Annotated in this window: 50 protein-coding genes and 1 tRNA gene (2 of these 51 cut by a window edge); 30 read left to right on the plus strand and 21 right to left on the minus strand. The window is 42.0% G+C overall.

From position 1 onward, the window contains the following. Both H8S63_RS14360 and H8S63_RS14365 read right to left on the minus strand, forming a co-directional pair. Window positions 1-2,495: the 5' portion of an efflux RND transporter permease subunit gene (locus tag H8S63_RS14360; RefSeq protein ID WP_186927190.1), read on the minus strand. 646 nt of this gene lie to the left of the window's left edge; 2,495 of the gene's 3,141 nt are visible here — the first part of the coding sequence; it begins with the start codon at window positions 2,493-2,495; its stop codon lies off the left edge, out of view. Further along, complete coding sequence (locus H8S63_RS14365; protein ID WP_186927191.1) at window positions 2,492-3,562, minus strand: efflux RND transporter periplasmic adaptor subunit; 1,071 nt, start codon at window positions 3,560-3,562, stop codon at window positions 2,492-2,494. The genes H8S63_RS14360 and H8S63_RS14365 overlap by 4 nt, the downstream gene beginning before the upstream one ends. Before the next feature lie 179 nt (window positions 3,563-3,741). Here H8S63_RS14365 and H8S63_RS14370 point away from each other — a divergent pair, with 179 nt between their 5' ends. Then, window positions 3,742-4,602 carry a helix-turn-helix domain-containing protein gene (locus H8S63_RS14370; RefSeq protein ID WP_004299381.1) on the plus strand — a complete coding sequence of 287 codons (861 nt, stop codon included), beginning with the start codon at window positions 3,742-3,744 and terminating at the stop codon, window positions 4,600-4,602. Here H8S63_RS14370 and H8S63_RS14375 read toward each other — a convergent pair. Next, entirely contained in the window at window positions 4,592-5,944 is a 1,353-nt protein-coding gene (locus tag H8S63_RS14375; RefSeq protein ID WP_004299380.1) for an MATE family efflux transporter, read from the minus strand. The two genes, H8S63_RS14370 and H8S63_RS14375, sit on opposite strands and share 11 nt — an antisense overlap. A 105-nt stretch (window positions 5,945-6,049) precedes the next feature. On the opposite strand from H8S63_RS14375, the gene lysS reads away from it, so the two are divergent. The 3 genes from lysS to H8S63_RS14390 all read left to right on the plus strand — a co-directional run bounded on the left by lysS (window position 6,050) and on the right by H8S63_RS14390 (window position 10,227). After that, window positions 6,050-7,780, plus strand: a complete 1,731-nt coding sequence (gene lysS, locus H8S63_RS14380) for a lysine--tRNA ligase (RefSeq protein ID WP_186927192.1) — start codon at window positions 6,050-6,052, stop codon at window positions 7,778-7,780. Between the two features lie 94 nt (window positions 7,781-7,874). Continuing rightward, window positions 7,875-8,870, plus strand: a complete 996-nt coding sequence (locus H8S63_RS14385; protein WP_007751851.1) for an NAD(P)H-dependent glycerol-3-phosphate dehydrogenase — start codon at window positions 7,875-7,877, stop codon at window positions 8,868-8,870. A 19-nt stretch (window positions 8,871-8,889) separates the two neighbouring features. After that, window positions 8,890-10,227 carry a glucose-6-phosphate isomerase gene (locus H8S63_RS14390; RefSeq protein ID WP_186927193.1) on the plus strand — a complete coding sequence of 446 codons (1,338 nt, stop codon included), beginning with the start codon at window positions 8,890-8,892 and terminating at the stop codon, window positions 10,225-10,227. A gap of 121 nt (window positions 10,228-10,348) precedes the next feature. On the opposite strand, the gene H8S63_RS14395 is transcribed toward H8S63_RS14390, so the two are convergent. Next, a complete protein-coding gene (locus tag H8S63_RS14395; RefSeq protein ID WP_186927194.1) occupies window positions 10,349-10,849 on the minus strand; it encodes a DUF5035 domain-containing protein in 501 nt (166 codons plus the stop codon). A 102-nt stretch (window positions 10,850-10,951) separates the two neighbouring features. Between H8S63_RS14395 and H8S63_RS14400 the strand changes: the two genes are divergently transcribed. Together H8S63_RS14400 and H8S63_RS14405 are read left to right on the plus strand one after the other, a co-directional pair. Then, window positions 10,952-11,644, plus strand: a complete 693-nt coding sequence (locus tag H8S63_RS14400) for an HAD family hydrolase (protein ID WP_007767008.1) — start codon at window positions 10,952-10,954, stop codon at window positions 11,642-11,644. An 18-nt stretch (window positions 11,645-11,662) separates the two neighbouring features. Then, window positions 11,663-14,515 carry a bifunctional fucokinase/fucose-1-phosphate guanylyltransferase gene (locus tag H8S63_RS14405; RefSeq protein ID WP_186927195.1) on the plus strand — a complete coding sequence of 951 codons (2,853 nt, stop codon included), beginning with the start codon at window positions 11,663-11,665 and terminating at the stop codon, window positions 14,513-14,515. 545 nt (window positions 14,516-15,060) lie between these two features. Here H8S63_RS14405 and H8S63_RS14410 read toward each other — a convergent pair. Beyond that, window positions 15,061-15,133, minus strand: a tRNA-Arg gene (locus H8S63_RS14410). Between the two features lie 219 nt (window positions 15,134-15,352). Here H8S63_RS14410 and asnA point away from each other — a divergent pair. Beyond that, a complete protein-coding gene (asnA, locus tag H8S63_RS14415) occupies window positions 15,353-16,390 on the plus strand; it encodes an aspartate--ammonia ligase (RefSeq protein ID WP_186927196.1) in 1,038 nt (345 codons plus the stop codon). A 5-nt stretch (window positions 16,391-16,395) separates the two neighbouring features. After that, a complete protein-coding gene (gene ung / locus H8S63_RS14420) occupies window positions 16,396-17,058 on the plus strand; it encodes a uracil-DNA glycosylase (RefSeq protein ID WP_186927197.1) in 663 nt (220 codons plus the stop codon). Window positions 17,059-17,138: 80 nt separating this feature from the next. On the opposite strand, the gene H8S63_RS14425 is transcribed toward ung, so the two are convergent. After that, complete coding sequence (locus tag H8S63_RS14425; protein WP_007767018.1) at window positions 17,139-19,847, minus strand: putative LPS assembly protein LptD; 2,709 nt, start codon at window positions 19,845-19,847, stop codon at window positions 17,139-17,141. A gap of 89 nt (window positions 19,848-19,936) precedes the next feature. Next, a complete protein-coding gene (locus tag H8S63_RS14430) occupies window positions 19,937-20,473 on the minus strand; it encodes an HDIG domain-containing metalloprotein (protein WP_007767021.1) in 537 nt (178 codons plus the stop codon). Window positions 20,474-20,540: 67 nt separating this feature from the next. Between H8S63_RS14430 and H8S63_RS14435 the strand changes: the two genes are divergently transcribed. Then, window positions 20,541-21,704 carry an exo-beta-N-acetylmuramidase NamZ domain-containing protein gene (locus H8S63_RS14435; RefSeq protein WP_186927198.1) on the plus strand — a complete coding sequence of 388 codons (1,164 nt, stop codon included), beginning with the start codon at window positions 20,541-20,543 and terminating at the stop codon, window positions 21,702-21,704. Here H8S63_RS14435 and H8S63_RS14440 read toward each other — a convergent pair. Next, window positions 21,698-22,654: a bile acid:sodium symporter family protein gene (locus tag H8S63_RS14440; RefSeq protein WP_186927199.1), complete on the minus strand. Its 957-nt coding sequence runs from the start codon at window positions 22,652-22,654 to the stop codon at window positions 21,698-21,700. The genes H8S63_RS14435 and H8S63_RS14440 overlap by 7 nt on opposite strands. 81 nt (window positions 22,655-22,735) lie before the next feature. Between H8S63_RS14440 and H8S63_RS14445 the strand changes: the two genes are divergently transcribed. The 3 genes from H8S63_RS14445 (at window position 22,736) to dnaA (ending at window position 26,586) form a co-directional block, all read left to right on the plus strand. Continuing rightward, window positions 22,736-23,911, plus strand: coding sequence for an N-acetylmuramoyl-L-alanine amidase (locus tag H8S63_RS14445; RefSeq protein WP_186927200.1), 1,176 nt, complete (start codon window positions 22,736-22,738; stop codon window positions 23,909-23,911). Window positions 23,912-23,919: 8 nt separating this feature from the next. Continuing rightward, window positions 23,920-24,813: an MlaD family protein gene (locus H8S63_RS14450; RefSeq protein WP_186927201.1), complete on the plus strand. Its 894-nt coding sequence runs from the start codon at window positions 23,920-23,922 to the stop codon at window positions 24,811-24,813. Between the two features lie 351 nt (window positions 24,814-25,164). Beyond that, window positions 25,165-26,586, plus strand: a complete 1,422-nt coding sequence (gene dnaA, locus H8S63_RS14455) for a chromosomal replication initiator protein DnaA (RefSeq protein ID WP_007751902.1) — start codon at window positions 25,165-25,167, stop codon at window positions 26,584-26,586. Window positions 26,587-26,654: 68 nt separating this feature from the next. Here dnaA and H8S63_RS14460 read toward each other — a convergent pair whose 3' ends face one another. After that, the gene (locus tag H8S63_RS14460; protein WP_186927202.1) at window positions 26,655-27,398 is read right to left on the minus strand and encodes an NADPH-dependent oxidoreductase; all 744 of its coding nucleotides are present in this window, start codon (window positions 27,396-27,398) and stop codon (window positions 26,655-26,657) included. Between the two features lie 286 nt (window positions 27,399-27,684). Here H8S63_RS14460 and H8S63_RS14465 point away from each other — a divergent pair, with 286 nt between their 5' ends. The 4 genes from H8S63_RS14465 (at window position 27,685) to folB (ending at window position 34,418) form a co-directional block, all read left to right on the plus strand. Continuing rightward, entirely contained in the window at window positions 27,685-30,228 is a 2,544-nt protein-coding gene (locus H8S63_RS14465) for an adenosylcobalamin-dependent ribonucleoside-diphosphate reductase (RefSeq protein WP_007767037.1), read from the plus strand. Window positions 30,229-30,242: 14 nt separating this feature from the next. Next, window positions 30,243-32,924, plus strand: coding sequence for a 4-alpha-glucanotransferase (locus H8S63_RS14470; protein ID WP_186927203.1), 2,682 nt, complete (start codon window positions 30,243-30,245; stop codon window positions 32,922-32,924). A gap of 83 nt (window positions 32,925-33,007) precedes the next feature. After that, window positions 33,008-34,036 (plus strand): acyltransferase family protein, encoded by a 1,029-nt coding sequence (locus tag H8S63_RS14475; protein WP_186927204.1) that lies wholly within the window; start codon window positions 33,008-33,010, stop codon window positions 34,034-34,036. A gap of 10 nt (window positions 34,037-34,046) precedes the next feature. Beyond that, the gene (gene folB / locus H8S63_RS14480; RefSeq protein ID WP_007751917.1) at window positions 34,047-34,418 is read left to right on the plus strand and encodes a dihydroneopterin aldolase; all 372 of its coding nucleotides are present in this window, start codon (window positions 34,047-34,049) and stop codon (window positions 34,416-34,418) included. An 80-nt stretch (window positions 34,419-34,498) separates the two neighbouring features. On the opposite strand, the gene H8S63_RS14485 is transcribed toward folB, so the two are convergent. From H8S63_RS14485 to mtaB, 4 genes are read right to left on the minus strand one after another with little or no spacing between them, the layout of a single operon-like run. Beyond that, complete coding sequence (locus H8S63_RS14485) at window positions 34,499-35,023, minus strand: methylglyoxal synthase (protein ID WP_007751921.1); 525 nt, start codon at window positions 35,021-35,023, stop codon at window positions 34,499-34,501. A gap of 4 nt (window positions 35,024-35,027) precedes the next feature. Further along, window positions 35,028-36,056, minus strand: a complete 1,029-nt coding sequence (locus tag H8S63_RS14490) for a glycosyltransferase family 2 protein (protein WP_186927205.1) — start codon at window positions 36,054-36,056, stop codon at window positions 35,028-35,030. Beyond that, on the minus strand, window positions 36,053-36,979 hold the full coding sequence (locus tag H8S63_RS14495; protein ID WP_186927206.1) for a lysophospholipid acyltransferase family protein: 927 nt from the start codon (window positions 36,977-36,979) through the stop codon (window positions 36,053-36,055). Before H8S63_RS14495 ends, H8S63_RS14490 begins: the two co-directional genes overlap by 4 nt. A 2-nt stretch (window positions 36,980-36,981) precedes the next feature. Continuing rightward, window positions 36,982-38,301: a tRNA (N(6)-L-threonylcarbamoyladenosine(37)-C(2))-methylthiotransferase MtaB gene (gene mtaB / locus H8S63_RS14500; RefSeq protein ID WP_186927207.1), complete on the minus strand. Its 1,320-nt coding sequence runs from the start codon at window positions 38,299-38,301 to the stop codon at window positions 36,982-36,984. 110 nt (window positions 38,302-38,411) lie between these two features. On the opposite strand from mtaB, the gene H8S63_RS14505 reads away from it, so the two are divergent. Together H8S63_RS14505 and H8S63_RS14510 are read left to right on the plus strand one after the other, a co-directional pair. Continuing rightward, the gene (locus tag H8S63_RS14505; protein ID WP_186927208.1) at window positions 38,412-40,085 is read left to right on the plus strand and encodes a long-chain fatty acid--CoA ligase; all 1,674 of its coding nucleotides are present in this window, start codon (window positions 38,412-38,414) and stop codon (window positions 40,083-40,085) included. A gap of 159 nt (window positions 40,086-40,244) precedes the next feature. Continuing rightward, window positions 40,245-40,463, plus strand: a complete 219-nt coding sequence (locus tag H8S63_RS14510) for a hypothetical protein (protein WP_186927209.1) — start codon at window positions 40,245-40,247, stop codon at window positions 40,461-40,463. Window positions 40,464-40,622: 159 nt separating this feature from the next. Here the strand turns inward: H8S63_RS14510 and rplI are convergent, their stop codons facing one another. Genes rplI through rpsF form a run of 3 tightly spaced genes read right to left on the minus strand, consistent with a single transcriptional unit; the run spans window position 40,623 to window position 41,700 of the window. Next, window positions 40,623-41,066 (minus strand): 50S ribosomal protein L9, encoded by a 444-nt coding sequence (rplI, locus tag H8S63_RS14515; RefSeq protein WP_004299330.1) that lies wholly within the window; start codon window positions 41,064-41,066, stop codon window positions 40,623-40,625. Between the two features lie 14 nt (window positions 41,067-41,080). Then, the gene (rpsR, locus tag H8S63_RS14520) at window positions 41,081-41,353 is read right to left on the minus strand and encodes a 30S ribosomal protein S18 (RefSeq protein WP_004307964.1); all 273 of its coding nucleotides are present in this window, start codon (window positions 41,351-41,353) and stop codon (window positions 41,081-41,083) included. 2 nt (window positions 41,354-41,355) lie between these two features. After that, window positions 41,356-41,700, minus strand: a complete 345-nt coding sequence (gene rpsF / locus H8S63_RS14525) for a 30S ribosomal protein S6 (protein ID WP_005678718.1) — start codon at window positions 41,698-41,700, stop codon at window positions 41,356-41,358. Window positions 41,701-41,861: 161 nt separating this feature from the next. Between rpsF and H8S63_RS14530 the strand changes: the two genes are divergently transcribed. Then, window positions 41,862-42,308, plus strand: a complete 447-nt coding sequence (locus tag H8S63_RS14530; protein ID WP_007751940.1) for a MarR family winged helix-turn-helix transcriptional regulator — start codon at window positions 41,862-41,864, stop codon at window positions 42,306-42,308. 140 nt (window positions 42,309-42,448) lie between these two features. Next, window positions 42,449-42,625, plus strand: coding sequence for a hypothetical protein (locus H8S63_RS14535; protein ID WP_007767078.1), 177 nt, complete (start codon window positions 42,449-42,451; stop codon window positions 42,623-42,625). 79 nt (window positions 42,626-42,704) lie between these two features. On the opposite strand, the gene H8S63_RS14540 is transcribed toward H8S63_RS14535, so the two are convergent. The 3 genes from H8S63_RS14540 to H8S63_RS14550 form a co-directional block, all read right to left on the minus strand. Then, entirely contained in the window at window positions 42,705-43,406 is a 702-nt protein-coding gene (locus H8S63_RS14540; RefSeq protein WP_007757824.1) for a response regulator transcription factor, read from the minus strand. A 1-nt stretch (window position 43,407) separates the two neighbouring features. Continuing rightward, complete coding sequence (locus tag H8S63_RS14545; protein ID WP_186927210.1) at window positions 43,408-44,964, minus strand: sensor histidine kinase KdpD; 1,557 nt, start codon at window positions 44,962-44,964, stop codon at window positions 43,408-43,410. 265 nt (window positions 44,965-45,229) lie between these two features. Beyond that, window positions 45,230-47,386: a translation factor GTPase family protein gene (locus H8S63_RS14550; RefSeq protein ID WP_186927211.1), complete on the minus strand. Its 2,157-nt coding sequence runs from the start codon at window positions 47,384-47,386 to the stop codon at window positions 45,230-45,232. A 550-nt stretch (window positions 47,387-47,936) separates the two neighbouring features. On the opposite strand from H8S63_RS14550, the gene hemW reads away from it, so the two are divergent. The 4 genes from hemW (at window position 47,937) to H8S63_RS14570 (ending at window position 50,724) form a co-directional block, all read left to right on the plus strand. Next, window positions 47,937-49,067: a radical SAM family heme chaperone HemW gene (hemW, locus tag H8S63_RS14555; protein ID WP_186927212.1), complete on the plus strand. Its 1,131-nt coding sequence runs from the start codon at window positions 47,937-47,939 to the stop codon at window positions 49,065-49,067. Window positions 49,068-49,187: 120 nt separating this feature from the next. Continuing rightward, window positions 49,188-49,469, plus strand: a complete 282-nt coding sequence (locus H8S63_RS14560; RefSeq protein WP_004321999.1) for a LysO family transporter — start codon at window positions 49,188-49,190, stop codon at window positions 49,467-49,469. Next, window positions 49,466-50,074 carry a lysine exporter LysO family protein gene (locus H8S63_RS14565; protein WP_004307956.1) on the plus strand — a complete coding sequence of 203 codons (609 nt, stop codon included), beginning with the start codon at window positions 49,466-49,468 and terminating at the stop codon, window positions 50,072-50,074. Before H8S63_RS14560 ends, H8S63_RS14565 begins: the two co-directional genes overlap by 4 nt. 293 nt (window positions 50,075-50,367) lie before the next feature. Further along, window positions 50,368-50,724 (plus strand): hypothetical protein, encoded by a 357-nt coding sequence (locus tag H8S63_RS14570; protein WP_186927213.1) that lies wholly within the window; start codon window positions 50,368-50,370, stop codon window positions 50,722-50,724. A gap of 63 nt (window positions 50,725-50,787) precedes the next feature. On the opposite strand, the gene H8S63_RS14575 is transcribed toward H8S63_RS14570, so the two are convergent. Beyond that, window positions 50,788-51,855, minus strand: a complete 1,068-nt coding sequence (locus H8S63_RS14575; protein WP_186927214.1) for a DUF2027 domain-containing protein — start codon at window positions 51,853-51,855, stop codon at window positions 50,788-50,790. A 184-nt stretch (window positions 51,856-52,039) separates the two neighbouring features. On the opposite strand from H8S63_RS14575, the gene H8S63_RS14580 reads away from it, so the two are divergent. Next, window positions 52,040-52,732 carry an HAD family hydrolase gene (locus H8S63_RS14580; RefSeq protein ID WP_004316267.1) on the plus strand — a complete coding sequence of 231 codons (693 nt, stop codon included), beginning with the start codon at window positions 52,040-52,042 and terminating at the stop codon, window positions 52,730-52,732. A gap of 709 nt (window positions 52,733-53,441) precedes the next feature. Here H8S63_RS14580 and H8S63_RS14585 read toward each other — a convergent pair. Continuing rightward, entirely contained in the window at window positions 53,442-54,197 is a 756-nt protein-coding gene (locus H8S63_RS14585; RefSeq protein WP_118430200.1) for a WG repeat-containing protein, read from the minus strand. 130 nt (window positions 54,198-54,327) lie between these two features. On the opposite strand from H8S63_RS14585, the gene H8S63_RS14590 reads away from it, so the two are divergent. The 5 genes from H8S63_RS14590 to H8S63_RS14610 form a co-directional block, all read left to right on the plus strand. Next, window positions 54,328-54,630, plus strand: coding sequence for an immunity 17 family protein (locus H8S63_RS14590; protein ID WP_008627610.1), 303 nt, complete (start codon window positions 54,328-54,330; stop codon window positions 54,628-54,630). 30 nt (window positions 54,631-54,660) lie between these two features. Then, on the plus strand, window positions 54,661-55,179 hold the full coding sequence (locus H8S63_RS14595; RefSeq protein ID WP_186927215.1) for a hypothetical protein: 519 nt from the start codon (window positions 54,661-54,663) through the stop codon (window positions 55,177-55,179). A 223-nt stretch (window positions 55,180-55,402) separates the two neighbouring features. Continuing rightward, window positions 55,403-56,248, plus strand: coding sequence for an AraC family transcriptional regulator (locus H8S63_RS20390; RefSeq protein ID WP_009040051.1), 846 nt, complete (start codon window positions 55,403-55,405; stop codon window positions 56,246-56,248). 147 nt (window positions 56,249-56,395) lie between these two features. Continuing rightward, window positions 56,396-57,232, plus strand: a complete 837-nt coding sequence (locus H8S63_RS14605; RefSeq protein WP_004327325.1) for an RteC domain-containing protein — start codon at window positions 56,396-56,398, stop codon at window positions 57,230-57,232. Between the two features lie 238 nt (window positions 57,233-57,470). Further along, window positions 57,471-57,671 carry the start of a helix-turn-helix domain-containing protein gene (locus H8S63_RS14610; RefSeq protein ID WP_032581435.1) on the plus strand. Its footprint extends 228 nt past the window's final position, so only the first 201 of its 429 coding nucleotides appear in the window; its start codon is at window positions 57,471-57,473; its stop codon lies off the right edge, out of view.

Here is a 57,671-nt window from a genome sequence, read left to right on the forward strand (position 1 = left end):
TAACGGGGAACCACCGGATCTTCCCACTTCACATCGATCCGCTCACTGATTTGTTTCAACGGAGTTGTTCCCATCAACGTTTCCACCAGTTCTTCTTTCGATAGTGTTCCTGTCTTCAGCTTCATCATCATTTCCTGTGTCAGCAAACCGTTCAGAGAAGGAAGAGACGAGAATATCTGCGTATTGTCCAGGTTCTCAATCGGATTTCCGTGTTCGTCCAGGCAACGCAAGTAGATATTATCTTTGTGAATACCTTCATAGAAAGACCCGATAGGGATGCCGCTGGTAGCTGTCAATAAAGAAAGGCTTACATCGTTCCGGCTCAATCCGATAGCACGTGCCGTAGGCTGGTCATACTCAATAGTCAGCACCGGGATTTGCGGTTCCCAGTCCGTGGTAATCAGGTAAACATCCGGACAATTCTCCATAATCTTGCGGGCACTATCCGCCAACTGATGCAAAACAGCAGGGTCAGGACCGGTAAACTGCGCTTCAATAGGGTATTTTTTGAACATCAGGTTGTAGCGGTTCATCTTTACGTAAGCATCCGGATAATGTTGCGAAAGATATTGTTGAATTTCCGCCATGTTATCCACCAAATCATCCGGAGAGGTGAAGTCAATAATCAGTTCACCGTAAGATAAGGAGGGATTGGCTACGTTACGCACCAAGTTATAACGGGCAGGGGTACCACCGATAGAAGCAGTGACGTGTGTGACTTCCGGACGTTTTTTCAGGTAAGCTTCGATTTCCTCCAAGTCACGCGCCACGCGAGTGGAGTTAGTTCCTTCCGGCAATTTATATTCCATATAAAGCTGATCGTAGACCATATCCGGGAAAAAGCCCTGCTTCATGAAACGGTAACTGAAAGCTGAAAGTAATACCAAAGCGATCATTGTAAACACAAAGCTCCAACGATGCGCCAGACTGAATCTCAACAATGAACGGAGCACGGCATAAATCTTTCCTTCATACACACGCTTTCCGGCAGCAGCAGTTGTCGCAGAGATCTCCGGATGCAAAATCCGGTCGGCCATCAACGGAACGTGCACCAAGGCCAGCACCCAGCTAAGCAACAGGGAAACAGCGAGTACGATAAACAAATCGCGCGTATAGACGCCTGCCGTATCAGGCGACATAAAGATAGGGAGAAAAGCAATGATGGCAATCAGAGTAGCTCCCAGCAAAGGCATTGCTGTCTGCCGTCCGATAGCAGTCATTGCTTCCATCCGGCTCTTCCCGGCTTTCAAATCTACCAAAATACCGTCAATGATAACAATTGCGTTATCCACCAGCATCCCCATCGCAAGCACGAACGAGGCCAATGAAACACGCTGCATCGTACCATCCATAAAATAAAGGAACAGGAAGGAACCGAATACCGTCACTACCAGGCTGATACCGATAATCACCCCGCTCTTGAATCCCATAGCAATCATCAGGATAACGACTACGATAATCACAGATTCTATCAGATTAAGAATGAACGTCCCTAACGAAGTGCCTACGCGTTCCGGCTGATAGAAAACCTTATGACACTCTACTCCTGCCGGAAGGCGTTCAGCCTTTAGTTGCTCCAGTTTCTTTTCCACTCGATGCCCCACTTTAATAATGTCGGCATCCGGAGAAGCAGCCACCATGATTCCTATCGCACGCTGGCGGTCATAAAACAATTCGTTGCGGGTAGGGTCTTCATAATCTTTCTCAATACGGGCAATGTCACTCAACCGCAACTGATCGGCATCATGTCCCTGAATCAGCATACGACCGATGTCCTCCACCGTCTTAAACTTATCACTGACTGTCACCCGGATACGATTATCGCCATTATCATAATAACCAGTATAAGTAGTTTGGTTCTGTCCGTTCAATGTGGCTAGCACTTCGGCGGGTTTCACACCCAAGTTGGCCATCCGGTCTTGCAGGAGAGAGATGTTAATACATTCGGGACGTTTACCGTATAAGTCAACGCGCTCCACCCCATCCAGTTCGCTGACTTCACGTTTCACCAGTTCTGAATAATCAGATAGTTCCCTGTCGGAAAGTCCGTCACCCGTCAAAGCGAAAAACATTCCGTAGACATTGCCGAAATCATCTTTTACAATAGAAGGGCTGGCACCTTCGGGAAGTTCTGCCTGTGCGTTCGCCACTTTACGACGCAGCAGGTCCCAGCATTGCTCTACATCCGTCTCTTTGACAGTCGTTTTCAGTTCTACCTGAATCAAAGAGAGATCGTTGTAGGAATAACTTTCCACATTATCTATATTCCCCATGGAGCGGATATTTTTCTCCAGCACATCCGTCACTTCCAACTCTACCTGATGTGCAGACGCACCGGGATAGGTAGTGACTACCATAGCGAGCTTTACCGTTATTTCGGGATCCTCCAGTTTACTCATTTCATAACTGGAATAAGCTCCTCCTACAATCAGTACGGCAATCAGGAAGTAGATCAACTTCTTGTTCTCAAATGCCCATTTACTAATATCAATCATAGCAGTCCTCCCACATTGGTTTCAGTAGCCGGAAGAAGCGGCTCCACCTGTTCTCCCTCTTTTACATGATGTACCCCCGAAGCGACAACCAAGTCACCGGGATTCACTTCTCCTGAAGTAATCAGACATCTGCCGTCACTAAGCAGACGGGTTACTGTCACATCACAACGGCGAATAGCGTGACTGGAAGCATCATAAAGAAAGATACTCGTACGCCCGTTCTCACGAAGAATCGCTCCACCGGGAACCGACAGGTTACGCACATCTCCTTCACTACATTCGATAGTTACCATTGTATTCATACCGGGCGATGGCACTGCCTGTTTATCTTCTTTTTTCAGTTGAAGCCGCATGGTGTACAACTGATTGGCATTTGCCTTAGGGGTGACACTAATCAGTTCCAAAGCATATCTTTGATGAGGATAAATATCGAATGTACAATAGTAGCGGGTAAACTGCTGTCGACGAATATATTCCACTGCCGGAAGATTAATCTCTACCTCCGGGCTTCCCTCACTGATGATGGAAACGACGGGCATACCGGCAGCTACCGTCTCATGGGAATCAAAAAGACGTTTCTGTACATATCCGCTAAAAGGAGCATACAAACGGGTGTATGCCAACTGGTCTTTAGCATGGTTATATTTGGCGGTAATCTGTCTCAATCCGTACACGGCCTTATCGTTAGCATCCGGTGTTGTCACATTTTCCTTATAAAGTGCCATCACCCGTTCCGCCTCCGCTTTCACACTTTGATATTCTGCTTCTGCCACATCCAGCTGAATCCGATAGTCTGTCGGATCTAATTCTGCCAGTAATTGCCCTTTACGCACATAGGCACCGTCATTTACATGCATATACTGAATAGTACCACTCACCCGGAAAGACAGACTTATGTCCTGTGCCGCTTTCACCCGTCCCGGAAACTGCAAAGCTATTTGTCTGTCGGCAGAAAGTACGGTATCAATCTTCACTGCCGGCTTACTGTCTGTGTTTTGTACACGTTGCCCACACGAAGTCAACAGAACTGCTAAAAATCCTGTTAATAAGAAGTCTAATCGTCTCATATTTTCACTTATTAGTTAGTTGTCACAAAAGTATCCCAAGCAAACATGAGGAGAAAGGTTGATTTAGACGAAACATTGTTCTATTTGTACGTTAGCTAAGATAAAAAGCCGAAATAGTTTGCTATTTGTATTTATTTGTTTGTTACTTTGTAAGGAAATTCATTTCAACGAAAAGGAATATGGAACCACTGATGCCATTCAAGTATGTTATAATATCTCCGGAAGATACTTCCATGAAAGAAGGATGCATTATTTCCGAATTCAACCAATGCGGACTTTTCCTCTGCCAGAAAGGACAGGCGGAAATCCTGCTGGGAGGTAGACCATATCAGATTAACAAAAGGAATCTTTTCATATATACTGCAGCCAACCTTCTACAGATACGCCAAAGAAGCGCAGACCTGGAAGGAATCATGATAGAGGTCGATCTGGATTATATCATACCGATAGTAAACAAAGTAGCCAACTCGGAAAACTTGCTTTATTTGCGGGAAAATCCCTGTCTGTCACTTTCCGAAGAGCAATATACATTTGTAGAGAACTTGCTCAAATCTGTAGAAAAACGAATTAACAGGGAGAATATCTGTAACAGTTCCCGACAGAAACAACATTTAATTTCTGAATTAATCAAATCCTGGGGACAAGTGATATGCTATGAGTTATTAAACATCTATTTCAACAACGAACCGCAAACACCACTACCACAGGATAAAAAGGATAAGATTTTCCAAAATTTCATGATTACCCTCTATCGATATTATCATCAGGAACGGGATGTTACTTTCTATGCAAACAAGCAATGTCTGTCCGCCCGATATTTTTCTTCTGTCATCAAGGAGAAATCAGGGAGTAGTGCTTTGCAGTGGATTATACAGAATGTCATTACAGAAGCCAAATATCTGCTCGATAATACCGATTTAAGTATTAAGGAAATAGCGACCAAGCTCAACTTCCCCACACAATCATTCTTCGGGAAATATTTCAAGCAGTATGTCGGTATATCTCCTAAAGAATATCGGAACAAACTTATCAAACAGTAACTTTCTTAAACTGCCGGAACTGCCACCACAACATACCTCCGGATATAAGACTAGCCGCCAAATCTGCCACAGGCATACTGGCCCAAACACCCATTTGTCCATAATAATGAGGCAGGATCAATAAACAGGGCACTAAGAATAACATCTGTCGGGTCAGCGACAAGAAAATGGCTTTACTTGCCATTCCGATACTCTGGAAGAAGTTGGAAGCTACCATCTGAAAACCTACAATCGGATAGAAGAACACCACTACACGAAATCCCTTAGACGCAATACTGATTAATTCTGCGTCCGAAGTAAAAATGGAAGATACGATTTCCGGAATGAACATACCTATCAGGAAACCAATCGTTGTCACTACAGTTGCACAATAAATGGTTACTTTCAGTACTTCCGTCACACGAGGATAGAGCTTCGCACCAAAATTATATCCCGCAATGGGCTGCATCCCCTGGTTCAGTCCCAATACAATCATAATAAAGACAAAAACAATACGATTAACAATACCGAATGCACCGATCGCCAAATCACCTCCATGCTCTTTTAATCCCTGATTAATCAGAATCACAATAAAGCAAGACGCCATATTCATCAGGAAGGGAGACATACCGATAGCCAATGAATCCAACACGATCTTCCGTTTCAAACGGAAAATACCTTTTTTCAATCGTATCAGTTCGTCTTTGCGACAGAACAGATGAAGCTGCCAGACCAAAGCGATCAACTGCGCACAAACCGTAGCTGTGGCCGCCCCGCGAATTCCCCAGTCGAATACAAAAATAAACAAAGGTGCAAGTAATACATTGATTAACACGGTCGTGATGGTTGCCACCATCGCTTTCTGCGGATGTCCCGAGGCACGAAGCACTGCATTTAGCCCCAAATATAAATGAGTTACCACATTTCCCAGCAGAATAACCTGCATAAATTCGCGGGCATATTTGACAGTCTCATCACTTCCGCCGAAAAAATAAAGTATCGGATCAAGAAAAGGCAGAACGACCAGCGTAAAAGAGATACCTATAATAAGGTTTAATACAAACACATTTCCCAAAACCCGCTGTGCGGTATCATAATCTTTCTGGCCCAACTTCACAGAAATCAATGTAGCCGCACCTACCCCTACCAGAGAGCCAAAAGCCGCAGCAAGATTCATTAGCGGAAAGGTTAATGCCAACCCGGAGATAGCCATCGCCCCTACTCCATGACCGATGAAAATACTATCTACCATATTATAAAGAGAAGACGCCGTCATGGCGATAATTGCCGGAATGGCATACTGCATTAAAAGCTTTCCAATCTTTTCCGTACCCAACGCAGTGGGTGTCTTTTGTCCTGTCATACCTATTAGTTTGAGGGTGCAAAGATACAAAAAAGAGACGGATTACAGGATATATGAGAAAAGTTTCGTATTTTTGCCCACAAAATTGAGTTAATACGTAACGAAATGAATATATTAGAACTAAGTGAACAGGAAATTATTCGACGTAACAGTCTGAATGAGCTTCGTGCAATGGGTATTGATCCATACCCTGCAGCAGAGTATGTAACCAATGCTTTCTCTACAGATATTAAAGCTGAATTTAAAGACGACGAAGAGCCACGCCAGGTTTCCGTAGCCGGCCGTATCATGAGCCGTCGCGTGATGGGTAAAGCCTCTTTCGTTGAATTGCAGGACTCTAAAGGTCGCATCCAGGTGTACATCACCCGTGATGATATCTGTCCGGGAGAAGACAAAGAACTGTACAACGCTGTATTTAAACGCCTGCTCGACTTAGGTGACTTTATCGGTATCGAAGGTTTCGTGTTCCGCACACAAATGGGTGAAATCAGCATCCATGCAAAGAAACTGACTGTACTGGCAAAGTCTATTAAACCGTTGCCAATCGTTAAATACAAAGACGGAGTAGCTTACGACTCTTTTGAAGATCCCGAACTCCGTTATCGCCAACGCTATGTGGACCTGGTAGTAAATGACGGTATCAAAGAAACATTCCTGAAACGCGCCACTGTAGTGAAAACTTTGCGCAATGTTTTGGATGAGGCTGGTTACACGGAAGTGGAAACTCCTATCCTGCAATCTATTGCCGGTGGAGCCAGTGCACGCCCGTTCATCACTCACCATAACTCATTGGATATAGACCTTTACTTGCGCATCGCAACGGAGCTTTATCTGAAACGACTGATCGTAGGTGGTTTTGAAGGTGTATATGAAATAGGTAAGAACTTCCGTAACGAGGGCATGGATAAAACTCACAATCCGGAATTTACCTGTATGGAACTTTATGTTCAGTACAAGGATTACAACTGGATGATGAATTTCACCGAAAAACTGCTGGAACGTATCTGTATCGCTGTAAACGGCTGTACGGAAAGCGTTGTTGACGGAAAAACGATCAGTTTCAAAGCTCCTTACCGCCGCCTGCCTATCCTGGATGCTATCAAAGAAAAGACAGGATACGACCTGAACGGCAAGAGCGAAGAAGAAATCCGCCAAGTTTGCAAGGAACTGAAAATGGAGGAAATCGACGAGACAATGGGTAAAGGCAAGCTGATTGATGAAATCTTCGGAGAATTCTGCGAAGGTACGTATATCCAGCCGACTTTCATCACCGATTATCCGGTTGAAATGTCTCCGCTGACCAAGATGCATCGTTCTAAACCGGGACTGACCGAACGTTTCGAGTTAATGGTGAACGGTAAAGAGCTGGCTAATGCTTACTCGGAATTGAATGACCCGCTGGATCAGGAAGAACGTTTCAAAGAGCAGATGCGTTTGGCCGACAAGGGAGACGATGAAGCGATGATTATCGATCAGGACTTCTTGCGCGCTTTACAATATGGTATGCCTCCTACATCGGGTATCGGTATCGGTATCGACCGCCTGGTAATGTTAATGACCGGACAGACCACTATTCAGGAAGTATTATTCTTCCCGCAAATGCGCCCGGAAAAAGTAGTGAAAAAAGACGCTGCCGCTAAATATATGGAATTGGGAATCGCAGAAGACTGGGTTCCGGTGATCCAGAAAGCCGGTTACAACACTGTAGCTGACATGAAAGATGTCAATCCGCAGAAGTTGCACCAGGACATCTGTGGTATCAACAAAAAATATAAATTAGAGCTTACCAATCCGTCGGTAAACGACGTAACTGAGTGGATTAACAAACTTAAATAAGTTGAGAGTTGAAAGTTAAGAGTTGAAAGTTGTTATCTGAATAACATTTTCAAGTCTTAACTTTCAACTTTCAACTTTCAACTTTCAATTAGAAATGAAATTACCCGGCAAGATAGCGATAATGGGCGGAGGAAGTTGGGCTACAGCCATCGCAAAGATGTGTCTGGCTCAAGAAGACTCTATCAATTGGTATATGCGACGCGATGACCGCATCGCAGATTTCAAGAGATTAGGGCATAATCCGGCCTATCTAACAGGAGTGAAATTCGATACCAAACGTATCTCTTTCAGTTCCAATATCAACGATATTGTGAAAGAATCGGATACACTAATCTTCGTCACTCCCTCCCCTTATCTGAAGGCACACTTGAAAAAGCTGAAAACCAAGATTAAAGATAAATTTATCATTACCGCTATCAAAGGAATCGTACCCGACGACAATGTTATCGTGTCCGAATACTTCACTAAGGAATATGGCGTACCACCTGAAAACATCGCTGTGCTGGCAGGTCCCTGCCATGCGGAAGAAGTGGCTTTGGAACGTCTTTCTTATCTAACCATCGCTTGTCCCGACAAGGATAAGGCACGTATTTTTGCGCGCAGATTGGGAAGCAGTTTTATCAAAACTTCGGTCAGCGACGACGTTTCGGGTATAGAATACAGTTCGGTGCTGAAAAATGTATATGCCATTGCTGCCGGTATTTGTAGCGGGTTGAAATATGGTGACAACTTTCAAGCTGTGTTGATTTCCAACGCCATACAGGAAATGAACCGTTTTCTAAACACGGTACACCCGTTGAACAGAAACGTAGATGAATCTGTTTATCTGGGGGACTTGCTGGTGACCGGTTATTCCAATTTCAGCCGTAACCGTACATTCGGCACGATGATAGGCAAAGGATATTCCGTGAAGAGTGCACAAATTGAAATGGAAATGATTGCGGAAGGTTACTATGGTACGAAGTGTATCAAGGAAATCAACAAACATCATCATGTCAATATGCCCATATTGGACGCTGTTTACAACATCCTGTACGAGCGTATCTCGCCCACGATCGAGATTAAATTATTAACTGATTCTTTTAGATAACCTTATAAACAAAAACGATATGATAAACTTGAACATTGAAAAGACATTTGGATTTATCTCCAAAGAAAAAGTTTCTGCTTACGAAGCTGAGGTTAAAGCCGCACAGGAAATGCTTGAAAAAGGAACAGGCAAAGGTAATGACTTTTTAGGATGGTTGCACTTGCCTTCTTCTATCACTAAAGAACACCTGGCTGACTTGAATGCTACTGCAAAGGTTTTGAGAGATAACTGCGAGGTAGTAATCGTTGCCGGTATCGGTGGCAGCTACTTGGGAGCACGTGCCGTCATCGAGGCTCTGTCCAACAGCTTTACCTGGTTGCAGAATAAGAAGGCTGATCCGATCATGATTTATGCCGGACATAATATCAGCGAAGATTATTTGTATGAACTCACTGAATATCTGAAAGACAAGAAGTTCGGTGTTATTAATATCTCCAAATCAGGAACTACAACTGAAACAGCACTCGCTTTCCGTTTGCTGAAAAAACAATGTGAAGACCAACGCGGTAAAGAAACTGCCAAGAAGGTAATCGTTGCCGTTACGGACGCAAAAAAGGGTGCTGCCCGTGTCACAGCCGACAAGGAAGGATATAAAACGTTCATCATCCCCGATAACGTGGGCGGACGTTTTTCTGTACTGACTCCGGTAGGTTTACTGCCGATTGCAGTTGCCGGATTCGACATTGAGAAACTGGTTGCCGGTGCTGCCGATATGGAAAAGGTATGTGGCTCTGACGTTGCTTTTGCTGAAAATCCTGCCGCTATCTATGCCGCGACCCGTAACGAGTTATACAGAAATGGCAAGAAGATTGAAATTCTCGTTAACTTCTGCCCGAAACTACACTATGTGAGCGAATGGTGGAAACAACTTTACGGGGAATCTGAAGGAAAAGACAATAAAGGTATTTTCCCTGCATCGGTGGATTTTTCAACTGACCTTCACTCTATGGGCCAATGGATTCAGGAAGGTGAACGTTCTATCTTCGAAACTGTAATCTCGGTAGAGAAGGTAAATCATAAACTGGAAGTTCCTTCTGACGAAGCAAATCTGGATGGCTTGAACTTCTTAGCCGGCAAGCGCGTGGATGAAGTAAACAAAATGGCGGAATTGGGTACTCAATTGGCTCATGTTGATGGCGGTGTACCTAATATGCGTATCGTTCTTCCGGAACTGACCGAGTACAATATCGGCGGTCTGCTTTATTTCTTTGAAAAGGCTTGTGGTATCAGTGGCTATCTGCTGGGCGTCAATCCTTTCAACCAGCCAGGTGTGGAAGCATACAAAAAGAATATGTTTGCTTTACTGAACAAGCCGGGTTATGAAGAAGAATCTAAAGCGATTCAGGCAAGACTGTAAGTAATATTATTTAAATGCAAAATTAACGCAGATTTTCGCAAAGGAACCTTCTTATAAAGAAGTCTGATCTGCGAGAATCTGCGTTAATTCTGCGTTTAAACCAATAAACTGCAATCAGCTATCAATTTTCTTTTTCATTCGTTGTTTTCAGTCCGATGACTTCTTCAGCTCCTTCACACTCAGCTTTGGAGGAAAGATAAAATTCCAATTTCACGTCACCGTTCTCATCAACATGTTCGATGGTGGCTCGAACTATAACCTGACTTTGTGTCACGCCGTCTTTGAAACGCAGTTGCCCTTTATCTTCATCCGTCAGATTTCCCTCAGTCGAAACTTCCTCCTCTTTATAAATAAGCTTAGTAGCCAATTCTTCATCATTCTGAAGTTTGAATGTTTTTAATTCAGCTCCGTTACCGTCCAAAAGTAAAAGAGCTTCCACCTCATCCCCCACTTTCAGAGTCGGCAAATTATCCATCTTATTGGCATAGTCTTCTCCTTCAACGCTATTATTGTCAGAATCAACCTTAATAGATAGCTTCTCTATTTTAATGATAGGACTCTCCCCACCATCGGAGCAGGCGCCTAGAAACAATGGTAGCAGTAATAATACTCTCTTTTTCATGCTATCGTCTAATTTTATAATGCTACAAAAATACATATTATCTTCTAAATAGCAAAAAATGTGTAACTTTGTGCTTCAAAACTAATTAATAGGTGTTTAGATATGTCTCAGAAAAAGATAAAAGCTGTCCTATTCGATATGGACGGTGTGCTCTTTAACTCTATGCCTTACCACTCTGAAGCTTGGCATAATGTAATGAAATCGCATGGACTTACTCTTAGTCGCGAAGAAGCTTATATGCACGAAGGACGAACGGGAGCCGCTACTATCAATATTGTATTCCAACGCGAATTGGGTAGGGAGGCAACACAGGAAGAAATAGAAAGTATCTATCAAGAGAAGAGTGTTTTATTCAATTCTTACACAGAAGCCGAGCGGATGCCCGGCGCATGGGAGTTGCTGCAAAAAATAAAAAATGAAGGACTGGTTCCTATGGTAGTGACAGGCTCCGGACAGTTGTCTTTGCTCGAACGGCTGGAACACAACTTTCCCGGAATGTTTCATAAAGAACTGATGGTAACAGCTTTTGATGTGAAATATGGGAAACCAAATCCGGAACCTTATTTGATGGCTCTTAAAAAAGGCGGACTGAAAGCCGATGAAGCCGTAGTTATAGAAAACGCTCCTTTAGGAGTGGAAGCCGGACATAAAGCTGGTATATTCACTATCGCTGTTAATACAGGTCCGTTAGATGGTCAGGTTCTGCTGGATTCCGGAGCTGATTTATTGTTTCCTTCCATGCAAGCCTTATGCGATGAATGGGACAACTGCTTAATTCACCTAGATTCTATCTAAGTTAACACCAATTCCACTATGCAAAAGTTATTGTCTTTACCCCCAAATTTAATTCATTGCTTTCATGAACTGGAAGAAGTAAATCGTACCGATTGGTTTTGCACATCTGATCCTGTTGGAAGCAAACTAGGCTCCGGTGGTGGAACCACATGGCTACTGCAAGCCTGTCATCAGGAATTTGCTCCACAAGTTCCTTTCAGTGATTGGATAGGACGAGAGAAAAGAATATTACTCCATGCGGGCGGACAAAGCCGTCGTCTGCCAAGTTATGGTCCTTCCGGCAAGATACTGACTCCGATCCCAATCTTCAGTTGGGAACGGGGACAAAAGCTAGGACAGAACCTGCTGTCGCTGCAACTGCCGCTATATGAAAGAATCATGAAACAAGCTCCCGACGGGCTGAATACTTTGATAGCGAGCGGCGATGTATATATCCGTTCGGAAAAGCCACTGCAAGACATTCCGAATGTAGACGTGGTATGTTACGGTTTATGGGTAAATCCTTCATTAGCAACACATCACGGTGTGTTTGTTTCTAATCGGGAAAGTCCGGAGATTCTCGATTTCATGTTACAGAAACCTTCTCTTGAAGACTTGGAAAGCCTGTCGAAGACACATCTCTTCTTGATGGATATCGGTATCTGGATTTTAAGTGACCGTGCCATTGAAGTATTAATGAAACGGTCATTAAAAAGTGGAACGAGCGATATTAACTATTATGACTTATATTCGGACTACGGCCTGGCTTTGGGAAAACACCCTAAAACGAAAGATGAAGAAATCAACCGCTTATCGGTAGCAATCCTGCCACTGCCCGGTGGAGAATTTTATCATTACGGCACAAGCCACGAATTGATATCTTCTACTTTGACCATACAGGATAAGGTACGCGACCAACGGAAAATCATGCATCGTAAAGTAAAACCGAATCCGGCTATTTTCATTCAGAATTCCATCACACAGATATCTCTTTCCGCCAACAATGCTAATTTGTGGATCGAAAACAGCTATGTGGGAAAAGAATGGAAACTGGGATCTCGCCAAATCATAACGGGAGTTCCGGAAAACCATTGGAATATAACTATTCCTGACAATGTCTGCATCGATATCATCCCTATCGGAGAACATGATTTCATAGCACGCCCGTACGGGTTGGATGACATATTCAAGGGGGCCCTGAACAATGAAACGACTATGTATCTCAATATCCCTTTTTCACAGTGGATGCAAGAAAGAGGACTTGACTGGGAAGCAATCGAAGGCCGGACGGATGATTTACAATCGGTCGCTATCTTCCCAAGAACCAATTCCATTGAGGAATTGGGAATAGTACTCCGGTGGATGACATCGGAACCACAATTAGAAAAAGGGAAAGAACTTTGGAAGAAATCCGTGAAAGTTTCTGCTGATGAAATCTCGGCAAATGCCAATCTCAAACGTCTTTACACCCAACGTCGCAATTATCGATGTGAGAATTGGAAAGGCTTGGCAGCCAATTATGAGAAGAGTGTTTTCTATCAGCTTGATTTACAGGATGCTGCCAACGAGTTTGTACATTTAGACTTGGAAACTCCCGACATTCTGAAAGAAGATGCGGCTCCGATGGTACGGATACATAACCGAATGCTCCGTGCACGGATTATGAAATTACGTGGAAACGGCGAATGGCAGAAAGAAGAACAAGCAGCTTTCCAACTTCTCCGCGATGGTTTACTAGGAGCAATGTCCACACGAAAAAATCATCCGGCACTCAGCGTTTATTCCGATCAAATCGTATGGGGACGTAGCCCTGTCCGAATTGACATGGCAGGAGGATGGACGGATACACCTCCTTATTCTCTTTATTCGGGAGGAAGTGTTGTCAATCTCGCCATTGAATTAAACGGTCAGCCACCCTTGCAGGTATATGTAAAACTGTGCAAGGAATTCCACATTGTTCTTCGTTCTATAGATATGGGAGCTATGGAGGTCATAAGTAATTATGATGAACTGCAAGACTACAAGAAAGTAGGTTCTCCGTTTTCTATTCCCAAAGCTGCTCTTACTTTGGCAGGTTTCGCTCCTGCATTCTCTGCCGAACGTTACACCTCACTGAAAGAGCAATTGAAAGCTTTTGGTTCGGGCCTCGAAATAACATTATTAGCAGCTATTCCTGCCGGTTCAGGTTTGGGAACAAGTTCTATTTTGGCTTCTACCGTACTCGGAGCAATCAATGACTTCTGCGGACTGGCTTGGGATAAAAACGAAATTTGCAGTTATACACTTGTATTGGAACAGTTATTGACCACAGGAGGCGGATGGCAGGATCAATACGGCGGTGTCTTCTCTGGCGTCAAGCTGCTTCAATCCGAAGCAGGTTTCGAACAAAATCCATTGGTACGATGGCTGCCCGACCAGCTATTTGTTCATCCCGACTATCGTGACTGCCACTTATTATATTACACAGGAATCACCCGCACAGCCAAAGGTATTCTGGCAGAAATAGTCAGTTCCATGTTCCTTAATTCAGGCACACATCTGAGTCTATTGGCGGAAATGAAAGCACACACTATGGATATGAGCGAAGCTATCCTCCGTAGTAATTTCACTAATTTCGGCAATCTGGTGGGCAAAACTTGGATACAGAACCAAGCATTGGATTGTGGAACAAATCCACCGGCAGTAGCTGCCATTATCGAAAAGATCAAAGATTATACGTTAGGATATAAACTGCCGGGTGCAGGTGGTGGTGGCTATCTGTATATGGTAGCCAAAGATCCACAAGCCGCAGGACTGATTCGTCGGATTCTGACTGAAGAGGCTCCAAATCCACGTGCCCGCTTTGTAGAAATGTCTCTTTCCGATAAAGGACTTCAGATTTCAAGAAGTTAAAATCTCAAATTAAAGCCTGGACATAGGAATCATCCGTCATGTCCAGGCTCTAAATTTCAATTCTCATAATTGGTTCGTTTACAGATTAATACTTGAGATTACTGTAAAATAAATTAAAAGAACGATAAAGATGATAGCTCCAACAATCAACACAATACTAGACCATTTCTTTTTTCCAGCTTCTTCCATAATAAGCAAAATCTAGGGTTAATACAAATTATCATCATTGCAAAAATAATATTTTATACGGAAATATAGATTGCATTAAACAACTTATTCGTATAATTTGGATTAAATTATGCAAGTATAAAGTAAAAGATTAAAGTAAAAGATGGTATCGATTCATGAAAGAAGAGGTATGAAATCAATATGAAAGAGAAGTAAATTCAGTCTTCGGAGTTTACGATTAAATATGAATTTAAGGTCAACAATAGATCAACAATAAGACATATTAGACAAGATTTAGTCCAATTTTGACTTTAAAATAATAGTCACCTAAAAAAGAAACCCCTCAACAATCAACTGATTATCAAGGGATTTCTTCGTGACCCCGGTGCGATTCAAACGCACGACCTTCAGAACCGGAATCTGACGCTCTATTCACTAAGCTACGGGGCCATTTTTTAAAATGCGAAGCAAAAGTATAAAAAATCTTCTCATCTTCCTAATGTTTCTCCTTTTTTTATAGTTCTTAAGGCAATCCATCTTATTAAGAGTTTGTTATTTTGAAATGATTTAGAGCATATACTTTATCAATTTGACAATCTTTTAGAGATTTACCATTACATATATCAATTTTATTCCTATCTTTGCCGACAATTAACATTCAACAAATCTATGAGTTACTTGATAAAACCTAAGAACTATAAACCACTACTCGACCTCAAACAGACCGAGCTAGGAATTAAACAAATAAAAGAGTTCTTCCAATTAAACTTATCATCCGAATTACGTCTCAGACGTGTAACAGCCCCCTTGTTTGTATTAAAAGGAATGGGTATCAATGATGACTTAAATGGAATTGAACGTCCTGTCTCTTTCCCCATCAAAGACTTGGGAGACGCACAGGCAGAAGTGGTTCATTCATTGGCCAAATGGAAAAGACTAACTTTAGCTGATTACCACATTGAACCGGGATATGGCATTTATACGGATATGAATGCCATTCGCTCGGATGAAGAACTGGGTAATCTACATTCTCTATATGTGGATCAATGGGACTGGGAACGCGTTATCACCGATGAAGACAGAAACATACACTTCCTAAAAGAAATCGTAAACCGTATTTATGCGGCCATGATTCGCACCGAATATATGGTATACGAAATGTATCCCCAAATTAAACCTTGTTTGCCACAAAAGCTACATTTTATTCATTCAGAGGAGTTACGCCAACTCTATCCTAACTTGGAACCTAAATGCCGTGAGCATGCCATCTGCCAAAAATACGGTGCTGTATTCATCATTGGTATAGGATGCAAATTGAGTGATGGTAAAAAACATGACGGACGCGCGCCGGATTACGATGATTATACAACAATCGGACTGAATAATTTACCCGGATTAAACGGTGACCTTCTTCTGTGGGACGACGTGCTGCAACGTTCCATCGAATTATCATCAATGGGTATACGTGTAGACAAGGAGGCTCTACAACGACAATTAAGAGAAGAAAAAGAAGAGAAAAGACTGGAACTTTATTTCCATAAACGTTTGATGAACGACACACTTCCATTATCCATCGGTGGAGGTATCGGTCAATCTCGCTTGTGTATGTTTTACCTTCGTAAAGCCCATATCGGAGAGATACAAGCCAGTATTTGGCCTGAAGATATGCGCAAGGAATGCGAAGAACTAGAAATTCACCTTATATAATTATCATGAACGTACAAATTGAAGAAAGCTGGAAAGCACATTTAGCACCTGAATTCGACAAAGACTACTTTCGGACATTAACAGATTTCGTCAGAAACGAATATAGTCAATATCAGATATTTCCTCCGGGAAGACTGATTTTCAATGCTTTCAACCTTTGTCCTTTCGACAAAGTGAAAGTTGTAATTATAGGGCAAGATCCTTATCATGGTCCCGGTCAAGCACATGGCCTCTGCTTTTCCGTAAATGACGGAGTTCCTTTCCCTCCTTCATTGGTAAATATCTTCAAAGAGATTAAAGCGGATCTTGGTACCGATGCACCTGTTACGGGTAACTTAACACGTTGGGCCGAGCAAGGAGTTCTGCTCCTCAACGCTACCCTAACTGTGCGGGCTCATCAAGCCGGTTCACACCAAAATCGGGGATGGGAAGTCTTTACTGACGCAGCCATCCGCACGTTAGCAGAAAATAGAGAAAATATCGTATTTATCTTGTGGGGATCATACGCACAAAAGAAAGGGGCTTTTATCGACCGCAACAGACATTTAGTACTCACATCAGCACACCCCTCTCCCCTTTCTGCTTACAATGGTTTTTTCGGCAACAAACATTTCAGCCGGGCAAACGATTATTTGAAGGCACACGGAAAAACAGAAATTATCTGGTAGAAAGTTTGCAATAATATATAAAAAGTGGCGGCATTTTTCTTTCGTAATAAATGCCGCCATTTTTTATATATTCACCTATTTTAGTACCATTGAATATTACTCTGAGTCTGGCTTCTCTGCTCATACTTCAAGTCTTGCAAGATACTTGCATTCGCACGGATTGTCACATTGTAGTATTTCCAACGTCCGAAAGGCGAAAGACTGGCAGACAAGTTGAAACAATGCAAATCACGTGTGATAGTACAAGAGGTTTGCGTAATTTCTTTTGCCTGAAAATCATAACCGGAATTGAATGAGAGCGACCAATTATTGGAGATCTTCACATTTCCATTCGCATTGATATTATGTGTGTAGGTATAAGGATATCTCATTGAATGACGATTAATCGGCTTCGATCTATCCTCACGAATATTAAATGAGTAACTAAGACTTAATGACCACGGCATTTTAAACACTTGATAACCATCCGCATCAGCCGCGGCTTTCTCTACTTTCTTAGTTGTAGCCTCTTCTTCATCGCTCCCGTCTGAATCTTCATCCTCCTCGTCTCCTTTTTTCTTATCCTTCCCCTGTTCCTCTTTCGGTCCGAACCATTTCTTCCAGGTATCGTTGTTGAAAGTATAATTAAAAGAAGATCCATAGCCTTGAAAACGTCCGAAACGCCCATAAGACCATTCTGTACGATTGCCGGTAACCACATTACCATTTTTATCGAACGTGTAGGCATAAGTAGCGAATGACGCATTCATATTGAACGTATAATTCTTGGTCAGTTTCAAACGGAGATTCATACTCAAATCACTCCATGGCCGTTCTTTGGCTGCCATATTATAAGACATACTCGCTCCAAATTCATCGATTAAGCTCACCTTTTTCAGTGTATCTTTCTTTGCATCATAATACTTCATTTCCAGATTATTGGAAATAGAGAAACTAACCGTACCCGAACCTTCACGCGAAGGCACACCGTAAGGCTGTCCAGTGAAAGGTGAATAATATTGCGTGTTACCATTATAGTCTGTGTATTCCTCCCAATATTTACTGAATCCCGGAGCACCGCTCAAACTCACTTGCGGAGTAAATACGTGGCGGATTTGTATTTCTTTCTTCTTTGCGAAAAGAGGTTTATACATACCATAAAGCTTCGTGCTCAGGCTCAAACTTGCCGAATAGTTAGACACTCGGTAGAAACCGTTCAACGTATCACCCGGCAACGACTCCAATCTGTGATCCACTTCATTATACTGCTGATTAATTTTACGGGTATACCAACGTTCCGTATAATTAACTGAAGGAGAAACCTGCAAATACTTGAACAATGTAAAAGTAGCACTGATAGGAATATTATGATTCATTGCATTTTCCCACTCGCTCAGCCCTGCTTTAAACAAACGGTCATCCTTTGTACGAATACTGTTTGTCAGACGTCCGGTATAACTAATGGATATCTTTTCATACCAACGTTCGGCTCCCGCAGCCTTCTTGCGTTTGAATGGAAACAGACGGCTCAATGTAATATTAAGGTCGGGCAAGGTTACCGCAATAGAAGAATCACGCATTGTCTGAGCGATATTGGTCGTCCCGGAAAGCGTCAGGCCGATATCGGGAAAACTACGTGAATAACTGATACTTGATGTTTTCGTATTCTGAGTCAGCAACTGAGAGTTGTAGAGGTTGTTGATATTAGAACGTTCGTAACTACTGGTCGAGAAATTTACACTGGCCGAGAAAGTACTGTTCGGACTGGCTTTAGCGTCTTGACGATGATTCCAAACAATTTTAAAGTCTTTAGATACCGCATAGTCCGGCATCCCCTTGTCACCCGTTTTGGTGACCTGATAATCCGCCTGCAACGTCCCGGAATATTTATAGCGTTTATTATAGTTTGTCAACCCGGAAAGCCTCCATGAACCTTTTGTAAAGATATCTCCCGTCATCTTCAAATCCATAATATCACTGATAGCAAAATAATATCCTCCGTTAGCCAAACCGAAACCACGGCTGGAGTCGTCCATGTAAGTCGGCATTATAAAACCGGATGAATAACTACTAGAGAACGGAAAAAAGAAAAACGGTACAGCCAATGGCAAAGGAACATCTTCCACTACCAAATAAGCAGGTCCTGTCACCACATTCTTTTTAGGACGCACTTTTGCACGAGTCAGCTGCATATAGAAGTGAGGATGATCATGATGATCGCAAGTTGTATAGCGACCGTGTTCCATAAAGATTTCATCATTGGCCCCTTTCTTAGCTTTGCTTCCGGTCACATAACCTTCACCTTGCTGAGTGACAATATCGGTAATCCCGGCTTTTTTAGTTTTGAAATTATAGCGGATAGTCTCCGTATCATAAGAAGTATCCCCTTCCTTGAAGACCGGTTTACCTTTCTCCACTCCGGTAGAATCTTTAATACCGTATGCATGAACCGTACTGCTGTCAAGATTCATCGAGATAACCTCCGCAGCTAACTCTATATTCTGGTAGTTCACTTTTCCACTACCATAAAGTGTGGCCGATCCTCCCAATGTAAAAACAGTGGAGTCGTTGGATTCATAAACAACCGGTGCATCGAGCGGTTGCTTCTTCTTAACAGGTGCTATAGAATCAATGCGTACCGTAACCGTATCTGCCTTCAACGAATCGCTTCCTTGTAGTGAATCTTTTTGTGCAGTATTGGAGGTAATCATTCCTCTCCTTCGACGTTGAGACGTAGCCTCATCGGGAAGCATCAGTAAGACAATCAGCAGTATAAATGATATAAGTATTCTTGCTTTCAATGGCGCCATTAACTAATAGTTTACGCTTGAAGTGGCAAAAGTACACAAACTTCACCAATTATGAGTTAGAATCTCCGTTATTTAATTATTTTTTAGTGCTATAAAAAGAGAGAGCACCATCTGTCAAAACGGTTTAGCCCTTCTTCACCATATTTTGCAATACTATTCCGTGCTTTCTCCACCGTCTTTTCCTCATCCAAATGAGTCTTAGAAAAGAACTTATCCGCAAAACAAATCAATTGCTCTTCCAATGTGACAGGAAGCATCTCACGGTGAGGTACCGGAAGTTGCTGATCAATAATATCCTGCAAGGAAAGACCGGCTCCTGTATGGCGTTCACAAACTAACGCATGTTGAGGAAAACCTTCAGCACGCAAAATTTCAGCTCCTAAATATCCATGAGCAATATAAGGATGAGTACCGAAACATCGAATGGACGGAGCATCTGTCTGAAAGATACCGATATCATGCAAAAGAGCGGCCTCTTTCACAAAGCTCCGGTTCAAATGCAACTCCGGATGTGCATCTAGCATCTTCATAGCCTTTCCTGACACTGAAAGGCTGTGTATTACTAAGATTTGTCGCTGTTCCGTATTCTCCGGATAATACTTATCAATGATTTCGTATGGATTCATGTGTCGTTTTTTTGTTCTCTTGATGAGAAATTAATATTTTTGTGCAATATTACAAAAAAATACCGACATGCAAGCTAGAACTTTGCTCATTCTTTTTTTTCTACTCGCTATATCCCCTTCAGGATATACCCACAGTAAGATAACAACCGGTGCAGAACATATCGCACAATACTTATCACTTATTCAAGGCAAACGTGTCGGAATGGTAGTCAATCACACTTCTATTGTAGGAATAGAACAGACTCATCTGCTCGACACCTTATTAAAGTTGGATATAAAAATAGTGAAAGTATTTGCCCCTGAACACGGTTTTCGTGGCAATACGGATGCGGGCGAAACAGTAAAGGATGGAAAGGACCTACGCACCGGTATCCCTATTATTTCACTTTATGGCAATAATAAGAAGCCTACCGCCGGTCAATTAAAAGACATTGATGTCATCTTGTTTGATATCCAAGATGTAGGAGCACGCTTTTATACCTACATCAGTACAATGTACTATGTCATGGAGGCTTGTGCAGAAAACAGAAAGGAAATGCTCGTACTGGATCGGCCTAACCCGTGTGACTATATAGACGGTCCGATACTCAAATCCCCCTATCGGAGTTTTGTTGGTATGCTTCCCATTCCTATACTTCATGGATGTACCATAGGCGAGCTGGCGCAAATGATAAACGGAGAAGGATGGATTGCCAACAAAAAAAACGCCTGCTTATTAAAAGTAATTCCAATGACAGGCTGGAAACATGGAGAACCCTATTCGCTTCCGATTAAACCTTCTCCTAATCTGCCCAATGACCAGTCTATTCGTTTGTATGCATCACTTTGTCCTTTTGAGGCAACCCACATCAGCGTAGGACGGGGAACAACCTTTCCTTTTCAGGTATTAGGTGCACCCAATAAAAAATATGGCAGTTTCGTTTTCACTCCTCGTTCCCTGCCCGGATTCGACAAGAATCCATTACATCAAGGAATAGCTTGTTACGGAGAAGACTTACGGAACAACGCGAATATTAGTGGTTTTACCCTTTACTACTTCCTACGTTTTTATCAAATATCAGGTGAAGGGACCGGATTCTTTTCCCGACCCCGATGGTTTGATTTACTTATGGGAACCGACACGGTGCGCAAAGCTATTCTCAGAGGAGAATCTGAAGAAACTATTCGAAATAGTTGGAAAAAAGAATTACAGGCTTATCGGGAGACGAGAAAGAAGTATCTGCTTTATTGATTCTCTTCTCGCTTTCTTTTCTTCCACAATTGCCAACTATTAATGATATTTTGCCACAAAACATACGATCCAGGTGCAACAGCAGACAATGGATTCAGATAAGTATGGGCCATCCAGATAGCTAGAATCGTATTTTTCTGCCCTAATGCCTGTCCGCCACTGATGCGGTCGTTATAAATAGAGCCGATAGTCTTTCCAAAAAAGAACTGTAAACAACAAGCTGCCAATGCTCCAACAGCAATCATAATTTCAGTAAATCCATCCGCAGGGTCATTCAATAACGAATACAGCGTCTGTGCCGTCACGATAGCTAGCGAAACTGCCCACAAGTAGAAAGCAAGTTCATGATAACTCAATAATTTCCGATGTATTTTTGGCAAAAATTTGCTCAATAACCATGCAGCCAGAAACGGACAAATCAGTAGAGGAAATACTTTGCTTAAAATAACAAAGAACGCTTCCAAAAAACTAACATCAGGATGAACCTCCACTAATGGAAAAAGAATAGGTACCGCAATGGCAGCTCCGATATTAGCAAGTAACGTATAAGTGGTCAGACTTGCCGCACTCCCACCCAGTTTCGAAGTTATCACGGCAGCAGCAGTGGCTGTCGGACAAATAATACAAACCATCACCCCTTCCGCCACAATCTTATCAAACCGAAACAACAGCAAATAAGCAGCCAACGCCCCGATAATCTGAATCAGTAATAACCATACATGAAGCGGCCTAAGCTTTAAATCGCGCGGAGATACCTTACAGAATGTCAACAGCAACATCGTAAAGATAAGATACGGAGTCAGAAAAGAGAGGCAGATAAATAACGGATAACCCACAGCACCCACCAACATGGCAATAGGCAATGTCCAATTCTTCAAAAACTTAAGCATCGTCATACATTTTAACTTCGGAACGCAAAGTAACGGAGATTTCAGGAAAAAAGCTATCATTAAACCGAAAAAAACACAAAACTTAATGGCAAATAATAAGTTTTCTATAAATTTCTACTACATTTGCACCGTATTATAAATATGAAACTGAATAGATCCTACATATTACATATATGCATTTGCCTCTGGCTTCTTTTCTTACCCTCATGCACCAGCCATTTATGGGGGAAAGATTTTATCGTGGTCATTGATGCCGGACATGGCGGACACGACCCCGGCGCCATTGGAAAAATCTCAAAAGAAAAGAATATCAATCTGAACGTTGCCTTAAAAGTAGGAAATCTGATAAAAAACAATTGTGATGACGTTAAAGTGATCTATACCCGTAGCAAAGATGTTTTTATCCCTCTAGGTCGAAGGGCGGAAATAGCAAACAATGCGAAAGCAGATCTTTTTATTTCTATTCATACTAATGCATTGGCAAACAACCGTACTGCAAAAGGAGCATCTACCTGGACACTCGGTTTGGCTAAATCGGACGCCAATCTAGAAGTAGCTAAACGGGAAAATTCAGTAATTCTCTACGAAAGCGACTATCAGACTCGGTATGCAGGATTCAATCCTAACTCAGCTGAGTCTTATATCATATTTGAATTCATGCAGGATAAATACATGGAACAAAGTGTGCACCTGGCGTCTTTGATGCAAAAACAATTTCGTCATACTTGCAAACGTTTAGACCGTGGAGTACATCAAGCCGGCTTCCTCGTCTTAAAAGCAAGTGCCATGCCAAGTATTCTGATAGAATTAGGATTCATCTCCACCCCTGAGGAGGAACGTTATCTGAACTCCGAAACGGGAGCTACAACCATGGCTAAAGGTATTTATCATGCTTTTCTCAATTATAAAAGAGAGCACGAAATACGGCTAACCGGAGTCAGCAAGACTGTAATACCGACCGAACAAAAAGGACAAGAGATAGAGAAAGAAAACGATAGACCCGTAACCGTTCAAAAGGTTGCAGAAAATGCAACTAATGACAATGAAATTACGTTTAAGATACAAATACTTACCTCTTCCAAACCTCTTGCTAAAAATGACAAAAGACTGAAAGGATTGAAAGGTGTAGATTATTATAAAGAAAAAGATATATATAAATACACATATGGTGCCTCCGGTGATTATAATAAGGTACTACGTACCAAACGTACTATTACAGCCAAGTTCAAAGACGCTTTTATCATCGCTTTCCGAGACGGTGAAAAAATGAATGTCAATGAAGCAATTGCCGAGTTTAAGAAAAGAAGAAATAAATAAAAGATAAAATGAAGTATATTACAAAAGAAGTCAGAATAGGTATCGCAGGTATCATTGCACTGTGTGTACTTGTTTATGGGATTAACTGGCTGAAAGGAATACATATGTTTCAACCTTCCAGCTATTTCTATGCTAAATTTCAGAATGTTAACGGACTGACTAAGTCGAGCCCAGTATTCGCAGACGGTGTTCGTGTAGGTATTGTACGCGATATATTTTATGATTATACTAATCCCGGAAATGTGGTTGTAGAAGTAGAACTGGACACCGAACTACGAATTCCTAAAGGAAGTAGCGCCGAACTGGTATCCGAACTGATGGGAGGAGTACGCATGAATATTCTTTTGGCAAACAATCCCCGCGAAAAATATGCCGTAGGAGATACTATTCCCGGTACACTGAATAATGGAATGATGGAAAGTGTGGCAAAGTTAATGCCACAAGTACAGGAAATGTTACCTAAACTGGATTCTATCCTTATTTCTCTGAATACAATTTTAGGTGACAAGAGTATTCCTGCCACCCTACATTCAATAGAAAAGACCACTGCCAACTTGGCCGTAGTCAGTTCTCAGGTTAAAGGTCTCATGAGCAATGATATTCCAAAGCTTACCAGCAAACTGAATACAATTGGAGACAACTTCGTAACCATCAGCGGTAATCTTAAAGAAGTTGACTATGCAGCTACTTTCAAGAAAATAGACGAAACATTATCCAATGTAAAGATGCTTACAGAAAAATTGAATAGCAAAGATAACACACTCGGATTACTCTTCAACGACCCGACTTTATACAATAATCTAAATGCTACAACTGAAAATGCAGCAGGCTTATTGAAAGACTTGAAAGAGCACCCGAAGCGCTACGTTCACTTCTCCTTATTCGGAAAGAAAGACAAGTAATAAAATCCCGTTATATAGATTTTATCTAAATAACGAATTGCTATAAAAAGCAAGTTTTTTGCATCTCAAATGTCTATCTATAAACCGAAATAAGATTCCTATACAAACATGAGAATGAGAGAAGAAAAACAGAGCTTTTATATATAATATTCTATATAACAGACACTTACAAAATAGCAAAAGCGGGATTAGTGATAGTACAAAGACATAAACACATAAGTCATTGAAAGTAAACATGTTATTATTCACTTGAAAAAAACAAGAAAAAATAGATTTGTTTTTTCCGAATAAGATTCCCAATTTTGCAAACGTAGAAGTTTTGCTTAATTAATAAATGTATTAAAAGTTACTATGATAGAATCAAATCATGTCGTACTTTGGAACCGCTGTCTTGATATCATAAAAGACAATGTTCCCGATACGACATACAACACTTGGTTTGCCCCTATTGTTCCATTAAAATATGAGGACAAGACTTTGTATTTACAGATTCCCAGCCAGTTTTTCTATGAGATTCTGGAGGAAAGATTTGTAGATTTAATACGCAAGACTTTGTATAAGGTCATTGGCGAAGGAACCAAGTTGATGTACAACGTCATGGTAGACAAAACTTCGATTCCAAACCAAACCGTGAATCTCGAAGCAAGCAATCGTTCTACGGCTGTAACTCCTAAAAACATATTTGATGGAAACAAAGCCCCTAATTTCTTGCAGGCTCCTGCTGTTCAAGATTTAGATCCGCATTTGAATCCTAATTATAATTTCGAAAACTTCATTGAAGGATACAGTAACAAACTTTCAAGAAGTGTAGCCGAAGCCGTAGCGCTAAAACCTGGAGGAACTGCTTTTAACCCATTATTCCTTTATGGAGCTTCTGGAGTGGGAAAAACACATCTGGCTAATGCCATCGGTACGAAAATCAAAGAGATTTATCCAGAAAAAAGAGTCTTGTACGTATCGGCACATTTATTCCAAGTGCAATATACAGACTCTGTACGTAACAACACAACCAACGACTTCATTAATTTCTATCAGACCATCGATGTATTAATCATTGATGATATTCAGGAATTTGCCGGTGTTACCAAAACACAAAACAATTTCTTCCATATCTTCAATCATCTACATCAGAACGGCAAACAGCTTATATTAACTTCCGACCGTGCTCCTGTATTGTTGCAAGGTATTGAAGAACGTCTGCTTACCCGTTTCAAATGGGGTATGGTAGCTGAATTGGAAAAACCGACCGTAGAACTTCGCAAAAATATTCTGCGCAATAAAATACACCGCGATGGACTCCAATTTCCAGAGGAGGTAATCGATTATATTGCCGAAAATGTGAATGAAAGCGTACGTGACTTGGAAGGTATCGTTATTGCTATCATGGCACGTTCTACTATTTTCAATAAGGAAATAGATATGGATTTGGCTCAACATATCGTGCACGGCGTTGTTCACAATGAAACGAAAGCCGTCACCATAGATGATATCCTTAAGGTAGTATGTAAACATTTCGACTTGGAGCCTGCAGCTATACACACTAAATCCAGAAAGAGAGAAGTGGTGCAAGCGCGTCAGATTGCCATGTATCTAGCTAAAAATCACACAGACTTTTCAACTTCTAAGATCGGTAAATTCATTGGCAACAAAGACCACGCAACCGTACTTCACGCTTGCAAAACCGTGAAAGGACAACTGGAAGTAGATAAGAGTTTTAACGCAGAAGTGCAGGAAATTGAAGCGTTACTAAAAAGAAAAGGAATTAATGACTAGTGATTAGGCTCATGATTCATGCTTCACAAACCTATTCACTAATCACTAACCATTATTTCAGTTCACTATTATTTCAAAAATCCCTGCCGACGAAGCACCTTTAATAGATTTTCAGACATAAACTCATTATCTTTCTTCGTATAACGAACATCTGTAAAGACCTGGGCTAGAGTTTCTTTCTTATTCTCCTCTATAAATTGTTTGCTTTCAGGCAATGATTCTTTATAAGCATAGAGTTTGTCTATTTCTTCCGGTGTATAATCATGATACATTTCCTCGTGCACAGCAGCTTCCAAAGGCAAGCGATCAACCTGTGCAGGAATTCCATCCGGGTAACCGACTGTAATTGTCGTCAAAGGAAACACCAATTCAGGCAACCGGAGTGCATCGATAATCATTTTAGGATTATAAGTAGTGGTCCCCAAATAGCAAATTCCGAGCCCTACCTCCTCTGCCAACGTACAAAAAGTCTGTGCGACAAGCAGAGTGTCCATAGACGCATTCATAAAAGACATTAAATTGTCATAGCCAGGTACAGCTTTTCTTTGCTCACACCATTTTGAAAAGCGATGAAAATCAGCACAAAAAGTAAGTACAACAGGGGCACTTTTCACCATAGGCTGATTAAAATGAGCTGGTGAAAGCTTCTCTTTCATTTCAGCGTCACGAGTCACAACCACACTATAAAGCTGCATACCTCCCATCGTAGAAGCTCGGAATGAAGTTTCAAGCAAATCATTTAACAAATCAGGAGTAATATCCTTCGATAGATATTTCCTGATAGTCCTTCTGTTCTTTACGGTTTCAAACATTTCTTTTTTATTGCAAAGATATAAAAAGAAAAATCTATTTTGCTATATCTACAGAACAGAATAGTTTTCTTTTTGGAAAACTTTAACCTTTAAACAAAAAGCAAATTTTCCTGTTTATCAAATACTTATCATTAATAAACAGAAAACTTACAGCCTGTCAATAAATTATTTCATTTTTATTTTGATAGATGAAAAAACATCCTTAGATTTGCATCCACATTTGTTAACGATAAGTAAACTTCTACACATTACTTATTTAAAAATCAGATTTAACGCACATTGCATCGTGGAAAAACAAATTTATTCTTATGACGAAGCCTACGAAGAATCTTTACGATATTTTCAAGGTGACGAACTTGCTGCAAGAGTTTGGGTAAACAAATATGCAGTAAAAGATTCTTTCGGAAACATTTATGAAAAGTCTCCGGAAGATATGCATTGGAGAATTGCCAATGAAGTGGCACGCATCGAATCGAAGTATCCGAATGCTTTAACAGCAAAAGAGCTGTACGATCTATTGGATCACTTCAAATACATTGTTCCGCAAGGTAGCCCGATGACTGGAATCGGTAACGACTATCAAGTTGCTTCCCTATCCAATTGTTTTGTTATCGGTGTAGATGGTGCTGCCGACTCTTATGGTGCTATCATTAAAATTGACGAAGAGCAAGTACAACTGATGAAAAGACGTGGAGGAGTGGGCCATGACCTATCCCATATCCGTCCGAAAGGTTCTCCCGTTAAAAATTCAGCATTAACTTCAACAGGTCTTGTGCCATTCATGGAACGTTATTCCAATTCGACCCGTGAAGTAGCTCAAGATGGACGTCGCGGAGCACTCATGCTAAGTGTATCTATCAAACATCCGGACTCAGAAGCTTTCATCGATGCAAAAATGACAGAAGGAAAAGTAACCGGAGCAAATGTTTCCGTGAAATTAGACGATGCTTTCATGCAGGCTGCTGTTGACGGAAAGCCATACTTACAACAATATCCTATTGATTCTTCCGACCCTACATTTACAAAAGAAATAGATGCTTCTACTTTATGGAAGAAGATCGTTCACAATGCATGGAAATCAGCAGAACCGGGTGTTCTGTTCTGGGATACAATAATTCGCGAATCCGTACCGGATTGTTACGCAGATTTAGGTTACCGGACCGTTTCCACGAATCCATGTGGCGAGATACCTCTATGTCCTTACGACTCATGCCGTCTCTTGGCAATCAATTTGTATTCATATGTAGTAAATCCGTTTAAACCGAATGCTTATTTCGATTTTGATCTGTTTAAGAAACATGTGGCATTAGCTCAACGTATCATGGATGACATCATCGACCTCGAACTGGAGAAAATCGAACGCATCATGCACAAGATTGATGAGGATCCGGAAAACGACGAAGTGAAGCGGGCAGAACGTGTACTCTGGGAAAAGATATATAAGAAAAGCGGACAAGGGCGACGTACAGGTGTAGGTATCACTGCAGAAGGTGATATGCTCGCAGCATTAGGATTACGCTACGGAACAGAAGAGGCTACCGAATTCTCAGAAAAAGTACATAAGACAGTAGCTCTTGGCGCTTATCGTTCTTCTGTAGAAATGGCGAAGGAGCGTGGTGCTTTCGAAATATATGATAACAAACGCGAGCAGAACAATCCGTTCATCCAACGTTTGGCAGAAGCCGACCCTGAGCTATATGAAGAAATGAAGAAATACGGACGACGCAACATTGCCTGCCTGACTATCGCTCCCACCGGAACAACCAGCCTGATGACTCAGACAACTTCTGGCATTGAACCGGTATTCTTGCCAGTTTACAAACGTAGAAGAAAAGTGAATCCGAATGACACAAATGTTCATGTCGACTTTGTTGATGAAACAGGAGATGCATTCGAAGAGTATATTGTATTCCACCACAAGTTTGTCACATGGATGGAAGCCAATGGATACGATCCGTCCAAACGCTATTCTCAGGAAGAGATTGACGAATTAGTAGCCAAGTCTCCTTATTATAAAGCTACTTCCAACGATGTCGACTGGTTGATGAAAGTAAAGATGCAGGGAAGAATCCAAAAATGGGTAGACCATTCCATCAGCGTAACCATTAATCTGCCGAATGACGTAGACGAGGATCTGGTAAACCGTTTATATGTGGAAGCATGGAAATCCGGTTGTAAAGGTTGTACCGTATACCGTGACGGCTCCCGTTCCGGTGTACTTATCTCAGCCAAATCCGACAAAAACAAGAAAGAGGAACTTCCTCCGTGCAAACCGCCTACGGTCGTAGAAGTGCGTCCACGAATATTAGAAGCAGATGTTGTACGTTTCCAAAATAACAAAGAAAAATGGGTGGCTTTCGTTGGCCTGCTAGATGGACATCCTTATGAAATCTTCACCGGTCTGCAAGATGACGATGAAGGTATTTTATTACCTAAGAGCGTGACTAGCGGACGTATCATCAAAAATATAGATGAAGACGGAACGAAGCGTTACGACTTCCAATTTGAAAACAAGCGCGGATATAAGACGACTATTGAAGGATTGTCTGAGAAGTTCAATAAAGAATATTGGAACTACGCCAAATTGATTTCCGGAGTACTCCGTTACCGAATGCCAATAGAACAAGTTATTAAACTGGTAGGTTCTTTGCAACTGAACAGTGAAAATATCAATACTTGGAAAAACGGTGTAGAACGCGCTCTGAAGAAATACATCCAGGATGGAACCGAAGCAAAAGGCAAGAAATGTCCGAACTGTGGCAATGAAACTCTCGTTTATCAGGAAGGATGTCTGATTTGTACCACTTGCGGGGCTTCCAGATGTGGATAAACATTCTATAATATATGATCTTATCATTTAATATCGAATACCGTACCAATTGGGGGGAGGAAGTCAAGCTTGCAGGCTTATCGACGGAATCCACCCCAATGTACACTACAGACGGTATATATTGGACGGCAGAAGTGGAACTGGAAGTTCCTCAAGAAGGATTGACTATCCATTATAGCTACCAGATAGAACAAAACGGAATCGTCATCCGCAAAGAATGGAACAATTTTCCACGATGCCTTTTTCTATCCGGTACTCCTAGAAAAAAGTATAGAATCAATGATTGCTGGAAAAATATCCCGGAGCAACTATACCTTTACAGTTCTGCCTTTACAGAAGCATTATTATCACATCCCGAAAGGGAAGACATTCCGCAAGGGTATAAGAAAGGGCTAATAATAAAAGCTTATGCCCCGCGCATCAACAAAGATTATTGTCTGGCCATTTGCGGCAATCAGAAAGCACTAGGTAACTGGGATCCGGAAAAAGCCGTTTTAATGAGTGACTTCAATTTCCCCGAATGGCAGGTGGAGCTAGATGCAAGCAAGCTCAAATATCCTTTGGAATATAAATTTATCCTTTGCCATAAACAGGAAAGAAAAATTGATTGCTGGGAGAAAAACCCTAATCGTTATCTGGCAGACCCGGAAATAAAGACGAACGAGACACTCGTGATTTCCGACCGATATGTCTATTTTGATATTCCAATGTGGAAAGGTGCAGGAATTGCCATCCCCGTATTTTCTCTGAAATCAGAAAAAAGTTTTGGAGTAGGTGATTTCGGTGATCTGAAACTCATGATCGATTGGGCGGTAAACACACATCAGAAGGTCATCCAAATTCTACCGATTAATGACACGACCATGACCCATACATGGACGGACTCTTATCCCTACAACAGTATTTCCATCTATGCTTTTCATCCGATGTATGCGGATATAAAGCAAATGGGAGCACTGAAAGACAAAGAAGCAGCCTCTAGGTTCAATCAGAAACAACAAGAACTGAATAATCTTACAACTATTGATTATGAGGCTGTAAACCGGGCTAAATGGGAATTCTTCCATCTGATATTCCAGCAAGAAGGGGAAAAAGTATTGGCTTCCGAGAAATTCAAGGAGTTCTTCGAAACTAACAAAGAATGGTTGCGACCTTACGCAGTCTTCAGCTATCTGCGTGATGCTTACCGGACCTCCGACTTCCGTGAATGGCCGAGACATTCTGTATACGATGCACAGGAGATAGAAAAGATGTGTCAACCGGAAACGGTAGATTATCCCCACATCGCATTATACTACTATATTCAATATCATCTGCATCTGCAATTATTGGCTGCGACAAAATATGCTCGTGAAAATGGGGTCGTACTAAAGGGAGACATACCTATTGGCATTAGCCGCAACAGTGTGGAAGCCTGGACAGAACCTCATTACTTCAATCTCAACGGACAAGCAGGCGCTCCTCCCGACGACTTCTCGGTCAACGGACAAAATTGGGGATTCCCTACTTACAATTGGGATGTAATGGAAAAGGACGGATATCGCTGGTGGATGAAAAGATTCCAGAAAATGGCCGAATATTTCGATGCTTACCGAATTGACCATATTCTCGGTTTCTTCCGTATTTGGGAAATACCGATGAATGCCGTACATGGATTGTTAGGACAATTCGTTCCCTCCCTACCGATGAGTAGAGAAGAGATAGAAAATTATGGTTTCACATTCCGAGAAGAATACCTGTCTCCATTCATTCATGAATCATTTCTCGGACAGGTGTTTGGACCTTATGTCAATCTCGTAAAACAAGATTTTCTCCAGTTAGTGGACAAATCCGGTATTTACCGTATGAGACCTGGCTTTGAGACACAACAAGAAGTCAAACAATTCTTTGCCGGTAAAAATGACGAAAACAGTATCTGGATCCGTGATGGATTATATTCTTTAATCAGTAATGTACTGTTTATTCCGGACAATAAGGAACAAGGAAAGTACCATCCCCGTATCGGAGCGCAACGTGATTTCATTTTCCGTTCGTTGAGCGAAGAAGACAAGAATGCTTTCAACAAATTATACAACCAGTATTATTATCATCGCCACAACGACTTTTGGTACCAACAGGCCATGAAAAAGTTACCTCAATTGACACAATCTACCCGTATGTTGGTATGTGGCGAAGATTTAGGAATGATTCCCGCTTGTGTGTCCTCCGTAATGAACGAGTTACGTATTCTTAGTTTGGAAATTCAACGAATGCCAAAGGACCCGTCGTATGAGTTCGGACATTTAAATGAATATCCATACCGATCTGTGTGCACCATTTCCACTCATGATATGTCTACTCTACGAGGGTGGTGGGAAGAAGATTATCAACAGACCCAACGTTATTACAATACAATGTTAGGACATTATGGCACAGCTCCTGCCATTGCAACTCCGGAACTTTGTGAAGAGATTGTACGCAATCACCTCAACAGTAATTCTATTCTCTGCATACTGTCTTTTCAAGATTGGTTGTCAGTTGATGGAAAATGGAGAAATCCTAATGTGGAAGAAGAACGAATCAACGTTCCATCCAATCCACGAAATTATTGGCGATATCGGATGCATATCACATTAGAGCAACTGATGAAAGCCAAAGAACTGAATAGCAAGATAAGTGAATTAATACAATACACAGGAAGAAACCCGGAGAAATAATTTGACTTCTATCTATATTAAACACGGATTATACAAATTCCTTTTTAAATCTGTATAATCCGTGTAAACAGATTATTAAAAGAATGAAAGAGACCCCGAGTAAACGTATTGATTTTGTAGACTTAACTAAAGGAGTCTGCATCATTCTCGTAGTCATGACACATATTGGTGGAGCCTTCGAGCAACTCGATAGGGGCTCTATGTTATCCTGTTTCCGTATGCCACTGTATTTTTTTATATCAGGAGTTTTCTTTAAACCATACGAAGCTTTATCAGGATTCATTCTTCGGAAAATAAACAAGTTGATTATCCCTTTTCTTTTCTTCTATCTAAGTGCATTCCTCCTTAAATACATCATTTGGAAAATAGCACCGGGAGTATTCCATTTACCTGTATCATGGAAAGAACTTTTGATAGTATTTCATGGACATGACCTTATCAAATTCAATCCGCCGATCTGGTTTCTAGTAGCCTTATTCAACTGCAATATCCTGTTTTATCTAGTCCATTTCCTAAGAAATAAATATCTGCCTGCCATGTTTGTTCTTACCTTATTGATCGGGTGTACAGGATTTTATCTAGGTAAAGCACAAATAACACTCCCTCTCTATCTCGATGTTGCCATGACGGCTCTCCCTTTCTATGTAGCAGGATTCTGGATTCGTAGATATAACTTCTTCTTATTTCCACATCACCGTTTTGATAAGGTAATTCCGCTTTTCGTTTTGTTGGCATTGTTAGTCATGCATTTTACTGCTACTACATTGGGAATGAGAACAAACAACTACTCCGGGAATATCTTTCAAGTATACATCGCTGCATTCGCTGGAATATTTATGATTATGCTACTTTGCAAAAAAGTGGAAAGAGTAAAAATTATTTCTTATCTAGGAAGGTACTCTATCATCACCCTAAGCATACACGGTCCCATACTCCATTTTCTAGAGCCATTGATAGCACGCTACATTCATAATAGTTGGGCACAAGCAACAATGCTTTTGTTCATAACATTAAGTATATGTATTCTACTCACCCCCCTCTTTCTGAAAGTAATCCCGCAAATGGTTGCACAGAAGGACTTGTTAAAAATTAAACAGATTCATACTAAATAATAAATAGTATATGAAAATAAATAAAAGCTATATCTTTTTGAAAGGGATTCGATTTTACGCCTACCATGGAGTAGCCCCACAAGAGAATTTGATTGGTAATGAGTATATTATCGACCTAAAACTAGGTGTTGACATCAGCAAGGCGATGCAGACAGACGAAGTGACAGATACCGTAAACTATGCTGAGGTATATAACGTTATAAAAACAGAAATGGATATTTCATCCAAATTACTTGAACATGTAGGGAAACGAATTGTGAAGAAACTATTCAAACAATTCGCTACTATTGAAGACATTGATCTGTTTCTATCCAAACGAAACCCACCGATGGGGGCAGACATAGAATCGGCAGGAATAGAGCTCCATTGTAGCAGAAAATAAAAACGGACACGTCTGCCATTCCGAACCAATCAAGAATAACAGACGTGGCAATAAATTATGGTAAAAGTTCTATTGGTAGCTTATAATCTTTTCTTTTTCCTTCTATTCACAGATTCCACAGCTTCCGTTACCACAGGCTTATTCTGGAAACGTTTTGTATAACTGGAATAGTCAGGATGGATACGTTCGTAGTCAGGATCCATAAACAACGGGCTGGAAATAATATGATCCGCTGTTGAACGGTTACAGCAAAATACGATATTTTCCACACCGGCCAAACGAGTCAAAGCTTTTACATCTGTATCATGAGGTTGCAAAGTCATAGGATCAGTAAAAAAGAAAAGATAATCAATCTGCCCATCGACAATACGTGATCCCATCTGCTGATCACCGCCTAATGGACCGGATTTCAGTATTGTAAAATCCCATTCTACATCAGGATGTTTTTCTTTCAATGCTTCCAGTATTAGTGTCCCGGTAGTACCTGTACAATAGAATTTATTTCCCATCAACAATTCTGAATTCCACAACACCCACTCGATAAGATCTTTCTTCATCGCATCATGTGCCACCAGCCCGATGCCCCTTCTAACCTTTGCTTCCATTTCGTTATCCTTTTAAGTCCGACAATTGAGAGAATCGTTTGCATCCTCTCGCATAAAACTGCCACAAGATACTACTTTTTATCTGTTCAGGTATTAAATTCAAAGTTTTTTTTCTTAGGTTCTCTTCTCTTAATGAAGAAAATGACGGACAAATCCGTTTATATTCGTCCCGTGCACGAATCACTGCGCGAGCATTGTCCCAATCCCCTTTCAGAAAGAAAGTAAGTGCCGCCACATAATCCAAACAAGTCCGAATACGCATCACTTTATTTAACTCCTCCTGCGGAAGATTCTTATAAAGCATGACAAGATTATTGCGGAAATTAAGAAAAGTCTTACGAGGATTCTCTTTTTTAAGCGTGGCTCCTCCAACATGATAGACTACACTTTGCGGAATGCAGACAATCCCACGTCCTCGAGAACGGAGTCGCCAACACAGATCTATTTCTTCCATGTGTGCAAAAAAGCGTCCATCCAGCCCTCCGACATCCAGATAATCCATACGACGAATAAACAAAGCAGCTCCTGTTGCCCAAAAAACTGGAATCACCGTATCGTATTGCCCTTCATCTTTTTCGACCGCTCCCATGATACGTCCCCGACAAAAAGGATAACCGTACTTATCTATAAATCCGCCTGCCGCTCCTGCATATTCAAAAAATTCCTTTTGGCGCTGACTTCGTATCTTCGGTTGGCAAGCAGCCACTTCAGGATGCTTATCAAGATAAGCAATCATCGGTTCCAACCAATGTTCCGTCACTTCAACATCCGAATTTAGAAGAACGACATACTCTGCATCTACTTGTCGCAAAGCCAAATTATATCCGTCCGCAAAGCCATGATTCTGTTCGAGTAAAATCATTCGGACGGATGGAAACTCCTGCTGAATCATAGTTACCGAATCGTCCGTAGACCCATTATCAGCCACACAGATTTCTATTTCTTTCCCCTCCGAATACTGAATAACAGATGGAAGAAAAGTACGAAGCATATCACATCCGTTCCAATTCAGAATGACGACTGATACTTTCATCTCTTATCTTTTCTCTTAATAAGTTCTTCCTGTTCTTTTTGTTCGCATTCCTTCTTCGTAAATTTCCAGCGCTTATGCGACCACAACCAATAAGCAGGTTCTCTACGAATGGTCTGTTCCAGTTCATGGGCAAACATATCCGTAATTTCTCCTTCGACTGTCTCTTTGGGAGCTTCAGTCATCAATTTAAACTCAGCCTCACAATATCCCCTACGTGTCTTCGTCAGTTTACAATAAAAGACAGGGAAGTTCATCATTTTTGCAATACGTTCAGCCCCATTCAAGAAAGCAGTCTCCTGCCCCATAAAAGTAGTCCAATACCGATCACCACTAGGCCATTGGTCTGTAATCAGACCTACTACCATATTTTTTCCTTCACGCTTCAATTTGATAATTTCACGTGCAGTAGAATGTTTAGGAATATTATATCCACCGAAACGGGAACGAATCTGCTTAAACAGTTCATTCAGATATTTATCCTTCAATGGTTTGTAAACTTGTACAGGTACATCGCCAGGCTTCATGACCGATCCCATTCCAATCAGCCATTCATAGTTGGCATAATGGGGAATCATCACAATAATACCTCCATGCTTTTCCGTCAATTCCAAATATTGTTCTGTATTCTTATAAATCATCCTTTGGCAAAGATCTTCAGCGGACATATGCAACAGTTTCAGGTCCTCTAGCATATAATCCGAAAGATAACGATAAAATTTACGTTCTATCTGTAATCTTTCCGCCTCAGTCTTCTCCGGAAACGACTTTTCCAGATTTTCCCGAACTACCTTCCGGCGATATCTCCCCACATGATACATCAACAGATAATTGAAATCCGAAAGCACATACAATACCCGGAACGGAAGAGCTGAAAACAGCCACATTCCACCATATACTAGCCAATAGATAAGTTTAGATTTCATACTTATATCAAAATTGTGCCTTTAAGCGCTGTCTTGTCCCCATTAAAATCTCCCAAACGCACGTTGACCACTTGATTATCCAATGAGTTATCACTTTCCACTTCTACACGAATATAATTCTTCGTAAATCCGTGCATCGGAGTATTCCCCTTCGACTTTTCCAGCAACACCGGCATCGTCTGTCCGATATGGCGCGCATAAAAAGCCTGTGTTTTTTCATCCGAAAGTGCCAACAGCCGTTGACTGCGTTGATGCTTTTCTTCCGGAGACACCACATAATCTATTTTCAAGGCTTGCGTTCCGGGACGCTCGGAATAACTGAACACGTGCAATTGGGTCACGTCCAATCCGGAAATAAACCGATAAGCTTGCTCAAAAAACTCCGCGGTCTCGCCACGAGTACCCACAATCACATCCACGCCAATGAAAGCATCCGGCATAACCTCTTTGATTTTCTTCACCTTCGATGCAAAAAGAGCCGTATCATAACGACGACGCATCAATTTTAAAACTTCATTACACCCAGACTGCAAAGGAATATGGAAATGTGGCATAAAACTACGGGAATGGGATACAAACTCAATAATTTCATCCGTCAGCAGATTCGGTTCAATGGAAGATATACGATAACGCTCGATTCCTTCTATCTGATCCAACGCTTGCACCAAATCAAAGAAAGTCTCTCCCGTCGTCTTGCCAAAATCACCGATATTCACCCCAGTCAAGACTATCTCTTTACCACCTTCCGCTGCAGCTTGCCGAGCCTGTTCGACCATAGAAGCAATAGTTCCGTTACGACTCCTCCCCCTTGCAAACGGAATAGTACAATATGAACAGAAGTAATCGCAGCCATCCTGTACTTTCAGAAAAAAACGAGTACGGTCTCCCCGTGAACACGAAGGAGAAAACGAACGAATATCTTTCGTTGCAGTAGTTATAGCCTCTCCTTTTTCATGTTTCTGCAAATTTCCCAGATACTGCAGCAGTTCACCTTTCTGCTCCGCCCCCAATACAACATCTACTCCATCAATTTTTGCCACATCACCAGGCTTCAATTGGGCATAGCACCCAGTCACTACCACAAAAGCACCGGGGTGCTGCTTTACCAAGCGATGGATGGCTTGCCGGCATTTCTTATCCGCCATCTCTGTCACCGAACAGGTATTTACCACACAGATATCTGCTTTCTCTCCTTTGCGCGCAGTCCGAACTCCCGCCTCACGCAGGATTTTACCGATAGTTGAAGTCTCTGAAAAATTTAATTTGCAGCCTAAAGTATAATAAACGGCTGTCTTATTTTGAAATACAGTGGTATCTATCATAAGCTGTTATAAACACATTAACTTTGCAAAGTTACACATTATTATCAGTAAAACACTTTAGGATACGAAAGTTTATTCCTATTTTTGCACAATTCACTAAAAAACGTGCAATGATTAAAGAGAATTTCATTAAACTATACGAAAATAGTTTTCGTGAGAATTGGGATCTGCCTTGTTATACTGATTATGGAGAAGATACCCAATATACATACGGTGAGGTAGCTGAAGAAATCGCCCGTTTACATCTGTTATTCAAGCATTGTAGTCTTCGCAGAGGAGATAAAATATCGGTTATCGGCAAAAATAATGCTCATTGGTGCATTGCTTATATGGCTACAATCACTTATGGAGCAATTATTGTCCCTATCCTGCAAGATTTTACGCCTAATGACGTTCATCATATCGTCAATCATTCCGAATCTGTCTTTCTGTTTACCAGTGACAATATCTGGGAAAATTTGGAAGAGGAAAAACTTATGGGGTTGCGGGGAGTGTTCTCATTGACCGATTTTCGTTGTCTGTATCAGCGCGACGGAGAAACTATACAAAAATTCCTAAAGAACCTCGACAAAGAGATGCATTCTGCTTATCCTAAGGGATTTACCCGCGAGGATATTCAGTACACCACCCTCTCTAATGACAAGATTATGTTGCTGAATTACACCTCAGGTACTACCGGATTCAGCAAAGGCGTAATGCTGACAGGCAATAACCTTGCCGGAAATGTCACTTTCGGTATCCGGACTGAATTACTTAAAAAAGGAGATAAAGTGCTCTCATTTCTTCCGCTTGCTCATGCGTATGGTTGCGCATTCGACTTTCTGACAGCAACAGCAGTCGGTACTCATGTCACCTTACTCGGAAAAACTCCTTCTCCCAAAATTATCATGAAGGCTTTTGAGGAAGTGAAACCTAATCTGATTATCACTGTTCCCCTAGTCATCGAAAAGATATATAAAAATATTATTCAGCCTCTTATCAATAAAAAAGGAATGAAATGGGCACTGAATATTCCTCTGCTCGATAATCAAATTTACAATCAAATCCGCAAAAGACTAATTGACGCATTGGGCGGGCGGTTCAAGGAAATCATTATCGGTGGAGCAGCTATGGATAAAGAGGTGGAAGAGTTCTTCTATAAGATTAAGTTCCCCTTTACCATTGGTTATGGAATGACCGAGTGTGGACCTCTTATCAGCTATGCACCTTGGAATGAATTTATACTAGGTTCCTCAGGAAAGATTCTGGACATTATGGAAGCTCGTATCTACAAAGAAAACCCGGAAGCCGAAATAGGGGAAATACAGGTACGCGGAGAAAATACAATGACAGGATACTACAAGAATCCGGAAGCAACACAGGAAGTATTCACTGAAGACGGCTGGTTACGTACCGGTGATCTCGGAACAATGGATGCCAACGGTAACATTTTCATTCGCGGACGACTTAAAACAATGATTTTAAGTTCAAGTGGGCAGAACATTTTCCCGGAAGAGCTGGAAACGAAACTAAATAACCTTCCTTTTATTTTGGAAAGTATCGTTATCGAACGTAACAAGAAATTGGTAGCACTCGTCTATGCTGACTATGAAGCATTGGATTCTCTCGGACTGAACAATCCAGATAATCTGAAAACCATCATGGATGAGAACCTTAAGAACTTGAACAACAATGTAGCCGCTTACGAAAAGATCAGCAAGATACAACTCTACCCTACTGAATTTGAAAAAACACCGAAAAGGAGCATTAAAAGATACCTATATAACAGTATAGCTGTCGATTAACATGTTCTAAAACATAGGGAAAGAAAGGGAAAGCGGGCAGTTACAAAAAAATATATAAAAAAAGTTGGCTTTTCGAGAACAACATATCGAAAAAGTACATACCTTTGCAGCGTTTTAATAAAGCAATTGATTGTATTACGTTTTTAAAAAGCAAAGAAAATGAAAAAATTAGTTTTGATGGCAGTAGCTATCGTAGCAGTATCATTCGCATCTTGTGGTAACAAAGCAGCTGACGCAGCAAAAGCAACAGCAGATTCTATCCGTATCGCTGACTCAATCGCAGCGGTAGAAGCAGCAGCAGCTGAAGCAGCAGCAGCTGACACAACAACTGTTGATAGTGTAGCAGTAGAAGCAACTGAAACTGTAGTAGCCGAATAATTCAGTTACAAGTTAGAGAGAATTGAAAGTCTGACATGCGAAAGTATGCACAGACTTTTTTTATGTTCTTATATTAAATGATTTCGGATTACAACAAAGAATAAAGGCGGTTTATCTTGAATGGATAAACCGCCTTCACTATAATGTAATAGCTATTATTTATTCAGCAACTACTTCGAAAGGAATTTCTACCGAAACCTCCTTGTGAAGCTTAACGATAGCCTTGTAACTACCAACTTCTTTCACAGCGTCTTTTACAACGATGATCTTTCTGTCAACTTCATGACCCAGTTTAGACAATGCTTCAGCAATCTGGATATTACCAACAGAACCGAAGATAGTACCGGTTGAGCTAACTTTAGTTGCGATAGTCAAAGAAACACCTTCCAACTTAGCAGCCATAGCTTCAGCATCTTTCTTGATTTTCTCAAGTTTGTGAGCGCGCTGTTTCAGTTCTTCAGCTAACATTTTCTTTGCAGAAGGAGAAGCGATGACAGCTTTTCCAGTCGGGATCAGATAATTACGACCGTATCCGGATTTCACGTTTACGATATCGTTCTTATAACCCAAGTTTACTACGTCTTCTTTCAATATAATTTCCATACTTTTCCTCCTTCTTATTTCATCATGTCAGTTACATAAGGCAGCAATGCCAAGTGACGAGCTCTCTTCACAGCCTGCGCGATACGACGTTGGAACTTCAAAGAAGTACCCGTGATACGACGCGGAAGGATTTTACCTTGTTCATTCAAGAATTTCTTCAAGAATTCAGGATCTTTGTAGTCGATGTACTTAATACCGCTTTTTTTGAAACGGCAATATTTTTTCTTCTTAACGTCTACTGACGGCGGAGTTAAGTATCTGATTTCTGATTGAACTTGTTGTGCCATGATTAATCCTCCTTTTTGTTTGATTTAACACTTCTTCTTTTTGCAGCATATTCAGCAGCATACTTATCCATCTTGAAAGTCAAGAAACGGATAACGCGTTCATCACGACGGAAGTTTACTTCCAACTTGTCAATTACAGTAGGATCTGCATTGAACTCAATCAGCTGATAGAAACCTGTAGACTTCTTCTGAATTGGATAAGCCAATTTCTTCAGTCCCCAGTTTTCTTCATTGATAATCTCAGCACCTTCAGCTTGAAGAATACCTTTGAATTTCTCTACCGCTTCCTTCATCTGAACATCAGATAAAACGGGAGTTAAAATGAAAACGGTTTCGTATTGATTCATACTTCGTTTAATTAAATAAATAAATTATTTGATTTAAAAATGCGGGTGCAAAGTTAGGCAATTTATTTTGAACTGCAAACATTTAATCTTTTTTTGTATCAAGAAGATAGGATTTATCCCGGAAGTAACTAACTTTGCAAAGTTGTTTAAACAATAATTTCATGATAGAGCAATTTAACTTCGACATCCGGCTTATATTTGCCATATTAAATGGTAAAGTTTCTGCGGCAATTAACCGGAAACTATACCGTAACTTCCGCCAGAACGGTTTAGAAATCAGCCCGGAGCAATGGACGGTACTCATTTTCCTATGGGAAAAAGACGGTGTTACACAACAAGAGTTGTGCAATGCAACTTTTAAAGACAAACCCAGTATGACCCGTTTGATAGATAATATGGAACGGCAGCACCTTGTTGTCCGTATCTCGGACAAGAGAGACCGCCGCACAAATCTGATTCATCTAACCAAAGACGGCAAAGAACTGGAAGAAAAAGCGCGCATTATTGCCGGACAGACCTTGAAAGAGGCGCTTCACGGCATTACTCTCGACGAATTGAGTATCGGACAGGAAGTATTGAAAAAGGTATTCTTCAACACGAAAGATTAAACAGAGAAACAACCGTTTAAATCATAAAATCCACTAAATCCTATCTTTATAATGGATTTTTTATTTAAATAATTTCGCTCGTTAAAGAATTATGCTTTAATTTGTGACTGGAATATAATAATCTATTAAAATACACACACATGAAAGGCTTATTAAAGAACTTGGGATTGATTTTAATCTTGGTCGGAGTAGTCATCTTGCTGGCTTGTTCCTTTACAGGCAATGTAAACAACAATGCCATATTGGGCAGCTCGGTAGTATTAGTAGTACTGGGACTCATTTCTTATATTGTTATCAATAAGAAGATCGCTGATTAATCTCACAGAAATCAATAAAAAATCCCGGAAACATTCGTTTCCGGGATTTTTTATTTCAGTTATCAAGAAGTAAATCGCATTAAGATTCAACTTCCGGCGTAATCAGCTTGTAGCCTTTTCCGTGAATATTGATAATCTCGATAGAATCATCTTCTTTCAAATGTTTACGCAGTTTCGTAATATACACATCCATACTGCGGGCATTGAAATAGTTATCATCAATCCAGATAGTCTTCAAAGCAAAGTCACGCTGTAAGATTTCATTTGCATGTGCGCAAAGTAAACCGAGTAACTCAGATTCTTTTGTAGTCAACTTAGTCTGCTTACCCTCCGTTGCCAAAATCTGCTTCTGGGTATCAAAAGTAAACTTACCAATCTTATAGATATTACTTTCTTTGTTCTTCTTTCCGCGAACACGTCTCAAGATCGCTTCAATTCTGAATGTCAGTTCTTCCATACTAAACGGTTTGGTGATATAATCATCCGCACCAATCTTAAATCCTTCCAGAATATCTTCCTTCAGCGTTTTTGCTGTCAAGAAAATAATAGGAATCTCAGCGTTCGCTGCACGGACATCCTGTGCCAATGTGAAGCCATCTTTCTTAGGCATCATTACGTCAAACACGCACAAGTCATATTTATTCTTCAAGAAAGCCTTATAACCAGCGTCTCCATCAGGATATAACTCAGCAGAATAACCTTTTGCCTGTAAATATTCTCTTAAAAGCATGCCAAGATTTTCGTCATCCTCGCATAATAAAATACGCAGTTTCTCGTCCATATCAATTATTTTTTAATAAAGGTAATGCAATAATAAATTTAGTTCCTACATTCAGGTCACTTTCAGCCCGGATGGTTCCTTTATGATCGACAATAATTTTCTTCACATAAGCCAATCCCAGTCCAAAGCCCTTCACATCGTGCAGATTACCCGTATGCACACGATAGAACTTTTCAAATATCTTTTTCAGGTTTTCCTTCTTGATACCGATACCATTATCCTGTATCGAAATCATCAGTTTACCCGATTCATTCCATGTTCTCACGTTCAATTCCAAATCCTCGTCCGGCTTTTTATACTTCACCGCATTATCCATCAGATTAAAGATGACATTCGTAATATGCATCTCGTCTGCAAATATAACAGGATCGGTCGCCTCAAGGTTCGATGTTATCTTTCCATTATACCGTTCCACTTTCAAGGCAAAGGTATTGACAACTCCCGTTATCAGTTCGTTCGCATCGATTTCCTTCATCTTCAAAGTTGCCTTCTGCCGGTCGAACATCGACATTTGGAGCACCTTTTCCACTTGAAAACGCAGGCGCTTGGTTTCATCATTTATAACCCCCGATATATGCTGGAACATCTGCGGAGATTTTCCGACCGCCGGATCTTTCAACATCTGCGCCGCCAGCGAAATGGTAGAGATCGGTGTCTTAAACTCATGCGTCATATTATTGATAAAGTCGTTCTTCATCTCCGTCAATTTCTTCTGACGGAACACGATATAAATCGTAAAAATGAATGTCACCAACAACACCATTGTAAATATCAACGACGGAATCATGAAACTGATCGAATCAAAAAGATAGTCTCTTCTTCCCGGAAAATGTACATTCAGTACACTCATCTTCGCAGGCGGGTCATTTTTAAACAAGGCCTGCTGGTACACTTCATCATTTCCCTTCGGATCATAATCCGCACAACGATAGACTTCCTTTCCATCCTTGTCAATCACCGTAAAGTGAAAAGGCAGGTCTATATTATTATTATACAGATTCGATTTCAAGTAACCGTTTAAATCACCAAACCGTACTCTATCTCCGATCGACTTGTCACTTGCCCGATAAATCATCTGCCAAACCACTTCATTAAGTAGCTCACGTTGATACATATATCGGTTCTTGATAGCCTCAATCAGTGAACGCGAAGTCTCCGGAATCGTTTTTGATCCTCTATAAGGAGAGATCATAGCTTTCGGAAGTTCGGATGGTTTGGTAGTCATCACCTTCAATTCAAAATCCGTATAAACCTTTCCATCTTTAGACTTCATCGTAAAACGTTGCGTCTGCTGAACCATATTATTCTGTTGCAGCGAAGGATTGTTCTCAATCAACGCTTTTCTTTCCGCTTCAGAAATATCCTCAATCAACCAACGTTGCGTTTCCGCATATTCCACATCCTTAGAAACCTGATCCAGACTACTGCGCACAGCCATATCAAACTGTTCCTTCCGGGTTTTCATCATTTCCTCAATATAACTGACCTGTAAATACAGTAAACTGAGGAATGAAAGCCCCATTACAATACCTAATATCCAAATTGTTGACTTCTTCATAGCAACAAAATTAACACTCCCTAATTAACACTCCTAATGCATTAACTTGATTTAACCGGAACTTCCCGGAAATTAACCGTATAGAGCCATTTAGGTTGTATTTTGATTACTACAACAATAAAACCCCTACTTTGGTTTGCAAATTTAATAAAAAATTAAATCTTTTCCTTGCGTTTTTCCATCTTTATTAATCATAGTTAAACAAAAACCGCCACCTTTTACTTAAAAAAGATGACGGTTTTAACAGTATTAAGAGAATTACACGTTATTCTTCTGTCTGCTTAGCTTCAAAATCCTTAATCAACTTATCCTGAACATCCGTCGGAACAAGCTCATAACTAGAGAACTTCATGATAAACGAAGCACGTCCGCCCGTGAGCGAGCTAAGAGCTGTAGAGTAAGACGACATTTCTTTCAGAGGTACTTTTGCAACCAGTTTCTCAAAGCCTTTCTCGCTACTCATACCCATAATCATGGCACGACGTCCCTGAAGGTCCCCCATCACATCGCCCATTCTGTCAGACGGCACAAATACTTCCACATCATAAATGGGTTCCAGAATTTTCGGACCGGCATTCTTGAAGGCTTCACTAAAGGCATTACGTCCGGCAAGCATAAAGGAGATTTCATTCGAATCTACCGGGTGCATCTTACCATCGTAAACAATAACGCGCACGTCACGAGCATACGAACCCGTCAACGGTCCTTGCTCCATACGAGACATGATACCTTTCATAATAGCAGGCAAGAAGCGGGCATCGATAGAACCACCGACGATACTGTTAACAAACACCAGTTTACCACCCCATTCCAATGGTATCTCTTCCGTGCCTCTCACGGTAATCTTAAATTCCTGTCCATTGAACTTATACGTTTCAGGCACAGGCATACCTTCTTTATAAGGTTCTACGATCAGGTGAACTTCACCAAACTGGCCGGCACCACCGGACTGTTTCTTATGACGATAGTCGGCACGGGCAGCCTTTGTAATCGTTTCACGATATGGAATCTTCGGTTCTTCATATTTTACCTGAAGTTTTTCGTTGTTTTCCAAACGCCATTTCAAGGTACGAAGATGGAATTCTCCCTGACCGTGTACCAAAGTCTGTTTCAGTTCTTTTGATTGCTCAATCACCCAGGTAGGATCTTCTTCGCGCATACGGTTCAGGATACTCATCATCTTTTCCACATCCGCTTCATTCACCGGCTTAATGGCACGGGTATATTTAGAGTTCGGATATTTGATAAAATTGAATTTGTAGTCACAATCCTTACCGTTCAGCGTATTACCGGTTTTCACGTCTTTCAGTTTCACGGCAGCACCGATATCACCGGCCTGCAATTCTTCCACCTTGACACGGTTACCACCGGCTACCACATAAATTTGCGCGATACGTTCCTTCGAACCACGGTCGGCATTCAGCAAATCGTCTCCCTCATGAACTTTACCGCTCATTACTTTAAAATAGGAAACTTCACCGATATGCGGTTCCACACTTGTCTTGAAGAAATAAAGAGATTCCGGTCCATTGGAGTCAGGAGCCACTTCTTTACCTTCCGTATTCTGTACCTTTGGCATTTCAGATACAAAAGGAACAACGTTTCCCAAGAATTCCATCAAGCGGCGAACGCCCATATCCTTACCTCCACAGACGCAGAATACAGGGAACATACCTCTGGCGATCAATCCCTTACGGATACCTTCACGCATTTCGTCTTCTGACAGGGAATCTTGCTCGAAGAATTTCTCCATCAGATTTTCATCATTCTCGGCAGCAGCTTCTACCAATGCTTTGTGCATTTCCATAGCCTTATCCATTTCTTCTGCCGGAATATCTTCGATTGCCGGAGCCCCTCCTTCGGGTTTCCACGAGTATTTCTTCATCAACAATACGTCGATCAGCGCATTAAAGCCCGGACCGGTAGCTATCGGATATTGGATGGGAACAACTTTAGAGCCGTATGCCTCTTTCAGCTGTTCGAGGATATTATCATAATCGCATTTTTCATTATCAAGCTGGTTGACTAGAAAAATAACAGGTTTATTCAGCTTTTCTGTATAACGGAAGTGATTTTGTGTACCGACTTCGACGCCGTATTGGCCATTGAGAAGGATAATTGCTGTGTCGGTCACATTTAGTGCAGTCACTGTGCTGCCTACGAAGTCGTCCGATCCCGGACAGTCAATAATATTAAGTTTTTTGTTATTCCATTCTACATGGAGAACGGTGGAGAAAACGGAGTAACCATACTCTTGTTCAACAGGGAAATAGTCGCTGACAGTATTTTTTGCGGCAACAGATCCGCGACGTTTTATAACACCACTCTCGAAAAGCATCGCTTCCACGAGAGTGGTTTTCCCAGAGCCAGAACTTCCCAACAAGGCAATGTTCTTGATTTCATTAGTCTGATATACTTTCATAATATATAAGATTTTAGTAATTACTCAGTATGTTTCTCACATACCATTAATTTTGTGATGCGCAAATTAGGGATTAATTGGGGGAAAAGCAATACTTATGGCAGTGTTACTAAACAATGTTATGTAACACATCTTTAACATGAACATTTTCGAAACGGGTTAAAAATTATTTTCGCATGGCTATAAACTAATTTCATAGTTGCAACGAGTAATCCGGCACGATGTTATTTTTAGTAGTTTTCCTTTCATACAATAGTTTCCCCGTTGCCTAATCAGTTTTCGTTTGACTTAAGTCAAGCGATAGTTTAACTTAAGTCATTCTATCGTTTGACTTAAGTCAAACGAAAACCCGGCTACAAGTTCGAATCTTATTTATAAAAGAAAAGATCTTAAATTCAGCATTGCAGGAAATTATCTTCTACTAATCGATGGGAAAATTATCTATTTAGCGTATTCCTGCCCCACTATAAATAATTTCCGTCAACAGCTTTTTTTTGATATATCTAATAATAGTCTTACTTTTACACCCACAAACCCAAACAGCATAACTATGGCAGGTATCTATCTTCATATTCCTTTTTGCAAAACGCGCTGCATCTACTGCGACTTCTACTCAACCACTCGCAGCGAACTCAAAACCCGTTATGTACAGGCTCTCTGCCGGGAGTTGACGATGCGTAAAGAATACCTGAAAGGAGAAGATATAGAAACTATTTATTTCGGTGGCGGAACCCCGTCTCAACTGGAAAAAGAGGATTTTGAACAGATATTTGATACCATCCGCGAGCACTACGGATTGAATCATTGTCAGGAAATCACTCTGGAAGCTAATCCGGATGATTTATCGCAGGAATATCTGGAAATGCTTTCCTCACTTCCTTTTAACCGCCTCAGCATGGGAATACAGACTTTTGATGACGCTACGCTCAAACTATTGAGACGCCGCCACAATGCCCGTACAGCCATCGAAGCAATTGACAGATGCCGGAAAGCCGGTTTCCAGAACATCAGTATCGACCTAATTTACGGATTGCCCGAAGAAACAAAAGAACGATGGGAAAACGATCTCCGTCAGGCTATCAGTCTGAATGTAGAACATATCTCCGCCTATCACTTGATTTATGAGGAAGATACACCTATATATAATATGTTAAAACAGCACCAGATATCCGAGGTAGACGAAGACTCCAGTTTAGAATTTTTCACATTACTGATAGAGCATTTGCAGAAAGCAGGATTTGAACACTATGAGATTTCCAATTTCTGCCGCCCCGGAAAATATTCCCGCCACAACACTTCCTATTGGAAAGGAATAGCTTATCTGGGATGCGGACCATCGGCACATTCTTTTGACGGAATGACACGGGAATGGAATGTGTCTTCAATCGACACCTATATAAAAGGTATAGAAGAAGACTGCCGTGCTTTCGAGACAGAGTATCTGGACCCAACCACCCGCTACAACGAATTTATTATCACTACCATACGTACCGTATGGGGAACACCTATAGAGAAACTGAAACAGATGTTCGGCAATGAAATGTGGGAGTATTGTCAAAAAATGGCTGCACCTTATCTGAAAAATGGTAAACTGGAGGAATACAACGGAGCTTTGCACCTGACGCGTGAAGGGATTTTTATTTCCGATAGCATAATGAGTGATTTACTTTGGGTAGACTAACCAAACAAACAAAAAGCCGATGACCAAATACCTACCAATGGCCACGAAAGAAATCGTAGAAGAGATTAGCCAAGATTTACATTTAATACTATCTTTGCAGCCAAAAAGCAGGCACTAACTATGTTTATCATTATTGGAATTATGCTGACAGGCATGCTTCTTGGCTACTTGTTACGCAGTAAAAGACTATCATGGATACACAAGATAATCACTCTCCTTATATGGATTCTTCTCTTTCTTCTCGGAATAGATGTAGGGGGTAATGAATCTATCATCAAAGGATTACACACTCTTGGGCTGGAAGCTGTTGTCATCACGGTAGCTGCGGTCATAGGAAGTACTCTATGCGCATGGGGGTTGTGGTACCTATTATATAGTAAAGGAAAGGAGACAAAAGCATGAAAGGTAGTTTGATTATTGTCTCTTTTTTCATTATCGGTACTCTTTGTGGAGTTTACCATCTTATCCCATACGACTTCACCGACAGTAAACTTAGTTACTATGCCCTCTGCGGACTCATGTTCTGCGTAGGTATCAGCATCGGTAACGATCCGAACACTCTGAAGAGTTTTCGGTCCCTGAATCCCCGGCTTGTATTTCTTCCTATCATGACAATACTCGGCACATTAGCAGGCTGCGCCATAGCGGGAGCTTTTATGAGCCAGCGAAGTCCTTTAGACTGTATGGCAGTTGGAGCCGGATTTGGTTATTACTCGCTCTCCAGCATATTTATCACCGAATACAAAGGTCCCGAATTGGGAACTATCGCATTACTTTCCAATATCATGCGTGAAATTATCGCTTTGCTGTGTGCACCCTTATTAGTGAAATATTTTGGAAAGCTAGCTCCTATTTCTGTTGGTGGAGCCACAACGATGGATACCACTCTTCCTATCATTACCCGATATTCGGGAAAGGAATTTGTAATCATTTCCATCTTCCATGGCTTTGTTGTCGATTTCAGCGTTCCGTTCCTAGTCACATTCCTTTGCTCAATATCATTTTAACAGCAATAAATCCCAAAATAGAGAAATACTCTACTATCGTTTTCGCACACGTATTACAAAAATGTTTCATAAAAAGGTATTTTTATATCAAAAAGCTGATCACCTCTTGACTTACATCAAGAAATCAGCCTAAAAAGAATCTTTTCCTTTTCTTTATTTTTATGCTATAAAACATATTCTTATATTTGCATAGGTAAAAAGAAAAAACTAAGCGCTTAGACAGTATTTTCAATAGGTATTAGATTTGTTTTTAGGAATAGTTTTTAGGTATAACAATTAAAAAAGTAGGTATTATGAAACGTTTAGGATTAACATTAGTGGCAGCACTCTGCCTTGCTGCTACAACATTTGCAGCCGGGAATCAGCCTACAACTGCAAAATGGGAAGGTAACATCAATGTAAGTAAACTAGGCAAATATTTAAAGTTAAACTCTGTTCAGAGCGAAGAAGTAGCCAATATTTGCGATTACTTCTCCGAACAGATGTCAAGAGCTACAACAGCGAAAAAAGATAAAGAAGCCAAATTGCGCAACGCTGTTTATGGCAACTTGAAACTGATGAGAAAGACTCTTAGTGCTGAACAGTACGCCAAGTATGCAGCATTGATGAATATCACTTTACAGAATAAAGGTATTGAACTGAATAAGTAAAATGATTAATATGTAAAAGAGAGAGAGGGTGGAAGCCGGTTGGCTTCCACTTTTTTTATACTATTATTTAATAGTCACCATCGTAGCCCCAAACCCATATTCCTGGAAAGAAGCATCCTGATAACGGCAATTACTATATTTCCGTTTCAATTCATCAATGACAGCCTTTCGAAGTACCCCATCCCCCTTGCCGTGAATAAAGACAATCTTCTGTTCACGCTTATTCTTATAAGTTTCCATCACTTCGCGAAACTTATCCAATTGATAATTCAGTATTTCAGCATTGCCCATCCCTTGAGTATCATCCAGCAAAGAATCGATATGAAGATCTATTTCAATAATTCCGCCCTTTCCACCATGAGTAGTATGGTTTGGTTTCACAATAGATTGTGACTTCGGTTTATCTACAGACTTCTTCTGCAACAAAGCCTTTTGAATCTCCTCCGCCGAAACATATACTTGTTTGGCAGGCATATCATCTTTCACAATGTCATAAATCAAAGCCGGTTCTTCAAAGAAATCAGAGTCGCTAAAGGTATGAAGCTTATAGAACTTCACGGTATCGATCCGTAACTCCACACTAACAGCCGGTTTGATAGCCGCAGGCTTACCGTCCTTGAAAGCGATCAACTGAACAGCCACCCGCTCCATGTCATTCAGTACATCTTTGGTGAACTCTTCCAACAGCAATTTTGTATTAGGCTCCACCAAACCGTGTGAACGGTTCTTCCATGCTTTTCCTTCTGCACTCAAATAAGTGTAATACAAATAATAATTGCTATCATTTACCAGATAAGTTTCAAAAGGAGTAGTCATCATCGCTTTTGCGTCTTCGGGCACATAAGCCAGAAATACATTCAAAGTATCTCCTCCACGCACTTCCGGCTGACGTTGAATAACAGGCATCTCCGGTTTTACCGGTTTAACAGGTTCTTCCGGTTTCGGCGCAGACGAACCGGGTTTACGCCTCATATTATAGTCATCTGTTTCAATCACGACACACTCGCGTATCGGCATTGGAATATCAAACCCATCTGCATCTTCCACCAACACAAAATCCTTTCCCTGGAATCCAGTTACGATTCCACCGCCTACCTCACTAAGAAAGCGTACTTTATCTCCTATTTTCATTATTGTATATCCAATTAAAATTCAAACTCAAAAAAACGAGTAACAAAGATAGAGATTTCTATGAAATTAAATGGAGATTCGGTTCTAAAAACAAACCGTCTACCTTTATTCCTCTTTTTATTGTAACTTTGCATACGAAATATCAAACAGATGATCTAAAATTCACCATTAACGACGAAAACCGATGAAAGAACTTATTAAAGTCATTGCTTTTGATGCAGACGATACCTTGTGGAGCAATGAACCTTTTTTCCAGGAAATAGAGAAACAATATACAGACCTATTAAAGCCTTATGGCACTTCTGAAGATATTTCAGCCGCTTTATTTCAAACAGAAATGAATAATCTGAAGTATCTCGGATATGGAGCCAAAGCTTTCACCATTTCTATGGTAGAGACAGCTTTGCATGTGAGTGGACAAAAGATTTCAGGAACAGACATCCAACATATTATTGAATTAGGCAAATCATTACTGAAAATGCCAATTGAACTATTGCCGGGAGTAAAAGAAACGCTTAAAGTATTGAAAGAGAAAGGAAAATACAAATTAGTAGTTGCCACTAAAGGAGACTTACTCGATCAGGAGAATAAGCTGGAACGTTCCGGATTAGCCTCTTATTTCGATCACATTGAAGTGATGTCCGATAAAACAGAGAAAGAATATCAACGAATGTTGAATATCTTACAGATTGCTCCTTCCGAATTTGTCATGATTGGCAATTCTCTGAAATCGGACATTCAACCTGTTCTATCGCTGGGAGGATATGGTATACATATTCCTTTTGAAGTGATGTGGAAACACGAAGTAGTAGACACATTCACACATGACCATCTGAAACAGGTGAAAAGATTTGATGAGTTGCTGCTTTTGTTTTAAATAAGTTCTGTTCTTTCTTCAGATAAGCTTCGAATCTGAAGAATGTGATAGCACATCATGTTCTATTTTTAAGATGATGAGTATAAATTGCATTCATAGGTTTCCTCTTCCAGCAGTTCTGTTATATAAAATAATGCAAGAATATACAGTTTCAGAGGAGTTTTTTTCAAAAAAACAATCGTTTTTTTGTAATCGGTTGGTAGATAAGACTTAAAGAGTAGAAAGTTCGGTAGCCGGTAGCGATTTGGTAGCTGTGCGGGTTTCGCTGCATTGCTTCGCTCTGCTCTTGGAACTGATGCAAATATAGGAATTTTGACCGAAAAAGGGAAATGTTTCGGGGATTTTTTATTTTTCGGGATTACCGGAAAAGCATAAAATCAGGAGGCGGTGCAAAAAACGAGGTTGCACCCGTGGTTTTACTCGAAGTGTAAAATGTTGATTTTCAGTGTGTATTTCTGTGGTGCAAGGTGCAGCTATATTTATATATATAGCTGCACCTTGCACCAGCCACACAGGGCTGTTTTGCGGCTTGCACCGATATTCTTTTAAGTTTCTGTAAATGAGTTGGTTTTGAGTTTTGGTGTTTGTTTCGGGGGAAAGGTGGGATGAACGGGATGTTCCGATAGGGCTTGGCGGCTTCGTGTTTGCCCTGCAAGGGCTTGGCAGGTGGGGTGGCTGGAATGTCGGGCTTAGGGCAGTCTTGGGGCTTTTATTCAATCCTTTGCCCTTTGCGGTCGATGTAATACCAATCATCGCTTTCCCAATAGTGGTATTCCCCATCCGAACCGGGAGCTTCTTCCAGTTCTCCCGTGTCGGTTACTTTCGCCTTCCCGTTCTCGAAAGGAAAGCCAAAAGCGAAGCGTGGTTCTACGAGGGTATTGCCATGCTCGTCCGCATATCCGATACGCCCTTTTTCATCGACGATGCGGTAAACGCCTTCCTGCACGGGGTCGTTGCCGTTGTCATACCGGTACGGGACATAGAGGCTTGCGGGATGGCTGTTGCCGGAGGATATGGCCGTGCAGCGGTCATGATAAAGGGTGAACAGCCGTATTTCAAGCAGGATGGCAAGGACTGCAAGCACCGTGCAGACAAGGAAACGGAGGCGATAGCGTTGCCGTACCGATACATGGAACGCCCCGTAATAGTCGTGCATCATGCGGTAACGCTCCTCGGTATAGATGCGCATATTCCTCCAGAGCAATACGGGGAACGGCAGTATCAGCGGGAAAAGCGTAAGGCGGTCGTCTGTTTCGTAAAGGAAGCGGACAGCCGGAGTGCCCAAGAACTGTAAAGCGATGGCGACAGGAAACAGGAGGCAGGCGAACTGGACCACACTGATGACCGCAAAACTACGATCCGGGAAGCCGTGCCGACAACTGCGCCACGCCCAATAAAAGAGGTGGTCGAAGAATCCGGGGAGCTTCGGCCGACTGGTTCTTTTATGTGGGGAGGCTTTCTTCATACGTTGCGGCTATATAGGTGCAAATAAAACGTATTTCTTCCAAACGGAAAAGATTTTTGCGGTGAAACTTTTTGAGTGATTGGACTTTTCACTATTTTTGCTTTGATGTATAACGGTTCGTCCGTAAGGTATGAATTTGGCTTTTTCTGTTATTGCTATGGAATGGTTCGATAAGATAAGCGAGTTTATGGAGGGTCTGCCGGAGTGGTTGCAGGCGCATCCGAGGTACGGCTACCTGATCGTGGCGGGAATCCTGCTGCTGTGGCTTGTGGGGATTGTCTGCGGATGGCGGTGGACGTACTCCCGTCCGGGAAGTTGGGAAGGGAATTTCTGGCTGGGTACGCTGGGTGAAAGGAGTTACCGTTTCTGGCTGGGGCTGATCGTTGCCGCCGCAACGGGATGCGCCCTGTTGCTGTTCTTCGTAACGGGATAAGCAAGCGGAAAACAAGGAAAGGAGGAAGCTATGTTCAAGGAACCGGCATACTGGATGTATTACTTCTGGAGCAAGAACAAATGTGCAAGGAAAGACAAGGCGGTTATCTCCAATGCCACGTGGACGATGGCAATCCTGTGGCTTCTTAACCTGATGGCTCTCCATCTTTTGTTCGAGGCATGGGGATGGGATATGCTGACGGGCTGGTTCTCTTCCCTGACGGACAAGGTGGAATGGAGCAGGTTCAACCCGGTTGCCTATCTGTTCGCCGCAGCGACGCTCGCTCCTTTTATCTGGATTGCCAGAAAGCTGTATTACCGTCCTGCGAAGCTGAAAGCGATGCAGGCGAAGTACGAGACAGTGGGCGAATACCGGAAATTGCTCGGTCAATGCCTGTTCTGGCTGTATGTTATCGGCAGTTTTGCATCGTTCTTCATTATAGCCGAACAAAAGAACCATTCCAAGGAGCAACCACTGATCGAAAGGTTGCAGGAGATACGGGACGGCAAATATCCCGTTGAAAAGACGCACTCACCAACCGGCGAATGACTTTCTTCCGGCTCCCCCTGCTTACTGTCATGCCGTTCTGCGGGTGGAACCGGTACAGCCTTTCTGTTTTTTCACGACTGAATATCCGAACCTATGGAGCAAAATCCGAATCTGTAATTCAAGGAAATATCGTGACCGATACGGGGTGTCGGCAGGACATCTATTGCAAACAATTTGTAATTTCGTGTAAGATTTGTATTATTTAATATCGTGTTGAAACAAAATGAAACAGAATCTTACACTAATTCTAATGAATGAAGCCGTCCGGGAGGGATGGCGGGAATGGATGGAAAAGGTACGCAGGGTATTGCCGCAAACGGATGCGGAGCGTCCGGTGACATGGATTGCGGCGGAACGGCTCGCACGGGAGAACGGACGGATGGTGCGGCTGGTGGAGCTGCTGCGGGAACACTGCCCCGTACTTTCGTGCCGGGTAAAGGAGGAAGCCGGGCTGCTGATACTGGTCGCCTATCACCGCCACGGAAGCTCGTCAGACTTCCTGCTGGAAACGGCGGAGGCGTATTTCCGGGAGAAGGACTGCAGAGGATTCCTGTTCCTCTGCCGGATGCAGGCAAGCATCAACGCCTACGACGAATACCCGCACCTGAACGTGCTCTGCAACCGTCTGGCGGGACTGCTGTTCCGCTTCCGCCGTGAACGGGCGTCCGAGTACCGCAAGGGCATACCGCCGATGTTCGGCAAGGCGGACTTGCAGGAGGTGGAAAAGTACCTGCCGCACCTGCGGGGCTGCTCGTTCCGGGAAGAAATCGCACTGGCTCTGCCCAAGGTGAAGAACGTGGAGGAACTGGCACGGGAATGCGCCATGTCGGTCAATACGCTGGGACGGCGTTTCAAGGAGGAGCTGAACACCACTCCGCACCGCTGGCTGACGGAACAGCGGAAAGCGCACGTAACCTCCCTGCTGGCGGACACGGACATGCCCCTTCAAGAGATTGCCGACGTGTGCGGCTTCGCCACTCCGAGCTACCTGTGGGACTTCTGCAAGAAGCACCTGAAGGCTACTCCTGCCGAAATCCGTGAAATCGCCCGGTGCGCCCGTACAGTTTAGCCTCCCTTTTCCAGCCCTGCCGTGAAAAACCGACCGTCCGGGGTCGATTGGCGGACAATCCGAATCCGGCGGTGAGGATTCAGAACGTCCGTTTCCCTGCCGTCCGCTAACTTTGCGCCCTTATAAACAACATGAAACAAGATTTATATGGAAGAATATTTTAACGGGCTGCTGAAGGAGGTGGATCAGCGCATGGCGACCACAGCCCCCGGCATGGACGGCAAGGAGGTGATAGGCGTCTGCCGTGAGATGGTCTCGTACCTGAAAGGCAAGAACCGGGAACTGAAGGAGTACGCCCTCGCCCATCCGTTCGCCGGGGACGCGAAGGAGATCCTCTACTTCAAGTATTACAAACCCGCCCTGACGGGCAGGCTGCTGTACTATTACCGGGTGTACCAGATAGAGAGCGGCTGCCCCGCCTGCCTGCGTGTCGCCGAACCGTACTACCGCAAGGCGATGGAGCGTGCCGAGCGGATGATGGAACGCTACCTGCCCTTTTACCAGTATTATCACAGCGGGGCGACGTACCGGGACAGCTACTATTTCCTGCGGGCGAAGGGCGAGCTAAGCCCCGAGAGCGGCAGCTTCGTGCTGGACGAGGAGGCGGAGTTCTCCACGGGCTACGACATACTGGCGGCACGGCTGATCTCGGTGGAGATGCTGCTGGTACACTTGAGCCGCCGGATGGAGCGTGCGGCGCAGGGGACGGAGACGGAAGCCGTGCCGGAGAAGGAACACCGCTGGACGAACACGAAGGTTGCCGCCATACTGCTCGTCTATGGCATACACGTGACGGGAAGCGTGGACGAGGGCAACGCCGAGATCGGCGAGCTGGCTGCGCTGTTCGAGAAGCATTTCCACGTGGATCTGGGCAACGTGTACCACGCTTTCGGCAGGCTGCGGGGGCAACAGAACCCGACGGCGTTCTTGGACGAGATGAAGGAGAGGCTGCTGAAAAAGATGCGGGACATGGATAGCCGGTAGCAAGTTGGCAACGGGGCGGCAGAGACGGCAGGACACGGGAAGGGAGCGTCCGAAGGGCTGGAAAGAGCCTTCCGGACGCTCTTTTTTACCCCGTCTCGGTCCTTTTTACCGCCCGGAACGGCGGCAAGGGCGAAAATGCGCCCCGAAAAAAAATCTTTGCCAAGGTGCTGGTATAGTGGCAGGAAAAACCGGCGAATCGGGCGACATTTGCGGCAGAAACCTAAAAATGAGTACGACAATGGAAATAATGACCATCGAGAGCAACGCCTACCGCCTGCTCGTGGAGAAGATCGAGAAGATAACCGCCTACGTGGAGGAATCCCGGAACCGGGAGGAAACGGAGCGCAAACGGAAAGAGGAAGCGGAAAGCCCTGTGACCAAGGGACGGAAAGCCGACCCGAAGTGGATGACGCACAAGGAGGTGTGCGAGGCGCTGGAC

This window comes from Bacteroides sp. NSJ-39 (assembly GCF_014287315.1).
Lineage (GTDB): Bacteria > Bacteroidota > Bacteroidia > Bacteroidales > Bacteroidaceae > Bacteroides > Bacteroides finegoldii.

Bases quoted from the DNA above. Each gene is read 5' to 3' on its own strand.
- H8S63_RS14550 (WP_186927211.1), bottom strand. From the start codon at position 47,386: ATGAAAGTATATCAGACTAATGAAATCAAGAACATTGCCTTGTTGGGA.
- H8S63_RS14585 (WP_118430200.1), bottom strand. From the start codon at position 54,197: ATGAAGAAAGCCTCCCCACATAAAAGAACCAGTCGGCCGAAGCTCCCC.
- rplI (WP_004299330.1), bottom strand. From the start codon at position 41,066: ATGGAAATTATATTGAAAGAAGACGTAGTAAACTTGGGTTATAAGAAC.
- H8S63_RS14375 (WP_004299380.1), bottom strand. From the start codon at position 5,944: ATGACAGGACAAAAGACACCCACTGCGTTGGGTACGGAAAAGATTGGA.
- lysS (WP_186927192.1), top strand. From the start codon at position 6,050: ATGAATATATTAGAACTAAGTGAACAGGAAATTATTCGACGTAACAGT.
- H8S63_RS14460 (WP_186927202.1), bottom strand. From the start codon at position 27,398: ATGTTTGAAACCGTAAAGAACAGAAGGACTATCAGGAAATATCTATCG.
- asnA (WP_186927196.1), top strand. From the start codon at position 15,353: ATGAGTTACTTGATAAAACCTAAGAACTATAAACCACTACTCGACCTC.
- rpsF (WP_005678718.1), bottom strand. From the start codon at position 41,700: ATGAATCAATACGAAACCGTTTTCATTTTAACTCCCGTTTTATCTGAT.
- H8S63_RS14575 (WP_186927214.1), bottom strand. From the start codon at position 51,855: ATGAAAATAGGAGATAAAGTACGCTTTCTTAGTGAGGTAGGCGGTGGA.
- H8S63_RS14505 (WP_186927208.1), top strand. From the start codon at position 38,412: ATGATTAAAGAGAATTTCATTAAACTATACGAAAATAGTTTTCGTGAG.
- H8S63_RS14475 (WP_186927204.1), top strand. From the start codon at position 33,008: ATGAAAGAGACCCCGAGTAAACGTATTGATTTTGTAGACTTAACTAAA.
- H8S63_RS14490 (WP_186927205.1), bottom strand. From the start codon at position 36,056: ATGAAAGTATCAGTCGTCATTCTGAATTGGAACGGATGTGATATGCTT.
- H8S63_RS14445 (WP_186927200.1), top strand. From the start codon at position 22,736: ATGAAACTGAATAGATCCTACATATTACATATATGCATTTGCCTCTGG.
- H8S63_RS14470 (WP_186927203.1), top strand. From the start codon at position 30,243: ATGATCTTATCATTTAATATCGAATACCGTACCAATTGGGGGGAGGAA.
- rpsR (WP_004307964.1), bottom strand. From the start codon at position 41,353: ATGGCACAACAAGTTCAATCAGAAATCAGATACTTAACTCCGCCGTCA.
- dnaA (WP_007751902.1), top strand. From the start codon at position 25,165: ATGATAGAATCAAATCATGTCGTACTTTGGAACCGCTGTCTTGATATC.
- mtaB (WP_186927207.1), bottom strand. From the start codon at position 38,301: ATGATAGATACCACTGTATTTCAAAATAAGACAGCCGTTTATTATACT.
- folB (WP_007751917.1), top strand. From the start codon at position 34,047: ATGAAAATAAATAAAAGCTATATCTTTTTGAAAGGGATTCGATTTTAC.
- H8S63_RS20390 (WP_009040051.1), top strand. From the start codon at position 55,403: ATGAAACAGAATCTTACACTAATTCTAATGAATGAAGCCGTCCGGGAG.
- H8S63_RS14605 (WP_004327325.1), top strand. From the start codon at position 56,396: ATGGAAGAATATTTTAACGGGCTGCTGAAGGAGGTGGATCAGCGCATG.
- H8S63_RS14385 (WP_007751851.1), top strand. From the start codon at position 7,875: ATGAAATTACCCGGCAAGATAGCGATAATGGGCGGAGGAAGTTGGGCT.
- H8S63_RS14405 (WP_186927195.1), top strand. From the start codon at position 11,663: ATGCAAAAGTTATTGTCTTTACCCCCAAATTTAATTCATTGCTTTCAT.
- H8S63_RS14430 (WP_007767021.1), bottom strand. From the start codon at position 20,473: ATGAATCCATACGAAATCATTGATAAGTATTATCCGGAGAATACGGAA.
- H8S63_RS14510 (WP_186927209.1), top strand. From the start codon at position 40,245: ATGAAAAAATTAGTTTTGATGGCAGTAGCTATCGTAGCAGTATCATTC.
- H8S63_RS14435 (WP_186927198.1), top strand. From the start codon at position 20,541: ATGCAAGCTAGAACTTTGCTCATTCTTTTTTTTCTACTCGCTATATCC.
- H8S63_RS14370 (WP_004299381.1), top strand. From the start codon at position 3,742: ATGGAACCACTGATGCCATTCAAGTATGTTATAATATCTCCGGAAGAT.
- H8S63_RS14390 (WP_186927193.1), top strand. From the start codon at position 8,890: ATGATAAACTTGAACATTGAAAAGACATTTGGATTTATCTCCAAAGAA.
- hemW (WP_186927212.1), top strand. From the start codon at position 47,937: ATGGCAGGTATCTATCTTCATATTCCTTTTTGCAAAACGCGCTGCATC.
- H8S63_RS14545 (WP_186927210.1), bottom strand. From the start codon at position 44,964: ATGAAGAAGTCAACAATTTGGATATTAGGTATTGTAATGGGGCTTTCA.
- H8S63_RS14570 (WP_186927213.1), top strand. From the start codon at position 50,368: ATGAAACGTTTAGGATTAACATTAGTGGCAGCACTCTGCCTTGCTGCT.
- H8S63_RS14540 (WP_007757824.1), bottom strand. From the start codon at position 43,406: ATGGACGAGAAACTGCGTATTTTATTATGCGAGGATGACGAAAATCTT.
- H8S63_RS14495 (WP_186927206.1), bottom strand. From the start codon at position 36,979: ATGAAATCTAAACTTATCTATTGGCTAGTATATGGTGGAATGTGGCTG.
- H8S63_RS14450 (WP_186927201.1), top strand. From the start codon at position 23,920: ATGAAGTATATTACAAAAGAAGTCAGAATAGGTATCGCAGGTATCATT.
- H8S63_RS14590 (WP_008627610.1), top strand. From the start codon at position 54,328: ATGAATTTGGCTTTTTCTGTTATTGCTATGGAATGGTTCGATAAGATA.
- H8S63_RS14365 (WP_186927191.1), bottom strand. From the start codon at position 3,562: ATGAGACGATTAGACTTCTTATTAACAGGATTTTTAGCAGTTCTGTTG.
- H8S63_RS14535 (WP_007767078.1), top strand. From the start codon at position 42,449: ATGAAAGGCTTATTAAAGAACTTGGGATTGATTTTAATCTTGGTCGGA.
- ung (WP_186927197.1), top strand. From the start codon at position 16,396: ATGAACGTACAAATTGAAGAAAGCTGGAAAGCACATTTAGCACCTGAA.
- H8S63_RS14580 (WP_004316267.1), top strand. From the start codon at position 52,040: ATGAAAGAACTTATTAAAGTCATTGCTTTTGATGCAGACGATACCTTG.
- H8S63_RS14485 (WP_007751921.1), bottom strand. From the start codon at position 35,023: ATGGAAGCAAAGGTTAGAAGGGGCATCGGGCTGGTGGCACATGATGCG.
- H8S63_RS14425 (WP_007767018.1), bottom strand. From the start codon at position 19,847: ATGGCGCCATTGAAAGCAAGAATACTTATATCATTTATACTGCTGATT.
- H8S63_RS14400 (WP_007767008.1), top strand. From the start codon at position 10,952: ATGTCTCAGAAAAAGATAAAAGCTGTCCTATTCGATATGGACGGTGTG.
- H8S63_RS14395 (WP_186927194.1), bottom strand. From the start codon at position 10,849: ATGAAAAAGAGAGTATTATTACTGCTACCATTGTTTCTAGGCGCCTGC.
- H8S63_RS14440 (WP_186927199.1), bottom strand. From the start codon at position 22,654: ATGATAGCTTTTTTCCTGAAATCTCCGTTACTTTGCGTTCCGAAGTTA.
- H8S63_RS14530 (WP_007751940.1), top strand. From the start codon at position 41,862: ATGATAGAGCAATTTAACTTCGACATCCGGCTTATATTTGCCATATTA.
- H8S63_RS14560 (WP_004321999.1), top strand. From the start codon at position 49,188: ATGTTTATCATTATTGGAATTATGCTGACAGGCATGCTTCTTGGCTAC.
- H8S63_RS14565 (WP_004307956.1), top strand. From the start codon at position 49,466: ATGAAAGGTAGTTTGATTATTGTCTCTTTTTTCATTATCGGTACTCTT.
- H8S63_RS14595 (WP_186927215.1), top strand. From the start codon at position 54,661: ATGTTCAAGGAACCGGCATACTGGATGTATTACTTCTGGAGCAAGAAC.